The organism is Bowmanella denitrificans (assembly GCF_002887595.1).
Lineage (GTDB): Bacteria > Pseudomonadota > Gammaproteobacteria > Enterobacterales > Alteromonadaceae > Bowmanella > Bowmanella denitrificans.
Genome location: NZ_PEBU01000001.1, coordinates 401,903 through 459,573, shown reverse-complemented (window position 1 = coordinate 459,573; position 57,671 = coordinate 401,903). Strand labels below are relative to the sequence as shown.

Annotated in this window: 51 protein-coding genes and 1 pseudogene (2 of these 52 running past the window's edge); 19 read left to right on the top strand and 33 right to left on the bottom strand. The window is 51.1% G+C overall.

Annotation, left to right across the window (positions count from 1 at the left end; translation table 11 throughout):
• Both rimK and CSR04_RS02155 read left to right on the top strand, forming a co-directional pair.
• Positions 1-495, top strand: the 3' portion of a protein-coding gene (gene rimK / locus CSR04_RS02160) for a 30S ribosomal protein S6--L-glutamate ligase (protein ID WP_102794581.1). It extends 411 nt beyond the left edge of the window; the window shows 495 of its 906 coding nt (coding positions 412-906); its start codon lies off the left edge, out of view; the stop codon is at positions 493-495.
• Positions 492-1,520, top strand: a complete 1,029-nt coding sequence (locus CSR04_RS02155) for a succinylglutamate desuccinylase/aspartoacylase family protein (RefSeq protein ID WP_102794580.1) — start codon at positions 492-494, stop codon at positions 1,518-1,520. The genes rimK and CSR04_RS02155 overlap by 4 nt, the downstream gene beginning before the upstream one ends.
• Here the strand turns inward: CSR04_RS02155 and CSR04_RS02150 are convergent.
• Both CSR04_RS02150 and CSR04_RS02145 read right to left on the bottom strand, forming a co-directional pair.
• Entirely contained in the window at positions 1,515-2,627 is a 1,113-nt protein-coding gene (locus tag CSR04_RS02150) for an MJ1255/VC2487 family glycosyltransferase (protein ID WP_102794579.1), read from the bottom strand. The two genes, CSR04_RS02155 and CSR04_RS02150, sit on opposite strands and share 6 nt — an antisense overlap.
• Positions 2,628-2,729: 102 nt before the next feature.
• The gene (locus CSR04_RS02145) at positions 2,730-3,242 is read right to left on the bottom strand and encodes a phosphatase PAP2 family protein (RefSeq protein WP_102794856.1); all 513 of its coding nucleotides are present in this window, start codon (positions 3,240-3,242) and stop codon (positions 2,730-2,732) included.
• A gap of 217 nt (positions 3,243-3,459) precedes the next feature.
• Here CSR04_RS02145 and rraA point away from each other — a divergent pair, with 217 nt between their 5' ends.
• Together rraA and CSR04_RS02135 are read left to right on the top strand one after the other, a co-directional pair.
• Positions 3,460-3,945, top strand: a complete 486-nt coding sequence (gene rraA, locus CSR04_RS02140; protein ID WP_102794578.1) for a ribonuclease E activity regulator RraA — start codon at positions 3,460-3,462, stop codon at positions 3,943-3,945.
• Positions 3,946-3,951: 6 nt separating this feature from the next.
• Complete coding sequence (locus CSR04_RS02135) at positions 3,952-4,974, top strand: formimidoylglutamase (RefSeq protein ID WP_102794577.1); 1,023 nt, start codon at positions 3,952-3,954, stop codon at positions 4,972-4,974.
• A gap of 65 nt (positions 4,975-5,039) precedes the next feature.
• Here CSR04_RS02135 and CSR04_RS02130 read toward each other — a convergent pair whose 3' ends face one another.
• The 3 genes from CSR04_RS02130 to typA all read right to left on the bottom strand — a co-directional run bounded on the left by CSR04_RS02130 (position 5,040) and on the right by typA (position 11,254).
• Complete coding sequence (locus CSR04_RS02130) at positions 5,040-8,084, bottom strand: efflux RND transporter permease subunit (RefSeq protein ID WP_102794576.1); 3,045 nt, start codon at positions 8,082-8,084, stop codon at positions 5,040-5,042.
• 10 nt (positions 8,085-8,094) lie between these two features.
• Positions 8,095-9,198, bottom strand: a complete 1,104-nt coding sequence (locus tag CSR04_RS02125; RefSeq protein ID WP_102794575.1) for an efflux RND transporter periplasmic adaptor subunit — start codon at positions 9,196-9,198, stop codon at positions 8,095-8,097.
• 220 nt (positions 9,199-9,418) lie between these two features.
• Positions 9,419-11,254 (bottom strand): translational GTPase TypA, encoded by a 1,836-nt coding sequence (gene typA / locus CSR04_RS02120; RefSeq protein WP_102794574.1) that lies wholly within the window; start codon positions 11,252-11,254, stop codon positions 9,419-9,421.
• Between the two features lie 470 nt (positions 11,255-11,724).
• On the opposite strand from typA, the gene glnA reads away from it, so the two are divergent.
• The 4 genes from glnA to glnG all read left to right on the top strand — a co-directional run bounded on the left by glnA (position 11,725) and on the right by glnG (position 16,326).
• Entirely contained in the window at positions 11,725-13,134 is a 1,410-nt protein-coding gene (glnA, locus tag CSR04_RS02115) for a glutamate--ammonia ligase (RefSeq protein ID WP_102794573.1), read from the top strand.
• Between the two features lie 96 nt (positions 13,135-13,230).
• Positions 13,231-13,731 carry a DUF4124 domain-containing protein gene (locus CSR04_RS02110; RefSeq protein ID WP_102794572.1) on the top strand — a complete coding sequence of 167 codons (501 nt, stop codon included), beginning with the start codon at positions 13,231-13,233 and terminating at the stop codon, positions 13,729-13,731.
• 124 nt (positions 13,732-13,855) lie between these two features.
• Positions 13,856-14,920: a nitrogen regulation protein NR(II) gene (gene glnL, locus CSR04_RS02105; protein ID WP_102794571.1), complete on the top strand. Its 1,065-nt coding sequence runs from the start codon at positions 13,856-13,858 to the stop codon at positions 14,918-14,920.
• Positions 14,917-16,326, top strand: a complete 1,410-nt coding sequence (gene glnG / locus CSR04_RS02100; RefSeq protein ID WP_102794570.1) for a nitrogen regulation protein NR(I) — start codon at positions 14,917-14,919, stop codon at positions 16,324-16,326. The genes glnL and glnG overlap by 4 nt, the downstream gene beginning before the upstream one ends.
• 19 nt (positions 16,327-16,345) lie before the next feature.
• On the opposite strand, the pseudogene CSR04_RS02095 reads toward glnG, so the two are convergent.
• The 4 genes and pseudogenes from CSR04_RS02095 to CSR04_RS24845 all read right to left on the bottom strand — a co-directional run bounded on the left by CSR04_RS02095 (position 16,346) and on the right by CSR04_RS24845 (position 18,626).
• Positions 16,346-16,769: pseudogene (locus CSR04_RS02095) on the bottom strand (GNAT family N-acetyltransferase).
• Positions 16,770-16,907: 138 nt separating this feature from the next.
• Entirely contained in the window at positions 16,908-18,041 is a 1,134-nt protein-coding gene (locus CSR04_RS02090) for a cupin domain-containing protein (protein WP_102794568.1), read from the bottom strand.
• Between the two features lie 79 nt (positions 18,042-18,120).
• Positions 18,121-18,459 carry a DMT family transporter gene (locus CSR04_RS02085; RefSeq protein ID WP_102794567.1) on the bottom strand — a complete coding sequence of 113 codons (339 nt, stop codon included), beginning with the start codon at positions 18,457-18,459 and terminating at the stop codon, positions 18,121-18,123.
• A complete protein-coding gene (locus tag CSR04_RS24845; RefSeq protein ID WP_172449203.1) occupies positions 18,456-18,626 on the bottom strand; it encodes a hypothetical protein in 171 nt (56 codons plus the stop codon). The genes CSR04_RS02085 and CSR04_RS24845 overlap by 4 nt, the downstream gene beginning before the upstream one ends.
• Positions 18,627-18,710: 84 nt before the next feature.
• On the opposite strand from CSR04_RS24845, the gene CSR04_RS02080 reads away from it, so the two are divergent.
• Positions 18,711-19,565, top strand: coding sequence for a LysR family transcriptional regulator (locus CSR04_RS02080; RefSeq protein ID WP_102794566.1), 855 nt, complete (start codon positions 18,711-18,713; stop codon positions 19,563-19,565).
• Positions 19,566-19,583: 18 nt separating this feature from the next.
• Here the strand turns inward: CSR04_RS02080 and CSR04_RS02075 are convergent, their stop codons facing one another.
• On the bottom strand, positions 19,584-20,489 hold the full coding sequence (locus tag CSR04_RS02075; RefSeq protein WP_102794565.1) for a LysR family transcriptional regulator: 906 nt from the start codon (positions 20,487-20,489) through the stop codon (positions 19,584-19,586).
• Positions 20,490-20,597: 108 nt separating this feature from the next.
• Here CSR04_RS02075 and CSR04_RS02070 point away from each other — a divergent pair, with 108 nt between their 5' ends.
• The 3 genes from CSR04_RS02070 (at position 20,598) to CSR04_RS02055 (ending at position 24,682) form a co-directional block, all read left to right on the top strand.
• Complete coding sequence (locus CSR04_RS02070; RefSeq protein WP_245921290.1) at positions 20,598-21,329, top strand: SDR family oxidoreductase; 732 nt, start codon at positions 20,598-20,600, stop codon at positions 21,327-21,329.
• A 432-nt stretch (positions 21,330-21,761) separates the two neighbouring features.
• A complete protein-coding gene (locus CSR04_RS02060; protein WP_102794564.1) occupies positions 21,762-23,006 on the top strand; it encodes a GGDEF domain-containing protein in 1,245 nt (414 codons plus the stop codon).
• 149 nt (positions 23,007-23,155) lie between these two features.
• Positions 23,156-24,682: a hypothetical protein gene (locus CSR04_RS02055; RefSeq protein ID WP_146027084.1), complete on the top strand. Its 1,527-nt coding sequence runs from the start codon at positions 23,156-23,158 to the stop codon at positions 24,680-24,682.
• Between the two features lie 118 nt (positions 24,683-24,800).
• Here the strand turns inward: CSR04_RS02055 and CSR04_RS02050 are convergent, their stop codons facing one another.
• From CSR04_RS02050 to CSR04_RS02040, 3 genes are all read right to left on the bottom strand, one after another.
• On the bottom strand, positions 24,801-25,178 hold the full coding sequence (locus CSR04_RS02050) for an MmcQ/YjbR family DNA-binding protein (RefSeq protein ID WP_102794562.1): 378 nt from the start codon (positions 25,176-25,178) through the stop codon (positions 24,801-24,803).
• Positions 25,179-25,226: 48 nt separating this feature from the next.
• The gene (locus CSR04_RS02045) at positions 25,227-25,730 is read right to left on the bottom strand and encodes a GNAT family N-acetyltransferase (protein WP_102794561.1); all 504 of its coding nucleotides are present in this window, start codon (positions 25,728-25,730) and stop codon (positions 25,227-25,229) included.
• 242 nt (positions 25,731-25,972) lie between these two features.
• Positions 25,973-26,467 (bottom strand): GNAT family N-acetyltransferase, encoded by a 495-nt coding sequence (locus CSR04_RS02040; protein WP_102794560.1) that lies wholly within the window; start codon positions 26,465-26,467, stop codon positions 25,973-25,975.
• Positions 26,468-26,558: 91 nt separating this feature from the next.
• Between CSR04_RS02040 and CSR04_RS25335 the strand changes: the two genes are divergently transcribed.
• A complete protein-coding gene (locus tag CSR04_RS25335; RefSeq protein WP_281259777.1) occupies positions 26,559-26,693 on the top strand; it encodes a hypothetical protein in 135 nt (44 codons plus the stop codon).
• 403 nt (positions 26,694-27,096) lie between these two features.
• Here CSR04_RS25335 and CSR04_RS02035 read toward each other — a convergent pair whose 3' ends face one another.
• The 4 genes from CSR04_RS02035 to hutI form a co-directional block, all read right to left on the bottom strand.
• Entirely contained in the window at positions 27,097-27,450 is a 354-nt protein-coding gene (locus tag CSR04_RS02035; RefSeq protein WP_102794559.1) for a hypothetical protein, read from the bottom strand.
• Positions 27,451-28,223: 773 nt separating this feature from the next.
• A complete protein-coding gene (locus tag CSR04_RS02030) occupies positions 28,224-28,604 on the bottom strand; it encodes a hypothetical protein (protein ID WP_146027083.1) in 381 nt (126 codons plus the stop codon).
• A 96-nt stretch (positions 28,605-28,700) separates the two neighbouring features.
• The gene (locus CSR04_RS02025) at positions 28,701-29,723 is read right to left on the bottom strand and encodes a hypothetical protein (protein ID WP_146027082.1); all 1,023 of its coding nucleotides are present in this window, start codon (positions 29,721-29,723) and stop codon (positions 28,701-28,703) included.
• 561 nt (positions 29,724-30,284) lie between these two features.
• Positions 30,285-31,523, bottom strand: coding sequence for an imidazolonepropionase (gene hutI / locus CSR04_RS02020; protein WP_102794556.1), 1,239 nt, complete (start codon positions 31,521-31,523; stop codon positions 30,285-30,287).
• Between the two features lie 112 nt (positions 31,524-31,635).
• Between hutI and hutC the strand changes: the two genes are divergently transcribed.
• From hutC to hutH, 3 genes are read left to right on the top strand one after another with little or no spacing between them, the layout of a single operon-like run.
• Entirely contained in the window at positions 31,636-32,370 is a 735-nt protein-coding gene (gene hutC, locus CSR04_RS02015) for a histidine utilization transcriptional repressor HutC (RefSeq protein ID WP_102794555.1), read from the top strand.
• A complete protein-coding gene (hutU, locus tag CSR04_RS02010) occupies positions 32,367-34,031 on the top strand; it encodes a urocanate hydratase (RefSeq protein ID WP_102794554.1) in 1,665 nt (554 codons plus the stop codon). The genes hutC and hutU overlap by 4 nt, the downstream gene beginning before the upstream one ends.
• Positions 34,031-35,560 carry a histidine ammonia-lyase gene (hutH, locus tag CSR04_RS02005; protein WP_102794553.1) on the top strand — a complete coding sequence of 510 codons (1,530 nt, stop codon included), beginning with the start codon at positions 34,031-34,033 and terminating at the stop codon, positions 35,558-35,560. Before hutU ends, hutH begins: the two co-directional genes overlap by 1 nt.
• A gap of 62 nt (positions 35,561-35,622) precedes the next feature.
• On the opposite strand, the gene bamJ is transcribed toward hutH, so the two are convergent.
• Complete coding sequence (gene bamJ, locus CSR04_RS02000; RefSeq protein WP_102794552.1) at positions 35,623-36,240, bottom strand: BamJ family beta-barrel-assembly machinery protein; 618 nt, start codon at positions 36,238-36,240, stop codon at positions 35,623-35,625.
• 278 nt (positions 36,241-36,518) lie between these two features.
• On the opposite strand from bamJ, the gene CSR04_RS01995 reads away from it, so the two are divergent.
• Entirely contained in the window at positions 36,519-37,439 is a 921-nt protein-coding gene (locus tag CSR04_RS01995; protein WP_102794551.1) for a trypsin-like serine protease, read from the top strand.
• 53 nt (positions 37,440-37,492) lie between these two features.
• Here CSR04_RS01995 and CSR04_RS01990 read toward each other — a convergent pair whose 3' ends face one another.
• From CSR04_RS01990 to CSR04_RS01980, 3 genes are all read right to left on the bottom strand, one after another.
• Positions 37,493-38,662, bottom strand: coding sequence for a dipeptidase (locus CSR04_RS01990; protein ID WP_102794550.1), 1,170 nt, complete (start codon positions 38,660-38,662; stop codon positions 37,493-37,495).
• Positions 38,663-38,688: 26 nt separating this feature from the next.
• Complete coding sequence (pepQ, locus tag CSR04_RS01985) at positions 38,689-40,008, bottom strand: Xaa-Pro dipeptidase (protein ID WP_102794549.1); 1,320 nt, start codon at positions 40,006-40,008, stop codon at positions 38,689-38,691.
• A 94-nt stretch (positions 40,009-40,102) separates the two neighbouring features.
• Positions 40,103-42,034 carry a transglycosylase SLT domain-containing protein gene (locus tag CSR04_RS01980; protein ID WP_245921287.1) on the bottom strand — a complete coding sequence of 644 codons (1,932 nt, stop codon included), beginning with the start codon at positions 42,032-42,034 and terminating at the stop codon, positions 40,103-40,105.
• Positions 42,035-42,330: 296 nt separating this feature from the next.
• Here CSR04_RS01980 and fadB point away from each other — a divergent pair, with 296 nt between their 5' ends.
• On the top strand, positions 42,331-44,472 hold the full coding sequence (fadB, locus tag CSR04_RS01975) for a fatty acid oxidation complex subunit alpha FadB (protein ID WP_102794547.1): 2,142 nt from the start codon (positions 42,331-42,333) through the stop codon (positions 44,470-44,472).
• A gap of 15 nt (positions 44,473-44,487) precedes the next feature.
• Positions 44,488-45,651 carry an acetyl-CoA C-acyltransferase FadA gene (gene fadA / locus CSR04_RS01970; RefSeq protein ID WP_102794546.1) on the top strand — a complete coding sequence of 388 codons (1,164 nt, stop codon included), beginning with the start codon at positions 44,488-44,490 and terminating at the stop codon, positions 45,649-45,651.
• 76 nt (positions 45,652-45,727) lie between these two features.
• On the opposite strand, the gene CSR04_RS01965 is transcribed toward fadA, so the two are convergent.
• The 12 genes from CSR04_RS01965 to CSR04_RS01910 all read right to left on the bottom strand — a co-directional run.
• Positions 45,728-47,026, bottom strand: coding sequence for an adenylosuccinate synthase (locus CSR04_RS01965; protein ID WP_102794545.1), 1,299 nt, complete (start codon positions 47,024-47,026; stop codon positions 45,728-45,730).
• A gap of 123 nt (positions 47,027-47,149) precedes the next feature.
• Positions 47,150-47,338 carry a DUF2065 domain-containing protein gene (locus CSR04_RS01960; RefSeq protein ID WP_102794544.1) on the bottom strand — a complete coding sequence of 63 codons (189 nt, stop codon included), beginning with the start codon at positions 47,336-47,338 and terminating at the stop codon, positions 47,150-47,152.
• The gene (locus CSR04_RS01955; RefSeq protein ID WP_342751345.1) at positions 47,335-48,501 is read right to left on the bottom strand and encodes an aminotransferase class V-fold PLP-dependent enzyme; all 1,167 of its coding nucleotides are present in this window, start codon (positions 48,499-48,501) and stop codon (positions 47,335-47,337) included. Before CSR04_RS01955 ends, CSR04_RS01960 begins: the two co-directional genes overlap by 4 nt.
• A 39-nt stretch (positions 48,502-48,540) precedes the next feature.
• Positions 48,541-49,428 (bottom strand): protease modulator HflC, encoded by an 888-nt coding sequence (hflC, locus tag CSR04_RS01950; RefSeq protein ID WP_102794543.1) that lies wholly within the window; start codon positions 49,426-49,428, stop codon positions 48,541-48,543.
• 3 nt (positions 49,429-49,431) lie between these two features.
• The gene (hflK, locus tag CSR04_RS01945; protein ID WP_102794542.1) at positions 49,432-50,586 is read right to left on the bottom strand and encodes an FtsH protease activity modulator HflK; all 1,155 of its coding nucleotides are present in this window, start codon (positions 50,584-50,586) and stop codon (positions 49,432-49,434) included.
• A 38-nt stretch (positions 50,587-50,624) separates the two neighbouring features.
• Positions 50,625-51,917, bottom strand: coding sequence for a ribosome rescue GTPase HflX (hflX, locus tag CSR04_RS01940; protein ID WP_102794541.1), 1,293 nt, complete (start codon positions 51,915-51,917; stop codon positions 50,625-50,627).
• Between the two features lie 22 nt (positions 51,918-51,939).
• The gene (hfq, locus tag CSR04_RS01935; RefSeq protein ID WP_102794540.1) at positions 51,940-52,191 is read right to left on the bottom strand and encodes an RNA chaperone Hfq; all 252 of its coding nucleotides are present in this window, start codon (positions 52,189-52,191) and stop codon (positions 51,940-51,942) included.
• Between the two features lie 111 nt (positions 52,192-52,302).
• Entirely contained in the window at positions 52,303-53,238 is a 936-nt protein-coding gene (gene miaA / locus CSR04_RS01930) for a tRNA (adenosine(37)-N6)-dimethylallyltransferase MiaA (protein ID WP_102794539.1), read from the bottom strand.
• Positions 53,228-54,919, bottom strand: a complete 1,692-nt coding sequence (mutL, locus tag CSR04_RS01925; RefSeq protein WP_102794538.1) for a DNA mismatch repair endonuclease MutL — start codon at positions 54,917-54,919, stop codon at positions 53,228-53,230. The genes miaA and mutL overlap by 11 nt, the downstream gene beginning before the upstream one ends.
• A 13-nt stretch (positions 54,920-54,932) precedes the next feature.
• Positions 54,933-56,252 (bottom strand): N-acetylmuramoyl-L-alanine amidase, encoded by a 1,320-nt coding sequence (locus CSR04_RS01920; protein ID WP_102794537.1) that lies wholly within the window; start codon positions 56,250-56,252, stop codon positions 54,933-54,935.
• A 5-nt stretch (positions 56,253-56,257) separates the two neighbouring features.
• A complete protein-coding gene (gene tsaE, locus CSR04_RS01915; RefSeq protein WP_102794536.1) occupies positions 56,258-56,713 on the bottom strand; it encodes a tRNA (adenosine(37)-N6)-threonylcarbamoyltransferase complex ATPase subunit type 1 TsaE in 456 nt (151 codons plus the stop codon).
• On the bottom strand, positions 56,714-57,671 hold the 3' portion of the coding sequence (locus tag CSR04_RS01910; RefSeq protein ID WP_102794535.1) for an NAD(P)H-hydrate dehydratase. It continues 524 nt past the right edge of the window; the window shows 958 of its 1,482 coding nt (coding positions 525-1,482); the start codon falls outside the window, past its right edge; it ends in the stop codon at positions 56,714-56,716.

The following is a 57,671-nucleotide window of genomic DNA, read 5'->3' as shown; positions in this document are numbered from 1 at the left end:
CTGGTGATTAAACTGCTTGAGGGAACCCAGGGTATCGGAGTGGTGTTGGCCGAAACCCGCAAAGCCGCCGAAAGTGTGATTGAAGCCTTTATGGGGCTTAAAGCCGATATTATGGTACAGGAATACATCAGCGAAGCCGGTGGTGCAGATATTCGTTGTTTCGTTATTGGTGACAAGGTGATTGCTGCCATGAAACGACAGGCCAAGCCGGGAGAGTTCCGCTCCAACTTACACCGCGGCGGCAGTGCTTCCCTGGTGCGCCTTACCCCGGAAGAACGCAGTACCGCAGTGCGTGCCGCCAGAACCATGGGGCTGAATGTGGCGGGTGTCGATATTCTGCGTTCCAATCACGGCCCGGTGGTGATGGAAGTCAATTCATCGCCAGGTCTGGAAGGTATTGAAACCGCCACAGGTAAAAATATTGCCGATAAGATCATCGAATTTATCGAGAAAAATGCCAAGGCCCACAGCACCCGAACCCGGGGCAAGGGCTGATGGCCAGACAGCCGGCTTTTGAACTGGCAGATCAACGTATCCCTGCCGGTAGTCAGCGCGGTATCAAGCTACCGGCAGCCAGGCTATACAATGACACGCCCATGGATTTGCATGTGGAAGTGTTACATGGTCAGAAGGCCGGGCCCACATTACTGGTTTGTGCGGCCATTCATGGTGATGAGCTGAATGGCATTGATATTTGTCGGCGTCTGATTAAAAAGGTCAATCCCAAGCGCCTGAATGGCACTTTAATGGTGGTGCCAATTGTTAATGTGTTCGGCTTTATTCAGCAAACCCGCTATCTGCCGGACAGACGTGACCTGAATCGTTGCTTTCCAGGCTCACAGCGTGGCGCATTAGGTAGCAGGCTGGCGCATTTGTTTTACAGCCAATTGTTGCAGCGCGCTACCCATCTGATTGATCTGCACACAGGTGCGATTCATCGCAGTAATTTGCCGCAAATTCGCACAGATATACAGGATCCTCAGGCATTACAGATGGCGGAAGAGTTTCACGCACCGGTTATTTTGCATGCCAAAGAAAGGGATGGCTCGCTACGGGCCTGCGCATCTGAGCTGGGTGTGCACTCGATATTATACGAGGCTGGTGAGGCATTGCGCTTTGACGAAACCTCGATACGCACCGGTTTGAATGGCATTCTTAATGTTATGAAAAGCCTCGGTATGTCAAACCGGCGAGGGAGCCGCAAAAAGTTTGAACCTATGGTGGCCAACAGCAGCCAATGGGTGCGCAATGAAATGGATGGTTTGATTGTCAGCAAAGTGCGCCTCGGTGATCTGGTCAGCAAAAATCAGATACTGGCTTATTCCACTAACCCTCACGGGGATAGTGAAGTACCTATCCGCTCCCCTCTTGATGGCATTATTATAGGTATGTCCAACATACCCATAGCCAATGAAGGGGAAGCGCTGTTTCATGTGGCCAAGTTTGAATCCGAACTCATTGATCAGGCGGGTGAAATCGTTGACGCCTTTATCGAAGATTTTGAGCCCCGGGTGCTATAGATTGCTCTGACTGGCCACCGGTTTCTCATTTTGTGTCTGCAAGGGCTCGTAATCGGCCAAATGACGTTTCAGTCGTTCAGGAAACTGGACTTGCTGCCATAGCTGATTGCAAATGGACTGAGTATCCTGCCATTGACCCTGTAACAACCAATCCACCAGGATCTGCGGGTCGCTGGGAAACGCGATGGGCTCTGCCGCTGGTAACTCCAGCCAGGCTTCCACTTCTTCGACATCCAGACTGGACATACTTTGGCATAAGCTGAGCTGTTCCAGGGTAAGAATATTGGAAAGCTGTTCAAACTGGCCATGCAGAGGCTTCAATAACAGCTTCTTACCCAATTTAAGACATTCGCTGGACAGTTCAAAGCCACCGTTGGCTATCACGCCGTTAGCGGATTGCAGGGCCAGATGAAAACGTTCCTTGCTGGTTTGACGCCACTTAATGTGACCCTGATCCGAATCCTGGCGAATGTCGGGATGAAAACACAGGAAATTCACTTCACTGAGCGGATCCAAAAACTGGCCAATATCTTCAATTGACTCAAACGGTAGGTAGACCAATACATGATCAGCACCGGAATCAGGCACGTATTCATCTTCAATAAAGGGCGGCATGATGGGAAAACCAAAGTGATACCAGTGCACCCCCAGTTGAATTTTGGATGGCGCAAAATACTTCAGTACCAAGCGGTTAATCAGGTTGTCTCCCTGCTTAGGCACATTGTGTCGGAATGAATCCTGATGGCTGATGGAAATACAAGGAACATTCTGCCGCTTTGCTGCCCAGGCACTAATAGGTTCAAAGTCGTTGATAACCAGGTCATAGCCACTTAAATCCAGAGACATCACATCACGCATAAAGCGCACAGGCCTGAATGCCTTAAAGGTACGCCAGTGGTCTATGGCGCCTTGATGATGGACAAAGGTGAATCCTCTGCGGGTCTGATAATCACCAAACACCTGCATGTCAAAATAGCGGTCTTCATCGCGGCCCGAAAACAGATAATCCACCTGAATATCATCCCGCTGATTAAAGGCTTTCGCCATTACCCTGGCGCGGGTTGTATGACCATTACCAGTGCCTTGTACGCCGTAAAGTATTCTCATGGTTGCTTCCCTTTCCCTGGGGCTGATAGACAAACTAATGCTTCTAAACGACAAAATGGATTCATGAATAGACGGATCCCGGACAACAGAGACGGACAGATATCAGGCTAGCAGAGACAGGCTGAACAGGGAAATAGTCAACCCCAGACTGGCTCCGGCCAGAATGTCACTGGGGTAATGCACACCCAGCAGCACTCTGGACAAACCAATGGTGGCGGCCCAGGCGTACACCAATAATGTGAAACCTGGGTAGTAGTGAGCAATAAGGGAAGCCATCAGGAACGCCGCTGCGGTGTGGCCTGAAGGCAGACTGAACTTATCTGATGGCGAAATATGTGCGCTGAAATTACGCAGCAGGTCGCACGGACGGGTCCGTTTGAACAGTTTCTTCAGTACTACATATATAGGGAGTTCCAGCGCGTAGGCCAGCAAAGCAGTATAGAGAAACAGGTCGCCATGCGTGGGCTCAAACATCCATAGAACCAGGCCGAGTAACAGATACAAGTGGCCATCACCGGTTCTGGATATCCAACGAATCGGTGTACAATTCCGTCCGGCTGTTTTGTTAAATAGCCAGTAGAAAAGCTGTATATCTGCGCGGGCAAATAAGTTCATATCTGTATAAACCTTGCTCATTTGCCAGCCAATCCTAAGAACCTAGTGTGAATAAAAGGTGACAAAAGCAAGAAGACTTTGTGACAAATGCGCCCCAAAGCCAGCCTTGGCCAGTTTTAGATGAATTTAGCTGTTGCGAGTTCCTGCAACAGATGGACAGCCTGGAAATACTCACAGTATACTGGGTTGCAACCCACCCAAAGCAGATGGAAACCTCATGGATTACAACACTTCCGAACTCTGTGACTTGTTTGCCGATAGTGTCGACGTGGTAGAACCCATGTTTGTTAACTATGGCGGTCGTCGCTCCTATGGCGGTGCTATCACTACAATCAAGTGTTTTGAGGACAAGGGCCTGATTGAAAAGGTTCTGCAGCAGCCAGGTAAGGGCAAAGTGCTGCTGGTGGACGGTGGCGGTTCACTGCGCCGGGCTTTGATCGATGCCAGCACCGCACAGTTGGCGCTGGAAAACGAGTGGGAAGGCATTGTCTGTTATGGCAGTGTGCGAGACGTGGATAGCCTGGAAGACATGGAAATAGGCGTGCACGCATTGGCTTCCATTCCGGTTTCTGCCGAATATGAACAAATCGGTGAGGTCGACATTGCGGTTAATTTCGGTGGGGTCACCTTTCTGCCGGAAGATCACCTTTACGCCGATAGTACCGGTATTATCCTGTCCCCAGAGCCACTGGATATCGAATAACGCATTATGTCCTTGGTGCGATTTCTGGATGGCGAAGCAGTGTTGCAGCTTTGCAACACCAGACCGGGTGAGACAAAACTGGGTCAGGCTGTGCAGTGCATGGGCAACTTTGCTGATTATGCCGAGGCGTATGCCGCAGGGTGTCGCTTTGCACTAGTTGGGGTACCTGAACAGGTTGGGCCTACTGCCAACTGCGGCAAAGGTGGCGCACAACTTGGCTGGTCAGCCTTTCTGAGAACTTTCCTTAATTTGCAGGCCAATAGCTGTCTAAGTGGCGAGAATATTCTGCTGCTTGGCGAAGTGATTTGTGATGACCTGCCAGCCAGCACAGAGCTTGCCGAGTTAAGAACGCAGTGTGAGGAGATTGACAGACGCTTGGTCAGTGCCCTTAAACCTGTGTTTGCCGCTGGAATAACCCCGCTGGTTATCGGCGGTGGACATAACAACGCCTACGGCATTATCCGGGCCTGCAGTGAATCAGGCGGGCAGCCGTTGGCGGTAGTGAATCTGGATCCCCATAGTGACTTTCGCCCGTTAGAAGGCCGCCATAGTGGCAATCCGTTTCGCTATGCCTATCAGCACGGCTATCTGTCACACTACGCGGTATTGGGATTGCACGAACAAAAGAATTCCTCAGACGCGCTACAGGCGCTGCGCGAGGCCGGTTTTCCGTGGTTTAGCATCCAGCAGATATGCTGGCGGCGGGAACTCAGTTTTGAGCAGGCTCTGACAACCCTCTGCGACTACTTACTGGCATCCGGCAAGCCGCTGGGTCTGGAATTAGATGTGGATGCTATCTCTGAGTTACCCAGCAGTGCAATGACCTTTGCCGGAGTCAATCTGAATGATGCACTTTACTACGTGCACCATATTGCCTCGCAAGCAAATACTCAATATCTGCATCTGGCCGAGGGGGCACCGGAGCGCCACCCTGCGGGCATCGAAGCAGGAAGCCGGGTGGTCGGCCAGGCTCTGAGTGAACTTGTCTGCACCTTTATCAAGGCCAGATCCGAGCGTCCGCAGGCTTGATAACCCGAAAGCGGATCGAATCGGATTATCGAGCCTACCAAAGGCGCAATGATGCGCCTTGATACTTACGCGCGTTTAACCCTGAAGAAGGCCGCGTAGAGCACCGGCACCACTCCAAGGGTTAACACCGTCCCGATTCCCAGACCAAAGGCAATCACACTGGCCATGCCATGAAACAGCGGGTCACGACCGATAATCAGCGGCAGTAATCCCATAATGGTGGTGATGGTGGTCATGGCAATAGGACGAAGTCGGGTCAGACTGGCGGCGACTATTGCCTGGTAGTCCGTTTTACCCTCGGCCTTTTCAATTTCAATCCGGTCAATCAGCACGATGGCATTATTAATCACTATACCGGCCAGGCTATACAGTCCCAATGAGACCATAAAGCCAAAGGGGGCCTGAGTGGCAAACAGGCCGATAACCGCGCCAATAAACGCCAGTGGAATGGTCAGCACAATCACCAGAGGGCGGCGGAAGGAGTTAAACTGTGCCACCAGTAAAATCAAAATCAGGCCCAGCACCATTGGCATACTGGCGCTCAGGGCCTTTTGTGCAGCGGCTGACTCAGTGATAACACCGTCATATTCAATATGATGATTGATGGGCAGATCCTCTGCCAACAGTTGTAATTTAGGGTCTACCAGACGTTTCAGATCTTCCGCCGCCATATGGGTATTGCGCGCTTCTACGCTGATGGTACGGAACATATCTTCGCGATGAATGATGGAGTACTGATTGACCGGGGCAAACTCGGCAACCTGGAACAGTGGCACGGCCAGGCCGGTCTTCTCGGAATAGACATTCAGAGTGCGCAGGCGGTCAAGATTGCTGCGCTCGGCGTCGGCAGCCCGCAGCATAACCGGGATAATATCGTCACCTTCGCGAAACTCGGTGATAACTGCCCCCGAGAAATAACCCTGCAACGCGGTGGCAATATCACTGGAGGTCAGCCCCGCCCGGCGCGCGCGGTGCTGGTCCACCTGCACTTCTATCTTAACAATACGGTTTTCCCAATCACTGCGAACATCCAGGGTATGTGGAATGTCGCTGAGCAGCGCCATAATCTGCTGCGCCTTGGCATAAATGACGTTTTCATCCGGACCTTTAACCTGAATTTTTATAATGCTGGAATCCGACGGACCCAGGAACATTTTCTTTACCCGCGCGGCGATGTTGGGGAAGTCACTTTCAAGGGCCCGGTCCAGCTCAAGGGTCAGGGCAGACAGGTCGACACCTTCATGCACGTTAAGCACGATAAAGCCCTTGTTTTCGGCTGGATCTTCGGGGTTCAGTGACAACACAAAACGCGGACCGCTAAAGCCCACATAGCCGGAATAACTGTCTATTACAGACTGGTATCTGTCTTGTTCCAGCCAGGTGAAAATGTCACGCATCTGTCGGTCTGTTTCTCTGGATGACGTACCTTTGGGCAGGTCGACATTAACCAGGATTTGCGTGCGGTCAGAATCCGGAAAGAACTGCTTAGGTACCAGCCTCATACTGACAATAGACAGCAGTAACAAGGCAAACATACTCAGCATAAAGAGTAACTTGTGCGCCATTACCCAATGCAGAAAAGCTTCATAGCGGCCAATCCACTTGCCATTTTTCGGCGCCTGGCTGCTTCCTTCCGGCACTTTAACGAAGTAGTAGCACAGGGTCGGCGTGACACACAGTGCCAGTACCCAACTGCTTAACAGGGTAATCAGGATTACCAGCGATATGGAGCGGGTGTATTCACCGGCCACATGTTCTGCCAACATCAGGGGCAAAAAGAAAAACACTGTGGTGGCTGAAGAACTCAGCAGCGGTAGGGCCAGTTCCTTACCACCGCGACACATGGCGTCAAACCGGTCTGCGCCTTCTTCCAGGCGACGTTTGAAATCCTCGGCGATAACAATGCCGTTGTCCACCAACAGGCCCAGGGCGATAATCAGGGTGGCCAGGCTCATGCGTTCCAGTTTTATGCCGGAGAACTGCATAACAGACAGGGTCACCAACATCACGAAGGGTACAATAGTGCCAACAATCAGCCCGGTCCGCATACCCAAAAACAGCACCACTACCACCAAAACGATGGCCAGGGTCTGCAGCACATTCACCGATACGCCATATACGGTTTTAGCCACTTGTTCGGCCTGGTAAGTGGCAATATCCAGCTCATAACCTATGGGTAAACTAGCTTCCAACTGCTTGATATGTTTGAGCATTTTGGGAGCGTAATCGAGAATGTTGTAGCCCGGCAACATGGATATGGCGAAGAATATGGCTGGTTGACCATTGAAATACGCCAGCTTATCCGGTGGATCGATGTAACCCCGCTGGATCTCCACTACATCGGTCAGGGCAATAAACTCTTCACTACCGGGAATACTCAGGTGGGTATTGGCGATATCCTCAACGGAGCGGAAATTTCCGGACGGTTCGATGACAAAACTACTGCGCCCGGTGTCTACCTGGCCGCCTGGACTGATAATGTTCTGATTTTGTAATTCAGCAATGAGCTGGCGGGGAGAGATGCCAAGTTGCGCCAGCCTGGCGTTAGAAACCTGCAGGTAAATACGTTCTTCCTGGCGACCCAAAATTTCAATTTTCTTGGTGCCTTCCACTGCATACAGTGTATCGCGGATATGCTTGGCGGCATCGTACATCTCCCCCATACCAAAACCATCAGCGGTAAGGGCCAGGGTAATCACGGAAACGTCACCAAATTCGTCATTCACCTGTGACGGATAGGTGCCGTCCGGCAAATGGCGCTGGGCCTGCTCAACTTTGTTGCGCAGATCCTGCCAGATATTGTCCAGGTTAAAGTATCTGTCGTAGATTTTTACATGAATAATCGACAGCCCGGTGGACGAGGAAGACGTCAGCTTTTTCACTTCCGGGATCTTGCGAATTTCCTCTTCCAGCTTTTTGGTGATCAGCTCTTCAACCCGTTGCGGTGCCATACCCGGGTAGGCGGTACTGACAATGGCCTCACGGATGGTAATAGTGGGATCTTCCTGAGCCGGCAAGGTAAAATAAGCTATCAAGCCGTTAACCAGGAATAACACCAGCAGCATCAGCACAGTTTTGCGATAGGTAAATGACAAAGACGTCAGGTTCATCATTCTGTCCTTAATTAAACTGACGAATTTGCTTATCCAACAGGCTGACCGCCTGGCCATCACGCAGGAAAGCAACCCCGGCTGTGGCGACTATCTCCCCTTCCTGCAAGCCGTCGGAAATATATACTTCGTTATTGATAATATTCTCGGTCTGCACCCGACGCTTGAAGACTTTTTGTTGCTGTGGGTCATAAACAAACAAATACACGGCATTGCCGGTATCGGCAGCCAGGGACGATACTGGCACGCGTAAGCTGCGACCGGCAAAACCTGAGCGACCCACACCGTCGAAGGTAATGTCGACTTCGGCGGTCATACCGGCACGCAAACGGCCATCATGTTCATTCAGCGTAATAACAGTAGGAAAGGCATTGGCCGCTTCTGCGCGGGTTCCGATTTCAGAAATTCGACCTTTCAGCACCAGCTCCGGTAAGACGGGGAAGCGTACGGGTAGCTCCATACCATTTTGTAATTCCTGAATAATGGTTTCCGGCACCATCAGGCGAACTTCCAAACCGTGCTCGCCCTCAATCTCAAACACGGTCTGACCGGCGGCTATCTGTTGTGAAGGCTCGACCCGACGCTTAGTGATTATGCCGTCGTAGGGCGCTAATAGGACACTGTCATGCAGATTTTTGCGGGCAATATCAAGCTGAGCCTGGGCCACGCCCACGGCACTGCGTGAAGATTCAAACGCCGCTTTGGCATTGTCAAAGCCGGATTTGGATACCACACCTTGTTCAACCAGTTCTGCATAGCGTTTATATTCGTTTTCGGCTTCTGTAAAACTGGCATGTGCCTGCTCCAGTGTGGCCTGGGCGGATTGCAGACTCAGAGTAAAACTGCGTTGATTCAATCTGGCCAGTTCCTGGCCTTGCTTGACGTTCTCGCCCAGATTAACACTGACACTTTCTGTCTTGCCGCTTACTTCAAAACTCAGGCTGGCCGCTTCCACTGGCGCCATAGTGCCTGACAAGCGACGCACCTGTTCCAGTGGCGAGGCCGTGGCTTCGGTCCAGGCAATGGGCCTAATCAAGGGTTTCTCATCGGGCAGGTCGTCCTGACAACCAACCAGACTGAGCAGGGCTAAGAGTAAAAGGGCAAAACGCAGCATACTGACTTCCTTAATAACAATGCATGCAAATGATAAGGAATCTTAACTCAATCTAAATGAATTTCGGGTCAGTAAGGAAATTAATCTGCTATTCCTGCTTATCGCCGATGCGTGCTCTGTGCCAGGTCGGCATATCCTTTATGTGAGGATATCGTCGCTTATGTGCATCCCTGCCACTGCGACATAAATAAAAAACCCGCACAAGTGCGGGTTTCTCTTCTTAGTCAGCGCTTCTGGAAGCACGCTTACGGTCATTTTCCGTCAGCAGCTTTTTACGCAGACGGATATGGTTGGGGGTGACTTCCACCAACTCGTCGTCATCAATAAACTCCAGTGCCCGCTCTAACGTCATACGGATAGGTGGCGTCAGGGTCAGGGCCTCATCCGTACCAGCGGCACGAATGTTGGTCAGCTGCTTACCCTTCAGGCAGTTTACTGTCAGATCGTTGTCGCGGCTGTGAATACCGATAATCTGACCTTCGTATACTTCCGCACCATGGCCGATAAACAAGCGGCCACGCTCCTGCAGGTTAAACAATGCATAAGCAAGTGCCTTACCTTTGGCGTTGGAGATCAATACGCCGTTGTTGCGTTGACCGATACGGCCACCTGCGTGCGGGCCGTATTCCAGGAAAGTGTGGTACATCAGACCGGTACCAGAGGTCAGCGTCATAAAGTCAGTCTGGAAACCAATCAGACCGCGGCTGGGTACCACAAAGTCAATGCGTACCCGGCCTTTGCCGTCTGGGTTCATATCACGCATTTCTGCTTTGCGCAGACCCAACTGTTCCATAATGGAGCCCTGATTCTCTTCTTCGATATCTACCGTCAAAGTTTCATAGGGTTCAAGCAACTGCTCGCCATCTTTACGCAGAATCACTTCCGGGCGGGATACTGCCAACTCGTAGCCTTCGCGACGCATGTTTTCTATCAGCACACCCAAGTGCAGCTCACCACGGCCGGATACGCGGAACTTGTCCGGATCAGCCGTTTCTTCAACCCGCAGTGCAACGTTGTGTTTCAGTTCGGTCTGCAGTCTTTCCAGAATCTGACGTGAGGTAACAAATTTACCGTCCTGGCCAGCGAAAGGCGAGGTATTAACCTGGAAGGTCATGGTTACCGTGGGTTCATCAACGGTCAGGGGCGGCAGAGCTTCTACATTGTCCACTGCACAAACGGTGTCAGAGATTTTCAGTTCACCCAGACCACTGATAGCAACAATGTCACCAGCGCTGGCACTTTCTGCTTCATATCTGTCCAGGCCCAGATAACCAAATACCTGACCCACTTTACCGTTGCGCTTTTTGCCATCGGCACCCATTACGGTTACCTGCTGGTTAACTTTAACCTGGCCACGCTTGATGCGACCAATGCCGATAATGCCCAGGTAGCTGGAGTAGTCCAACTGGGAGATCTGCATCTGTAATGACCCTTCCGGGTCGGCATTCGGGGGTGAAACTTTGTCAACAATGGCCTGGAACAAAGGTTCCATATCGCCGCTCTGTTGGTTTTCGTCCATGCTGGCCCAGCCCTGCAGCGCCGAAGCGTAAACAACCGGGAAGTCCAGTTGCTGGTCGTTGGCACCCAGGTTGTCAAACAAATCAAAAACCTGATCCATTACCCAATCAGGTCGTGCACCCGGACGGTCAATCTTGTTGATGACCACAATGGGATTCAGACCATGAGCAAAGGCTTTTTGCGTGACAAAGCGGGTCTGTGGCATTGGGCCGTCCACTGCATCGACCAACAGCAGTACAGAGTCTGCCATAGACAATACCCGTTCAACTTCACCACCGAAGTCGGCGTGTCCAGGGGTATCCAGAATGTTGATACGGTAGTCTTTCCAGTTGATGGCGGTATTTTTGGCCAGGATGGTAATACCACGCTCTTTTTCCAACGCATTGGAATCCATAACGCGTTCGTCCGTGCCCTTGCGGCTGTCCAGGGTGCCGGACTGTTGAAGCAGCTTGTCGACCAGCGTGGTTTTACCATGGTCAACGTGGGCAATAATGGCAATGTTCCTCAGTTTTTCCAGTGAGGTATGTTGTGAACTCATCAGATTCTCTCTTGGTGGCATGGAGCGGATGATGTCGTCATCCAAACAGGCTATTCAGTCTGAAGTGTATTTCATCCTGACTTAACAGGTCGGGTTTTATGCCGGCTTTGCCGAAATTTTCACCCAATTCCCATTTTCAGGCGGCGGATTGTACAGTTTTATCTGTGACTTTGCGATGACACTTTGTGTTTTTTACGCAGCCTTGTTGACTTTGCTTTGCAGCTAGCCGGAATTCGTCTACTTTTAGGTGCATCTTTCTGGCGCACCTCGCGCCATTTTGGTGCTTATCTGCACTATGTTGGTGCAATCCCGTGCGCCGTTTTGGTACCTTGTTCAATATGTTGCGCGTCAACAGGGCGTTGCAGAGGTAATTATTGAGTTGGCATGGAAATCGCTTTTGTCAGCAGCAGAAAATTCGACTTACCCGCAGAAGCTGAATCTGCGTTTTGAATATCAACCTGGAGGACATAATGTCAGTAGAAAAGGCACTGGACCTGATCAAAGAAAGTGAAGCCAAGTTTGTTGACCTGCGTTTTACCGATACCAAAGGTAAAGAGCAGCACGTTTCCATTCCTGCCAGCCTGGTGGACGAAGAGTTCTTCGAGGAAGGCAAAATGTTTGATGGTTCCTCCATCGCAGGCTGGAAAGGTATTAATGATTCTGACATGGTGTTAATGCCTGACGCCAGCTCAGCAGTTTTAGATCCTTTTGCTGAAGAAACCCAGGTAAACATCCGTTGCGACATTTATGAACCCTCTACCATGCAGGGCTACGATCGTGATCCACGCTCTATCGCCAGACGCGCAGAAGAATACCTGAAATCTACCGGTATCGGTGACACCGTACTGATGGGTCCCGAGCCTGAATTCTTTATGTTTGACGATATTCGTTTCCACACCGATATGGCCGGTTCTTTCTATGAAATCGACTCTATGGAAGCCAAGTGGAATTCAGGCGTTGAATTCGAAGGTGGTAACAAGGGTCACCGTCCAAGTGTGAAAGGCGGTTATTTCCCGGTTCCACCGGTTGACTCTGCTCACGATATCCGTGCCGCCATGTGTTTGGTGATGGAAGAAATGGGCTTGTCTATTGAAGCTCACCACCATGAAGTGGCCACAGCCGGACAAAACGAGATCGCCTGCCGTTTCAACACCATGACCACCAAGGCTGATGAAGTGCAAATCTACAAATATGTTGTGCATAACGTCGCCGATGCCTATGGCAAAACCGCGACCTTTATGCCCAAGCCTTTGGTGGGTGATAACGGTTCTGGCATGCACGTTCACCAGTCCATCAGTAAAGATGGCAAGAACATCTTCGCTGGTGATAAATACGCTGGTCTGTCTGAAGAAGCTTTGTACTACATCGGTGGTATTATTAAGCACGCCCGCGCTATCAACGCGTTTGCTAACCCAACCACCAACTCGTATAAGCGTTTGGTCCCAGGGTTCGAAGCGCCTGTTATGCTGGCTTATTCGGCCCGTAACCGCTCTGCCTCTATCCGTATTCCGCACGTACCCAGCGTGAAGGGACGTCGTATTGAAGTTCGCTTCCCTGACCCGGCGGCCAACCCTTACCTGGCGTTTACGGCTATGTTGATGGCTGGCCTGGATGGCATTAAGAACAAGATCCACCCTGGCGATGCCATGGACAAGGACCTGTACGACCTGCCGCCAGAAGAAGCCAAAGATATTCCAACTGTTTCTCACAGCCTGGAAATGGCGTTGGATGCACTGGATGCAGACCGTGAATTCCTGAAGGAAGGCGGTGTGATGAGCGACGACATGATCGACGCCTACATTGCCATCAAGCGCCTGGAAGTGGAAAAACTGGCCATGACCACGCACCCTGTAGAATTCGATATGTATTACAGCGTGTAAGTTTCGCTTTGCATACCAAGGCCCGCCTAGTGCGGGCTTTTTTGTTGCCGGGTCTGCGGCTACACTGCTGTAAGGCAGCTTGTAAAGGTACAAAGGATGAAACTGGCGTGGGTACTGGCATTGGTAACGTTTTCGGTTAACAGCGCCACCTTATATAAAGTCGTGAAAGCCGATGGCACAGTGATTTACACAGACCGGCCGGTGGCTGGTGCAGTGCCTGTTAGTCTGCCTAAAGCTAACACCGCCGATTCCCTTGCACCAAAACAGGTCAACTCAACGACGCCCTCCAAAAAACCGGACAAAACCTATCAATTAACCATTCTGGCGCCAGCGCATGAGGCGACGATTCGCAACAATCTTGGCGAAGTACAGGTCAGTGGCAGTATTAGTCCTAACGCCGTTGGTAGCTTCCAGTTACTGCTGGATGGCCAGGTCATGGCCACCGGTGCCAGCCCAAATTTTAACCTGCAGGGTGTGCCTCGCGGTGCACACCAGATTCAGATTCAACTTATTAACAAATCGGGCAAGATCCTTGCATCGTCTCCTGAGCATACCTTCTATCTGCATCAGGCTTCTGTACTGAACCGGGCAGATTAAGGCATCCCAACGACATAAAAGCTGGCAGCGCATTAAAATAAAGCATGCTACAGTTTCTGTGCACCATGTTGGTGCATGGAGTTGATAGTAACAGACCAGCTCAGATTTTATTCACGAGGTATGGGTGACAACAGGATCTCCGGAAAGTCTGATCGGCCATTTGTCCCTGGCAGTGTTGCTGCTGGACGATGAGCTGAAGGTGAGATATGCCAATCCTGCGGCAGAGTCTTTCTTCGAGCAAAGTTTTAATCAATTACAGGGCCAGGAGCTGCGCAAACTGTTTTTACAGTCCAGTTTGGAAACCCAACGTTTACTCGGTGCGCTGCAATACCGGGAAAGCTTTTCTGATAGCGAAGTGCAGGTGACTTTTGCCGACGGACGTCATTCTCTGGCCGACATCATGGTCACCAGCATTGAGCAGCGCAAACAGCCTATGCTGCTGTTGGAAATTAAAAAAATCGATAATCTGCGGCGCATCAGCCAGGAAAACCAGCAATGGGCACAACAACAGGCGGCCCGCGAACTGGTACGTGGCCTGGCCCATGAAATTAAAAACCCCCTGGGTGGCCTGCGGGGAGCGGCACAGCTGTTGGAAAAACAACTGGCTGGCCCGGAGCTAAGGGAATTTACCCAGCTGATTATCGAGCAATCGGACCGCTTGCGTAATCTGGTTGATCGCTTACTGGGTCCGAATAAGCCGCCAAACTTCCAGTGGCATAATCTGCACTGGGTGCTGGAAAAAATCCGTACCCTGCTGAGTCTGGATGAAATTGCCGATGTACAGTTGGTGCGTGACTACGATCCCAGTATCCCGGAACTGTGGATTGACGATGAAAAAATTCAGCAAGCGGTGCTGAATATTGCCCGTAACGCCGTACAAGTGCTGGAGGGTAAGGGCGTTATTCGCTTTATAACCCGTATTGAGCGGCAAGTGACGATTCATGGCAAACGCTTCCCGCTCTGCGCACAGATTAAAATTATTGATAACGGCCCGGGCATTCCCGATCGCCTTAAGGACACACTTTTCTACCCCATGGTCACAGGTAAGCAGGACGGCACCGGACTGGGTCTGTCCATTGCCCAGAATCTGATCGATCACCACAGGGGCAAAATTGAAGTGGAAAGCTGGCCCGGCCATACCGAATTTACCATTTACCTGCCCATTGATAAGAAGGAGCCCGGACTATGAGTGCTGCACCGGTTTGGATAGTGGACGACGACAGCTCCATTCGCTGGGTACTGCAAAAGGCCCTGCAGACAGCAGACATTGAATGCTATAGCTTTGACAATCCACAAGACTTACTGCGCCAGTTGGAAGCCGGCCAGCAGCCCGAGGTGATTGTATCGGATATCCGTATGCCGCAGATGGATGGGATGCAGTTACTGGAGGAAATACATCGCCAGTTTGCCAATCTGCCGGTCATTATTATGACCGCCCATTCCGATCTGGACAGTGCGGTGAACGCCTATCAGGGCGGCGCCTTTGAATATTTACCTAAACCCTTTGACATCGATGAGGCAGTAAATCTGGTGAAACGGGCGCTGGCCCATTCCCGCGAACATCTGAAACAGCAACAGCGTCAGGTGCCCAGGCTGGAAACCGAAATCATCGGTGAAGCGCCGGCCATGCAGGAGGTATTTCGCGCTATTGGCCGTTTGTCTCGCTCCAGTATCAGTGTGTTGATCAACGGCGAGTCGGGTACAGGTAAAGAGCTGGTGGCCAGAGCGCTACACAAACACAGCCCCAGGGCAAAGCAGCCATTTATTGCCCTGAATATGGCAGCCATTCCCACCGACTTAATTGAATCCGAATTATTTGGCCACGAGAAAGGCGCGTTTACTGGTGCACAGAATGCCAGGCAGGGGCGTTTTGAGCAGGCCGACGGCGGCACCTTGTTTCTGGATGAGATTGGCGATATGCCGCTGGATGTGCAGACCCGCTTGCTCAGGGTGTTGGCCGACGGTCAGTTTTACCGGGTCGGTGGGCATAATCCGGTATCGGTGGATGTGCGTATTATTGCGGCCACACACCAAAATCTGGAACAGCGGGTGGGCCAGGGCAAATTTCGTGAAGATTTGTTTCACCGCCTGAATGTGATTCGTATCCATATTCCGCGTCTGGCCGAACGGCGTGAAGATATTGGCCCGCTGGCCGAACACTTTCTGCTTAAAGCGGCTAAAGAGCTGGAAGTGGAAGCCAAAACCCTGGGTAAGGATACCGCCAGAATCCTTAGTCAGTTGCCGTGGCAGGGGAACGTCCGCCAGTTGGAAAACCTGTGTCGCTGGTTAACCGTCATGGCCAGTGGCAAAGAAATCATTCCTTCAGACTTACCCCAGGAGTTGCATGAACAGCCTATTGGGCGCGATGGTACAGAGCCTGGTGGTGACTGGCAGAGTCTATTGGCCGTCTGGGCTGACAAACAATTGCAGTCAGGACGCCAGAATATTCTGAATGACGCCAGTATCAGTTTTGAAAAAATCCTGCTTGAACGGGCCTTGCATCATACCCATGGCCATAAACAGGAAGCGGCACGTAAACTGGGGTGGGGGCGCAATACCCTGACCAGGAAATTAAAAGAACTGGGAGTAGAGTAGTACCGCTGGTCAGGCGGGATTATGCATGCCATTCATACAGACAAATAGTATGGCCATCATCGTCAAATTCCCTGACCAGCAACATGCCAGCTTTTTCCAGCACCCGTCTGGATGCCAGGTTTTGTGGGTAAACAGTGGCAATAATCAGCTCCAGTCCATGCACCTGAGCGCCGTGATTCAACAACGCTGGTACAAACTCACTGGCCAGACCCTGGCCCCACAGGTTGCGTCTTAGCGCGTACTTGATCTCGGCTTGTGGTTGGTTACCGGGATGAACCAGCCCACAAAAGCCAGCAATCTGGCCGCTGGTTTGCGCTTCAAGGGTAAACATTCCGTAGCCTTGCATAGTTGCGGGCCGTGACATGCAACCAATTGTGACACTCAGGCAAGCTGATCGGTTTTCTGTCCCCCACCCATTGCATTGCCAATGGGTCGGAATACACCTGATACAGGGCATCCAGATCACTGTTACGCCAGCGCCGACAAACTAGCCGCGGCGTATTAAACAGACATTCGTTGTGTTGCTCGGGCCTTATCACTACTGCCTACATGGGTAAAGGGGACGGCTTTAATCTACCAATCTATTCAGTCAGCTCCCACACCCCAGCATTAACCAGTGGTAATATGCTGTGGCACAGTGCAGTTAAGCTGATTTCGCTTATGTCATCTGGCTTGTACCAAACCGTATCAGTACATAATGTTTCAATATAGGGCAAAAGTGCTTTATCTACCTGTTGATTGAGTTCGCCAAAGTGCAACAATATGCCACTGTCATTGCACTCCAGCCATACACCTTTATATTCAAGCTGACGCTGCAAAGGTTTGGCGGCCAGCAAATGCGCGGCAAGCTCCGGGGCCTGAATATTCTGCGTTTGCGTCTCCGCCATCTCTGGCCCCTTGCTCAGAAACTCTCCCAACCACAGTTCAAATTCTGGCTGATGCAGACTGGCCTGAATTAATTGCCTGATGCATTCAACTTCAGTGCTGAGTACTTCACCGGCGAATCTGCGTGGCGCTAAACCCTTATCCTCGTAGCGTTGATGAAATGCGTCCTGCTGCAAAGCAAAATCCGCCAGCGAAGACAGCAGTTCCTGTTGATTGGGGGCGCGAAAACCTACCGAATAATTTAAGCAAGGCTCCAATGCTTCACCACAATGGGGGAAACCTGGCGGAATATACAAAATATCGCCGGCGGTCAGCACTTCATCAATCAACGGCTTAAAGGCGGCCACCTGGCTAAGGCGTGGATGAGGGCGGGTTTGTTGATGCTGCCCCTTGTCACCTACCTGCCAGCGGCGACTGCCCTTACCCTGTATAATAAACACATCGTACTGGTCTAAATGCGGACCGACCCCGGCGCCGGGCACAGAAAAGCTTACCATCAGGTCGTCTACCCGCCAGCGTGGCACAAAGTTAAAGGCATTCAGCAGTTCGCTGGCTTCATCCAAATATCTGTCCACCCCTTGTACCAGCAAACTCCATTGTCCCTGACAATGCTGGCTGAATTCCGTAAAAGGGCCCTGCGTTACCTGCCAGTTATCGCCCTGCCTGGACACAATGCGGGCATCGATATCGGGCTCCTGAGCCAGCCCGGCTAAATCATGTTCATCCAGGGGATCAAGAAATTCGCTAAAGCCGCCTCTGATCAGCACAGGCTGCTTTTGCCAGTGTTGTTGAAGAAACTGTTGTGGGTCAAATGCGTTGAGTTGGTACATAAGGAACAGGGCTATACGTGAATATCAGGCAATGCCGCTACTATAACCTGCTTTTACCGCAAGCGGACGTATTCCAGTCTTACGGAGTGGACTGATGATCCAAGTGCAGTCCAACAATAGCCGCCAGGATAATAGTCACATAGAGAATTCTTTGTGCACTTACTGGTTCGCCAAAGATCAACGCACCAAAAATCACCGACCCGGCAGCACCAATGCCAGTCCAAACGGCGTAGGCCAAACCCAGCGGCAGCAGATTCAGTGCTTTACCCAGGGTAATGACAAAACCTGCCAGCAAGATTACCGACAAACAGGTCCATCCGAGGTGGGTCATTCCTAAAGATTTTTTGGTGGCTATTGCCCAAAACACGTCGAGCACGCCGGACAATATCAGCAGCACCCAGGCGGTGACTTGACTCATGCCAGTGCTCCTGCGTATGCAATGGCAAGTGCCTGTAGTTTTGTTTGGGCTTGTATCTGGGCGGCCTTCATCACATCGGGCAGTCCTGCGGTTGGTGCTACGGAAAACACCTTATCAGTCAGGACAATAAAAGCCGGAGAAGCTTTAGTATGTAGCAAAGTCGTCATGCAATCTTTCCTGTAGTTAAACTCTGGTTATTATTAATTTGCGTGAATGCGAATGATAGAGCATGATTTGCGAAACATATTTGCATGAGTGCGAAAATGCTTACCTATCAGGACCTGCGATTGGTGGCGGCATTGGCTCGCGAAGGAACCCCTGTGGCGGCCTCTAAATATCTGAATATTCATTTGGCCACCTTATATCGGCGTTTGAAGGAGCTGGAGAGTCATCCCGCCGGGCCGCTCTTTAAGCGTGTACGGGGGCACTATGTACTCAGTTCCCTGGGCGAAGAACTGGCCCAGGCGGCTGGGAAAATGGAAGAACAACTGGCCGTGGCACGTCGTCGGTTGGCAGGTGGCGAGGAGCAGTTGCAAGGGAGGGTAACCGTAACCACGGCCGATTCGCTAGTACCTTTGGTTACCCGGGTTATGCAGGCGTTTCGCATATTGCATCCAGCTATTCATTTTGAGTTAGTGGTGACTAATCAGTTTGCCGATCTGGCCCGCTATGAAGCCGAAGTGGCAATTCGGCCAACCAATACGCCGCCAGAAACCTGGATAGGTAAAAACGTTGGCGATTTTGACTATGGGATTTACACCGGGGCAGGCACTCAGGAACCGTTATTCTGGATCGACTTGGATAGCAGCCTGTCGTCAATTCCTGCTGGGCGTTGGCTGGCCAAGCATGTTCCTGCCGAGCAGGTGGTGTTAAAGGTTAACAGTATGTGGGCTGCTGCTCAGGCTGCGGCGAGCGGCGTGGGTAAGGCACTATTGCCAGATTATCTGGCCCGATATTTACGCCTGCAGCGTTTGCAAGGAATAGACCCACAACTGTCGTGCCCATTGTGGCTGCTTATCCATCCAGACCTGCGTTACACACCAAGAGTGCAGACCTTTTTGCGTTTTGCCACCGAGATGCTGCGAAAGGAACTACTGGTCGCCTGAGACAGGGCCTTGTTCAATTCACTGCTGTGTCGGTACTTTCCAGCGATTAAACAAAAACTGCCACACGGCTTGTGCGGCTTTACTGCGCTCACCCAGGCATAATAAGTGAATTGGGCTGCTGTCCGGATGATGCCAATCGGTAAAGACCGGAATCAACTTGCCATCTTTGCGTTCGCTGGCAATAAACATAGGGTCAATCATCATAATTCCCAGTCCGGCACAGGCCATATCGACCAGCAGCCGACTGTTGTCGGTTTGTATGGCAGGCTTTACCTCAACCGTTTGGGTCTGGCCCTGAGCATTGGCAAAAGGCCAGAAATTAAAACGGCTGGTACGGTTGCCAAACACCAGGCATTCATGAGCTTCTAACTCGCTTGGATCATTTGGCGTGCCTTTGTCCGCCAGATATGCCGGTGCGGCAAACCAGCCCCAGCGTTTCATACCGATTTTTCGGGCGATCAGGGACGAGTCCGGTAATTGGCCAATGCGAATAGCAATATCGACTTTTTCTTCCAGCAAATCGACGGTGCGATCATCCAGGCTGAGATCCAGCTCAATATCCGGGTAAGTGTCACGCAATCCTCCAAGTAGTGGCAGCAGAAAGGTCTGGCCCATTAGTACACTGGCACTGATCTTCACCCGGCCTTTGGGAGAAAGTTGAATTTCTTCTTTGAGGTGATGCAAATTGCTTAATACCCCTTCCAGGTCACCTGTGCTGCTGAGCAGATTTTGCCCCACATCGGTTAAGTGCAACTGTCGGGTCGAGCGCTTAAGTAAGGGCTGGCCGACAAAATCCTCTAACTGACGAATTTTCTTACTGACCGACGAACGCGGTAGGTCGAGTTCTGTGGCGGCGGCCTGGAAGCTGCCGCGGGCCGCAACCAGATGAAAAACATGCAGCAGGGGCAAATTAAGATAAGACATTGTTCTATTGTTTCTATACTGGAATCATTTGGTGTCTATATTGGTGCCTTATTGTTGCCTGATCAAGTTGCTAATCTGTTGCGACATCAGCAATTCAATAGGAACAGAATGATGAGCAATAAAACGATCTTAATCACCGGGGGCACCGCGGGAATTGGCCGCGCGTTAGCCGAGCATCTATTGGCCGCAGGTAACAAGGTGATTATTACCGGCCGCAATCAGGCCAGGGTAGATGAGGCAAGCAAACAGCTGGGCTGCATGGGGTTTGTGGCGGACAGCACGGACAGCGCACAGCTAGCCAGCTTAGCCAGTTCGCTACACGGTGACAGGATAAAACTGGATGGCCTGGTATTGAATGCTGGCGTGTTCTATCCGCAGTCGGTACTGGCCAGCCAGGAAAGTGACTTTGATCTGACCATGGCCGCCAATACCAAAGGACCGCTGATAACCTTGCAGCAACTTCAACCTTTACTGAATAATCCCTCCAGCGTGGTATTTGTATCCAGTGTGGCGGTGACCAGAGCTTTTGCCGGTGCGGCTGTTTATGCTGCCAGCAAAGCCGCATTTGAAGCCATTGCCCGGGTCGCTAACCTTGAGCTGGCGTCTCTGGGTATTCGAATTAATTCGGTTCGTCCTGGTGTGACAGCCACCGAAATCCAGGGCAAAGCGGGTATGAGTCAGGAACAGCAGGATGCCTTCTTTGCTACCTTGCAGAGCACGCCGTTGGGGCGGGTGATGACGCCGCAGGATCAGATTGGGGCTATCGCGTTTTTACTTTCTGACCAATCTTTTGCTATGCGCAACGCAGTGCTGGAAGTAGACGGCGGCTATTTGCTGTAATGATTTCAGTTCCGGCATGGCATTGCGAAAGCGGGCCAGCCAGCTAACAGAATCTGATTCATAGTGGCATGAATCGATGCGAAGAATGCCCCCATATTCTGTTTTCGCGGCGCATCGCTTAGCTCTGCCAATTGCCCGAACAAAGGTTGATTGAACTGCATATTGTATTTGGCAAAACCTCGAAACTGGTTCTGGTGTGCGCCCATGTTGGATCCATTAGCCTTAGGTGTGATGTATTTGCTTATTTTGCCGCAGATTGATCAAGTGAAAAATTCGCGTGCATGAGCCGTAATATATCAAAGGAGACTCCCGCCTTAACCTATGGTTAAATGGCTATGTGTTCCATTCAAACAGGACGTTGATTGTCAGGAGCATGATTAAGTGCCGTTTTCGTTGCGGCTGTAACAGACGTTATTTGTAGTTGAGTTTGCATTGAACGGTATCACCGCTTTTACCGTAGATATTACCACCCTGGCACTGGCTCGTGGCATCGTGCAGATGATGCTGGGAGGACTGCTGCTTTACTTGGGTTGCCGCCACAGTGACGCACGGGATGCCAGATGGTGGGCGATAGGTTTTTTTGTTAACGGTCTTTCACTGTTTGTTTTTCCATTTGCCTTGCCAGCCGCATGGGAACCCCCCAGAGTTATCTTAAACCATCTGACCTTAGGGGCTTCTTCGCTGTTCTTTTTGATAGGATTCTGGAAGTTTGGCCAACAGCCTGTCAGACCCTGGTTGTTGGTATTGTTGATGCTTTTTCCCATCGTCAGTCTGACTGCCTGGGAGTATCTGTGGCCTAATGCCCGCTATCGCATATTGTTTACGGCCGCAGGGCAGATACTGTATTTGTTTTTGTTACAGCACAGCTTATCTCACCCACCCCGCGAAGAGATCGCGCGCTTATATAAACGCTTACGTTATGCAGTGGTCGTTTATATTCTGGTGTATATATGGTCTTACGCCAGTATTGCGGAAATTCTGCCAACCACGGCGCGTCTGACCCTGGGATACCATCGTTCTATCTTCAGTGTAGCGTCGTTACTCTATATGCTGACGCTGGCGGTGGGTTGTCTGGCACTACAGTTTGCCATGCTGGCAGCCCGAAATGCTGACCTGGCTCGTATAGACTGGCTTACCGGATTACTGAACCGGCGCGGTTTTTTTAATGCTTTGCAGCTTAAACAGCAGGGGCAAAGAAACCATTCACCCACCAGTATTGTGGCGATAGATATCGACCACTTTAAAAGTATCAATGACCGTTACGGGCATGCTTGTGGTGATCTGGTTTTGCAGGACTTCAGTCAGCAGCTTCAGGCGCATGCCGGTAACGGCAGACTGATAGCCCGTATGGGGGGCGAAGAATTCTTAATTGTTATGGATGAGGATCTTAACGCTGCTGCCACACTGGCCGAAGAAATTAGAAAAGCGCTTGAACAGCGGTCTTTAGTTACTTCTGACGGGATGACCTTGCGGGTGACTGTGAGTATCGGCATCCATCAGGTAAACACTGCTGAAAGTATTGAAAAGGCGTTAATTAACGCAGATCAGGCACTGTATACAGCCAAAGAGAATGGCCGTAATCAGGTTGTATGTTGGTCGTTTCGCGATCTTCCGGCCGACCAGCGCCACTACCGTGCAGATAGTCGCATGAGAGCGCATCAACCACAAAATAGTTAGATTCCCTTCCAACTGGCGGTGGGCACCTTTGCCACTCGTACCAAAATTTACAAATTGATTATCTTACTTACTCCTTATGCCCTACTGGCAGCCTTTATATTGGCAGGCGATTTACCCAAACCCCAGTCAAATTAAAGGAGTAGTTGAAGTTGAAGATGTTATTGATTGCAGGGACATTAACCCTGGTGCTTAGCGCCTGTGGAGGTTCTTCGGGTGACAATAAAGAGGCCGACAAGCCTGTCAATCCACCGCCTGTGACCGAACCGACCCCAGACCCTGCTAGGACATTCCCGGACAATACCCTGTGGGGAGAAAGTATCCGCTACTTTGCGGAGGAACAGCAAGGGCAAAATCGGATCACCTCGGTAACGCAAAGTGCTGAGGGCAATCTGTGTTATCTGACAGAGCAAACATTACCGGAGAACTATTATCGTTTTCCACCCAAATGGGGAAGCCGGGTTGATTGCAAAAATGCCCAGGGCGAGGTGTATTTTAGCCACCAAAGCACCGGCAATAATATCTTGAAGCAGGTGTTGTTTACTCAGCAGGGGCAGTTTGTGGTGGCGGAGTTAATTCAGGCCACTGCGGATGGTGCAAGGTTTCTCCAATACTATCTGCAACTGACATTGCACAATAGTCAGGGAGAGGTGTTGCAGCAAAAGCTGGTCAGCCATGATGCCAGCAAACACGAACAGTACCTGTATGTGTTTGATGCAAGTCCGGAGTATGAGGCCGGGCCGGAAGGGGTTTACCGCTTTACACTGAATAACACCGCTAAACAGGGCAACGCACTGTTGTTTGATATCAGCACGGTGAAGCTGCAATGGCATGCGCAGTCACTGTATATGCTTTCCTATATTGATGGAGTCTCACTGTACCGCTTTGACGCTAATCTTGAGCAACGCTGGGTCAAACAGGTTGCGCCCAATTACAGTTTATTGCATTCCCGGCTGGGATTCTTTAATCCTGCTTTTACTTTTTCCGATGATGAAATTCTGCTGGCATTTGAGTCAACGGATGCAGAAGCCAAAGCCTATAACTGGCATTTCGGTCGCAATCTGCCGTTACGCGGGGGGGATAAGCAAGGGTATAAGAATATTACGCTGGCGGCTTATGATTTACAGGGGGAATTTTTACGTGATTTTCGCTTGTTGAGTGAAGGTCGCTTTGAAAAGCTGGTGGATCTGACCTATCAGCAGGGCAGCCTGTTTATCGGCGCCAACACGCATGTGAAAAAATTTGATAAGCCCAATTACACCACAGAGTTTGACCTGGTGTTAATGCGCACCAATCCGGCCTCTGGCGATATTCTTGACTACCATGTGCTGGACATCAATCAGGAAGATTACGCTACTGTGTTTGTGCCGATGCCCAATCAACGTTTTTTGTTTGCCGGTCAGAATGGCTATCGCCAGGTGGACAGTAACAGTCAGGTGTCAGATGGTCAGGGCATGGCGCTGGAAGTCACGGCCAACGGCGAAATCACCCGGACCATGTTTCTTCATCAGCCGCGTAATGTGTCTATTGAATCCGTGGTCGTCACTGAGCAGATGCAGTTACTGTTTGGTGGTATTTATGACGGCCCCATCAGCCATACTTGTGATAACGGCGATATGAGTATGTGTTATCAAAAGGCGATGTTGGGGCTGGGTAGTCTGACGCCACTGGCGCAATAACCACCTAAATCGTGGAGTAGGTTTGACTATTTCCCAAGCCGGGCCTTTGGCAAATTGCCAAAGGCCCGGCTTGTTCGTTGTTCATCGCAGTGGAGAGTTCAGCAAGCCTTGATGCTACTTAAATGGTGCTTGTTGTTGGAATAATGCCCAGTTCTTTTTGCTTTTTCTTACTGAGCCCACCCGCCACAATCCGATAAGACTCGGACAGGTAATACCTTAACTCTTCATCCAGTTCACCATCTGTTGCTGTTTGCTGTATCCATTTCATCCCCCGGCTGGCCAGGTAAGGGGCTGGAATATAGCCGTCTTTATGGCTTAGAAACTCAAAGTTCAGGTCAGAGGTTTTAAAGGTAAATGCAGGTGTTAACACCTTACTATGGCTGCCAATGGCAAAGACTTTTCCTGCTACTTTCCACACATCGGAATTACCCCATTGAACGACATGGGTGGTGGCCAAAAAAGTGCTGCAGAACAGATTAAATTCCTTGTGGTTCATATTTTACCTGCGTCCTTTGAATGTTGTCTGGTCAGGGGGAGCAGCCAACTAAGCGGGTTTCGGCAATGCGTAAATATCCCGGCTCAGGCCGTCACTAAAGGTCTGCCGCCGGATCTTACGGCCACTCAGCTTTTCAACCAGATGACGGGCAGCGACATTTTCATCATTCATATAGGTTTCCACCTGATCCCATTTGAACTGGTTATAAGCATACAATAACGCCGCTTTGGATGCTTCGGTGGCAATACCCTTACCGCGGCTGTCCGGCATAACCCACCAGGTGAGTTCCCTGGGCCAGTCTGCCCCTTGCCAGAAACCGCAGGTGCCAATCTGACGATGGTCGGATTTTTGCTGAATAACCCAGACACCAAAACCCAACAGGTGCCATGAGCCAATATCTGCCTTTAACCTGGCCCAGACCTGCTCTTTACCTATGGGACCGCCATACAGGGCGGATGCTTCCGGATCGGTATAAAAGTGCTGATAAACATCAAAGCTGTCCAGGTTTGACGGGATTAATCTCAGTCGATCTGTTTCTAATGTTGGTATCATTTTCAGGCGCTTATGTTATTCGGCAGTGCTTGTTTTTTGCTGTCTTGGTTATTCGCAGCTTAACGATACGCATCCAGACCGATGCCTTCAACCTGGCAAACATGCTGGATGGAATGCCAGCTAGCCAGTGCCCTTAAATACCGGCCTAAGTGCACAAATGTCAGCGGCGGTGCAGTAAAGCCACTTGCCCAGTGCGACAGCATATAACAGTGAATCTAACAGTGAATCGCCAGGACGAACCGTCAGCCATTAGGGCCGTTGTATGCTAAAACGTGGTTACGGTGCAACTCACCCTGCAGATTGAAATTAAGCTCGCCAACGATGTTAAAACCTAACTTTTGATAAAAACCGATTGCATCCTGATTGTGAACCCAAGTGGATAACCAAAAGGGCAGACCATGTACACTCTCTATTTCTTTCAAAAGTTGTCGACCAACACCCTTGCCATGAAAATGTTGAGAGACGTATAGCGTTGCAATTTCGTAGCCTGCAAGGCTATCAAACCTTGCGTTCAGGTCAGCAACAACGAAACCTATAAGATGGCTGTCCTCTTCAAATACCCTGATATCAATGGACTCTCTTTCTAATAGCCTTATGAAATGTTCTTCAGTAAATGTGGACAAAGCATATTGGGATATTTGAGGTCGAATACCTTGCTTTGCGTATGTGTGTAACCAAACTTGAAGTGACAAAGCCGCTAGCCCCAGACAATCGCTTTTCAATGCTTTTCTAATCACTGTGAATTCCTATAAGAGCATAAGGATTGATATGGACTGCCCTTTTCCTGTGGGGCTGCGTTTAACGGGTAACCATTGAGGAGAACCGTCCATGTCTTATTGCAACTATGTCTATGGCATTGACTTAGCCAAACTGCGTTTTAGTATCCACAACGAAGCCTGTCGTGGCAAGGCCATGTATGTTATTCGTTTCACCTCGAGGAAGCCCTTCTCGCAGAGTCGCTGAGAGCTCAGAGTAATTGAAAACAACAACTACCCCAGCGAGCTTTTCTCTGCGCCCTCTGTGTCACAGCGAGAGGCATTTCAACATCGGCCCTGGGCCGGTTCGTGACTTTTGGTGTAGTTCGTGGTCGTCTATTTTATTACCACTGTGGGCGTATAGAGATTGTCGACTTAACTTGCTTCCAGTGCGAAAACGCCCGGTATCAATCAGGCACTATCCGACGCCTACCTAAAGCAGGCCGGATTGGTCTCACTGCATGATGGATGGATCAAGCTTCACTATTCTGGATGAAACGCCCTCGGCTCTGGCTCCTGCTTCGCCCTACCTCCTGCATCCTAGCAGTCGTGTGCACAGCCACATGCAGGGCGTTGTGGGGGCTGGGGGCTAGAAACCCCCGGTTACCCGATTAGGTTTGTGTTGGTTCAAGTCTAAGATAATAAAAGCCAAATTTGTTTAAATCTTGATAGTTACCTTTGTCGCAAGATGTATTATTGTCATTATTAAACCACAGCCTTACAGGGGTCACTGTTGCCTTGGCTGTGAGTAAAAGGCTGAACATTGCCTTGCAGGTTTCAGATTCGACAAGTCCTTTTTTCTGAGTTAACGAACACAAAATGTTTCCTGTCCCAATACCTTCAATGGTAATTTGTACATCTCCGGGGGCATGAAGATCTATAGAAATCACCTTACCTGCGCAATTATGTTGTGCAGATACTGCAAAAGAGAAAGTGAGAATAAAAATACACAGAAAAAACTTCATATAAATAGTCCTTTAAAAACCTAACGAATGATATGAACTTCTCGTTTCCCGGGGTTCTGCCACGCTTGAGTGGCAAGTGTTGCGGAGAACTGTCCATATCTGATGTCAACTATATCTATGGCATTGATTTAGCCAAACTGCGTTTTAGTATCCACGGCGAAGACAGCCATGGCAAGGCAGAAATTGCTTAACTTCCCTGTTGGATATGACGCGCGGTCCCTCACGCGCCAGTCACTTTTCTTTGCTCGTGCAAATCAAAGTAACCAAAAGAAACACGCCGCTGGATTCCAAACTACGTCAGTCCAGAGCACTACTAAAAGGCGGTCGTGAAAACGACGTTCCAGACGCGTCTTCCACTCAATTTGCTCCAGGCAAATTGCCCACCTTTTAGCAGCGCCCTGAACTGACCGGAAATTTTAAGCGGGATTAAAGCGGCTTGGGCCGCTTAGGGGAATGTTGTTTCAGTAATTGCGGCGGGCTTCACAAAGCCTTCTAACGAATAAGGTCCCACAACCGCGCAGATTACTCGCTCTATCCCTGCGCTCGCCCTGCGGGCCCCCCTTTGGGCGTTCAAATGAATTTCTTACCCATTTGTCATCATCGCCAGGGCAACTGTAAGCCCACCAACAGGCCGGGAGCGGCAGTCTCATACCACACATCAAATAGTGTAGCTGTTGTTTGACAAACGGGGGAGTCCATGTAGCCCGCAATAACCGGCCGGAGCGAAGTTAATTGCCTTGTTATGTTTCGTGCCAGATCGAAAATATTAGACCTCAAATTAGGTGGGTATATATCCAATCACCGAACCCCCAAACTAATGTATTAACTAGAACGAAAAGAGCACCTTGCCACGTAATTGAGTTTTGTAAGTTCTGATACCACATGTAGTTTCTATCAGTTTCTGATGGTGTGATAGCCAGCGTTTTCGCCTTAGAACTTAAATACTTAATAACCAAAAAATCCACTGCCAAGATAAAAACTGAGGCAAGAGCTCCAACTCTCATGAATACTGTCCCAGCATCCGCATCATTTCGCCAAACTGGATCCATGCGCCAAAATGTTGAATACAATGTGATATGGATGGCTAGAGTGACAAAAAAATAGAACCAGGCAGTTTTCAGCGCCTTAGGTTCTTTATATTCATTTTGATTCATCAATGCCTCGTTAGTGGGCGGTGTAATAAAACATAACGCCCGCATTTGCGGCTGGTTTGTAGCGAAGCGAAAAACCAGTCCGACAACATGCGTTTGTTAGTTTACTTTCGTATATTCGTTTGGGATCGCTTCATATCCAGTGAGGCCATTATATGTACCCATCGAATCAACAATCGTAAATTGTTGGCCCATGAAGTAATTAGGATTAATATGAGCCCTCACTTCATTTGAAAATACATTTAACGCATGGACTAAATTTCCATGTAATGTATATAGATTTTTTCTCCAGTTATCATAAAGATCATATTTCCGATGAAATTCTTCTTGATCATCAATCCACTCTCTCTTCCAGCGCATATCTCTGCGCCACCACTTTTGATCATCGCTTAAAAATGCAAATCTAGATTTGGTAAAATGTGAGGTAAGAGCTTCAGTATGATTAGCTAAATCCCGAATTGATGACTCTAATGAAGGAATTGAGTTTGGAAATGCCGTTCTAAAAATAAGCATAGTAGCATCAGAAAAACCTTCTATTACATCGTCTTCAATTGCATTAGCGATCAAGTTTTCGCTAATAGATGGCCAATATTGCAGGTACATTTTTCTAGTTAGTTCTTCAACAATGTACTCATAGATGCTTTTCTGGTTAGTCAGATTATTAGTACCGACGACACTGCTAATGACATCTTGTGCCTGTTTGAATAAGAGGTTTTCTAAGTCCATAGCCAATATAACGCCAGCATTTTCTAGATTATGTTGGCTCTTCAAGTCTGAAATAGCGCTATATATATGAGGAGACACACCTTTGAATTTGTCGTTCACAACGAAGTAATACTCCTTTACTGGAGAAATATTATTCCAGTAGGAAACTAGCTTATCAAAGTCGGCCTTCATCTTATTTATTGACGTTTCGTTGTTACTAGGCAAGTCTTCAGGAGCATAAACTTGGTAATACACTCCTCCACTAGCACACCAACCATCATTACCTCGATCACCTATATTTCCATGAGCTTTTACTGGCTGAAAAGATGAGTTTGCATAACCCATTATTTTTACGAATAAATCCTCATACTTTTGCCCTGTTGACTCATGGACTAGCAATTTAAACTTATCTCTCATGGAATACCTGTAAACTAACAGTTTAATAGACGGCGAAGCGCCTTGTTTAAACAGGGCGCTTCGCCGTACTTTTACATCGCTATTTTGTAGCATGCCCCGACGCCCTTGCCTAGCAAGACTAATCAGGTTGCACCACCTTGGTGCTGTGGAAAGGCGGCGATGTTCCGCCCTATTGCTGTTATAAGCAACCAATGGGGTCGTCCATTAACCAAACCCAAGATAGCAATTCACCGCCGAGACGCAGAGAACCCAGAGATCTAAAGAGCCTGGACTGAATGATCTCCTGTTCTTCTCCGTGCCCTCTGCGGCTCTGCGATGAAAAATCTGCTTAAAAGCACAAATAACCACAGAGGCACGGAGAACACAGAGTATTTGAAAGTACTAATACGAAATGAGTGTCACAGCGAGAAACCGATGTGCACCGCCGAGACGCAGAGAACCCTGAGATCTCAGGGGCCTGGACTAAATGATCTCCTGCTCTTCTCCGTTCCCTCTGCGGCTCTGCGGTGAAAAATCTGTCCAAAAAATAAAAAATAACCACTGAGTTTTCAAGGAGTTATATCAGCGCCCGCCTTTGATTGCTTTACCGGCCTGCCATAAGCGGCTCAGTGGATTAAGGCCTACCTGATAAGCCAACTGGTTGGGGTGGCTGATATCCAGCAATTGCATATCGGCCTGCATACCCACTTTTAACTGGCCGAGCTGCTTCTGTACGCCCAGCGCTTTGGCGGCATTTAAGGTAATGCCCTGCAAGGCTTCCAGTGGTGTCAGGGCAAACAGAGTACAGGCCATATTCAGCATCAGTGGCAGGTTCAGAATAGGCGAAGAGCCAGGGTTAAAGTCGGTGGCAATGGCCATCGGCACCTGATGTTTGCGCAGCAGGTCAACGGGCGGTTTCTGCGTTTCCTTCAGATAATAGAATGCACCCGGCAATAAGGTAGCGACCGTACCGCTTTGGGCTATGGCCTTGACGCCGGCTTCGCTCAGAAACTCAATATGGTCCACCGACAAGGCCTGGTATTCGGCTGCCAGTTCGCTGCCACCGAGATTGGAAAGTTGCTCGGCATGTAACTTCACCGGTAACCCCAGTTGCCTGGCGGTATCAAACACCTGGCGGGTATGCGCCAGACTAAAGCCGATATTTTCACAGAATACGTCGACGGCATCGGCCAGTTGTTGTTCGGCAATGGTCGGCAACATCTGCTGACAGACCTTATCGATATAGCCCTGGGCATTGTCCTGAAATTCGATTGGCAGCGCATGAGCACCTAAGAAGGTAGTTTTTACCGTGATTGGCAGGTGTTTATCGATTTGCCTGGCCACCCGCAGCATTTTCAGTTCTGTGTCCATATCCAAACCATAGCCGGATTTTACTTCCACACAAGTCACGCCCTGGCTTAGCAGCGTTTCAGCCCGTTTTAACGTCAGCGCCAATAGTTCCGCTTCACTGGCCTGACGGGTAGCGCTAACCGTACGGCGAATACCGCCGCCCTGTTTGGCAATATCGGCATAGCTGACGCCCTGCAGACGCCGCTCAAATTCATCGGCGCGGTTACCGGCAAACACCAGATGCGTATGGCAATCGATAAAGCCGGGTAACAGCCACTGGCCCTGACAATCCAGCGCCTGTTTTACTTCGCCCAGACTTGGCAGGTCCTGCTGTGGGCCCAGCCATTGAATTCTCCCTTCGCGCACCAGTAATGCGCCTTGTTCGATAATGCCGTAAGAGCCAAGAGCAGGGTCAAGGGTGGCCAAATTAGCATTGGTTAGCAGTAAGTCAGCAGATTGGGTAACCGGCATGGCAAGTTTCCTTAACGGAGTATGTGTGTTGCCTATCTTGTATAGACAAGTTCTTTGTGTCAATTTATATAACCATGTTAATCGACAGTTAAGTACTTTGCAGGGGCGACGGGTGGCAGACAGCAAATACCAACAAATCAAAACCCATATTCTGCAGCGGATTGAAACCGGTCTGTGGGCTGAAGGGGATGCGGTGCCGTCTGAAAACCAGTTGGCCGCTGAGTTTGGCGTCAGCCGGATGACCGCCCGACGCGCGCTGCAGGAACTGGCGGAACAAGGCGTATTGCAACGCACTCAGGGTGCTGCCACCTGCGTGGCACCGCTGAAAAGCCAATCGTCGATGCTGCAAATTCGCAATATTGCCGATGAAATTCGCGAGCGTCAGCATCAACACCGTGCCGAGGTTCTGGAGCTGGTCGAAGTGAAGGCCGACAAGGCGCTGGCAGTGCATTTTGCTTTGCAACCCGGTGCCCCCTTGTATTACAGCCTGATTTGCCATTGGCAGGATGATGAGCCATTGCAACTGGAGCAACGCTACGTTAATCCGGCGCTGGCTCCTGACTACCTCAAGCAGGATTTCAGCCAACTGACCCCACACGAATATCTGTGCAGCGCCGCGCCGCTTACCGAAGCCGAGCACAAAGTGCAGGCCATGCTGGCCGACGCACTGGCGCAACAACATCTGGCCATGGCTGAGGGCGCGCCTTGCCTGAGATTACACCGTACCACCTGGAGCCGCGATGGCGTGGTCAGCCATGCGTTGCTGACCCATCCAGGTGAAAAATACCAGCTTGGTGGTCATTTGACCTTTGTACCAGGTGAACGAATTAACAGGAGACAAGCATGAACAACCGACATGATCCGGCCCGCGTAATCCGCGCGCCCCATGGCAGCCAGCTGAGCTGCAAACACTGGCAGGCAGAAGCTGCGCTGCGAATGCTGATGAACAATCTGGACCCGGATGTGGCCGAGCGCCCGGAAGATCTGGTGGTGTATGGCGGCATTGGCCGTGCGGCCAGAGACTGGGCCTGCTTTGATAAGATTGTTGAGGTGTTACAGCGCCTGGAACTGGATGAATCGTTGTTGATTCAATCCGGCAAGCCCGTTGGCGTGTTTAAAACCCATGCGGATGCGCCGCGGGTACTGATTGCCAACTCCAACCTGGTGCCACACTGGGCCAACTGGGAGCACTTCAATCAGTTGGATAAACAAGGCCTGATGATGTACGGCCAGATGACCGCTGGTAGCTGGATCTATATTGGTAGTCAGGGCATTGTACAAGGCACCTATGAAACCTTTGGAGCCGTCGCCAGACAGCATTTTAATGGGGAAGCAAACGGAAAGTGGGTACTTACTGGGGGGCTTGGTGGCATGGGCGGTGCCCAACCTCTGGCGGCCACTATGGCCGGTTTCTCCATGCTGGCGGTGGATGTGGATGAAACCCGTATCGATTTTCGTCTGCGCACCCGCTACCTGGACAAAAAGGCTGCATCACTGGATGAGGCGTTGGCTATGCTCAAGGCATCCGCGAGCCCGATTTCTGTCGGTTTGCTGGGTAATGCCGCCGATATCTTTGCTGAGCTGGTGGAGCGTAATATCACTCCGGATGTGGTCACCGATCAGACCTCTGCCCATGATCCATTAAACGGTTATCTGCCGCAGGGCTGGACTCTGGAACAGGCAGCCAACATGCGCCAGCAGGACGAAGCGGCAGTGGTAAAAGCAGCCAAACAGTCCATGGCGGTGCAGGTTCGCGCTATGCTGACCTTGCAAGAGCGCGGGGCCGCCACCCTGGATTATGGCAACAATATCCGCCAGATGGCCTTTGAGGAAGGCGTGGCTAATGCCTTTGATTTCCCGGGTTTTGTACCGGCTTATATTCGCCCGCTGTTCTGCGAAGGCATTGGCCCATTCCGCTGGGCGGCCTTGTCTGGCGATCCAGACGATATTTATAAAACCGACCAGAAGGTCAAAGAACTGATCCCCGATAATCCGCACCTGCATAACTGGCTGGACATGGCCCGCGAGCGCATTCAGTTTCAGGGCCTGCCAGCACGCATTTGCTGGATCGGCCTGAAAGATCGTGCCCGTGTCGCACAGGCCTTCAACGAAATGGTCAAAAATGGCGAGCTGAAAGCCCCGGTAGTGATTGGCCGTGACCATCTGGACTCCGGCTCGGTCGCCAGCCCCAACCGCGAAACCGAGAGCATGCTGGACGGCTCAGACGCAGTATCCGACTGGCCATTGCTAAATGCCCTGTTGTCCACCGCCGGTGGCGCGACCTGGGTTAGTTTGCATCACGGCGGTGGCGTCGGCATGGGCTTTTCCCAGCACGCCGGGGTGGTGATCTTGTGTGACGGCACAGACGCCGCGGCCCAACGGGTAAGCCGGGTATTGTGGAATGACCCGGCAACCGGCGTGATGCGTCACGCCGATGCGGGGTATGAGATTGCCAAGCGCTGTGCCAAAGAGCAGGGTCTGGATCTGCCGATGCTGGAGAATCAATAATGACAGCTTTAACGCTATTTCCCGGCCAGTTGAATCTGGCGCAACTGCGTGCCGTCAGCCGCGCCGCAGTAAATGTCAGGCTGGATGAGCAGGCCAAGCCAGCCATTAACGCCTCGGCCGCTACAGTGAAGAAAATCCTTGATGAAGGCCGGGTGGTGTATGGCATTAACACCGGCTTTGGTTTGCTGGCCAATACCCGAATCAAGCCTGAAGAGCTGGAATTGTTGCAGCGCAGTATCGTGCTTTCCCATGCGGCAGGTACCGGCCAGTTGATGGACGACAATACCGTCAGACTGATGATGCTATTAAAAATCAACAGCCTGGCCCGTGGTTTCTCCGGTATCCGTTTGTTGGTGATCGAAAACCTGATCGCGCTGCTGAATGCTGACGTTTACCCTTGTGTACCGAAAAAAGGTTCTGTGGGGGCCAGCGGCGACCTGGCACCTTTGGCACATATGAGTATGCCTCTGATGGGTGAAGGCCATGTGCGCTATAAGGGCGAGATTCTAACCGGGGCCGAGGGCCTGAAAATTGCCGGACTTGCACCTGTGACCTTTGCGCCTAAAGAAGGGCTGGCGCTGTTAAACGGTACCCAGGCTTCAACGGCTTTTGCCCTGGAAGGGTTATTTTATGCCGAAGATTTGCTGGCTGCTGCTACCGTGGGTGGCGCCATGTGCGTGGAAGCGGCATTGGGCAGCCGTGCCCCTTTTGATGCACGAATTCATGCAGCCCGTGGTCAGCGCGGCCAGATAGATATGGCAGCGGCTTACCGTGACCTGCTGGGTGATGAGTCCGAAATTGGACAATCACACCATGACTGTGAAAAGGTGCAAGATCCTTATTCCCTGCGTTGTCAGCCGCAAGTAATGGGCGCTTGCTTAACTCAGATGCGCCAGGCCGCCGAAGTATTGCTGGTGGAGGCCAATGGCGTGACCGATAACCCACTGGTATTTGGTGACGACATTATCTCTGGCGGTAACTTCCACGCTGAACCTGTGGCCATGGCGGCGGATAATCTGGCCCTGGCCATAGCCGAAATCGGCGCCTTGTCCGAGCGCAGAATGGCGCTGCTGATTGACAGCGGCTTGTCTAAGCTGCCGCCCTTTTTGGTTAATAACGGCGGGGTGAACTCAGGCTTTATGCTGGCTCAGGTAACGGCCGCGGCACTGGCTTCCGAGAACAAGACCTTTGCTCACCCGGCCTCGGTGGACAGCTTGCCCACGTCTGCCAACCAGGAAGACCATGTGTCGATGGCTACCTTTGCCGGCCGTCGTCTGGCTGATATGGCGGAAAATACCCGTGGTATTCTGGCCGTGGAATTACTGGCCGCTGCCCAGGGGATGGATTTTCGTCGGCCGCTACGTTCCAGCCCTAAAGTAGAGCAGGGCTATGCATTGGTGCGTGAGCGGGTAGGGTTTTATGACCACGATAGATACTTCTCGCCTGATATAGAAGCCATCGCCGCGCAAATCGGTACGGGGGCTTACAACCATCTGGTTGAGGCGCTGCTGGTAAGCCATCAAGCCTAAAGTCGCTGCTTGAAAACAAAAAAGGCCTGATATCTCAGGCCTTTTTGCTTTTCAGTGGTGGCTCAGAGAATATCCAGCAGTTCCACATCAAAAATCAGGGTGCTGTAAGGCTTGATCGCCGCGCCTGCACCTTGCTCACCGTAGGCCAGTTGATAAGGCACATACAAACGCCACTTGGCACCGACCTGCATCAATTGCAGGGCTTCGGTCCAACCTTTAATCACGCCACCTACCGGGAACTCGGCTGGTTGGCCACGTTCGTAGGAGCTGTCAAATACGGTACCGTCGATCAGCGTGCCATGGTAATGGGTACGTACGGTGGACGAGGCAACCGGCTTGTCACCGCTGCCGGCATTCAGTACTTCATACTGCAGACCAGAATCGGTCACGGTCACACCGTCACGTTTAGCGTTGTCGGCCAGGAAGTCTTCGCCTTCTGAGATCACGGCTTTGGATTGCTCGGCCTTGGCTGCCTGCATCTTCTGGTGAATGGCGTTAAAGGCCACGCGCAGGTCTTCATTACTTACCGCACTGGGCAGTTTGTGAAAGGCGGTGGCCAGGCCGTCTTGTACCGCGTCAATGTCCAGCCCTTCAAAAGGGTTGGATGCCAGTTGCTCGCCCATTTGCAGGCCGATGCCGTAGCTGGCCTGCAGCTCTGGGGTGGTATAAGTCTTAGACATGATTATTCCTGTAGTTAAGGAGAGATGATTGGATATGGACCAATCTGATGAACTTAGCCGTATTGCTGTGGCGCAAGCATACCCGCTAATAGCATAAATTGACAGTTCAGCGCAGCCAGATAAGGGCAATGTATTGTCAGGTTTTTTAACAGTTCAGTGTTAAATGTTTGCTTATCCAATTGAAATATAAGTGTAAAAATACAAGGCCTGAATTTTGCTTAACGCCTCCCCTGCTCTTGCACAGCAGATTAGTAATAAAACAATAATAGGGAACAATAATGATAAAAAAATTAGTCGCAGCTATGGGGCTTGTGTGCCTGTCTTCTACCGCCATGGCAGGGGTGATTCGCCACGATGTCAGTGACGATATTTATAAAGCCATTGGCAGTAACCCTGCATTCAATTCGGTAGGAAAAATACTCTTTGATACACCGGACGGTGGGTATATCTGTAGCGGCACGGCGATTTCATCCAACTGGATTCTGACGGCTGCGCATTGCGTAGACGAAGCCACAAATATGACGTTCTATCAGTACAACGGCTCTGGTATGGGACATACGGCTTATCAGGCCAGCCGCTGGTTCGCCCATGAAAACTGGACCGGTGACTTGCTGGCCGGTTGGGATATTGGCCTGATGTATGTAAAAGAAGCGTTGACTGTGCCATTTGCCAAATTGTACGAAGGGGCTAACGAGTTTTTGTCTATTGCCACGCATGTAGGCTATGGCGCAACGGGCACTGGGGAGACGGGCTCCGTTTTACCACCGGGTGAGCGTCGCGGCGGACAGAATATTATTGATGATACTTGGTCATTAGAAGGTAATGGTGACCATATTCTGTTCTCCGACTTTGACCATCCTGTCGACCCGCTGTATAACACATTTGACTTCACCGGGTATACCTTCGACGACTTGGCTATCGATTATGAATACTCTATCGCTGGTGGGGATTCCGGTGGCGGGTTATTTATCTACGAAAATGGTGAGTATCATCTGGCTGGCGTGCATTCTGTAGGGTTTGATATAAACAGAAGTGGCATTTACGCTGAGTACGGTGATGCTTATGGCTCTACCCGGGTGAGCAGTTTTGTTGACTGGATCAATGCCAGAGCGGTACCGGAGCCAGGCACTATCAGTATGTTTGCATTAGCTTTGGGTCTGTTGCTGATGGGGGGACGTCGCAAGGCGCTGTCCAAATAAGCTACCCAGCTAGGTAAGAAGAAGCCGCGCATTGCGCGGCTTTTCGTTTCTCGTTAGTGCGCGGCAGCGTAAGCTTCCACCTGGCGCCAAACCCTTAGCAGGTTACCTGACAGGATTTTGCGGATATCCGCTTCACTGTAGCCTCTGTCCAGTAAGCCCTGAACCAGGTTGGGATAAGTGGACACGTCTTTCAGATCGGTGGGCAGTGAATCGCCGACACCATCATAGTCTGAACCAATGCCTATGTAGTCAATACCCACCAAATCACGCACATGGTCAATATGGTCCAGAACGATTTTCAGGGTAGCAAAAGGATATGGGTTATTCTGACGGTAGGTTTTGTCAAATGCGTCGCGATCTTTAACGTCGGCTTCCTTCATGGCTTCACTGCGTTTTTTGCCCCAGGCCTGAGCCTGATTGGAGACAAAACTGGAGCCAAAGTTAATCATCACTACCCCGCCATTTTTAGCCAGCGCCTTGATCATATCGTCGTTCATGTTGCGCTCAAAGCCGGGAGTAAACTTACGCAATGAGGAGTGCGAGGCAATCACTGGCGCTTTGGTCAGTTCGATAACCTGATAAAAAGCATCGTCTGACACATGAGAAATATCGATCATCATGCCGATGTTATTCATCTCGGTAACCAACTGCTTACCAAAGTCGCTCAGGCCATGCCATTTGCGGCGCAAGTCGTAAGAAGAATCCGAGATATGGTTTGCTTGTGAATGGGCCAGGGTGATGTAACGCACACCGCGTTGGTAGAAGTGCTTAAGGTTGTCAAAGCTACCTTCCAGAGGGGTGCCGTTTTCCATCCCCATGGGCAACGCGATTTTGCCATTCTTAAAGGCCGTTTCTACATCGGCCACCGAATGGGCAATGGCAAATTTGTCCGGGGCGCGGCCGACAATGGCCTCAACACTGTCGATTAAGCGGTTTGCCAACAATACACTGCCACCGGCTTCTTCATAGCTGGCCGGAATGTAGATAGACATAAAGGGTGCATTCAGGCCGCCTTCCACTGCTCTGGGATAGTCAAAATCGCCCTTGTCTGTGGCCAGCGTCACATCTTCCCATTCATCGTTCAGGCGGTAGGGTACGTCGATATGACCGTCAACAATGATAGTATCTTTGGCCAGCCGCTTCGCCTGTTCAGAAGGCTGAATGGCCAGCACACTGCCGGAAGCCAGCAAAGCAGCGATGGTCAGGGCAATTTTGTTCTTCATATTGTTATTCCTGTTGTTATTGTGACTCAGGCCAGGCCCAGATCCCGGGTCATGTTTTCATTCCTTTCCCGGTGTACGATGACGTTATCTTCAATACGGATACCGCCGAAGGGCCTGAAGCTGTCTACTTTGTCCCAGTTGATATACTTGGATTGCTCACTGCCTTTAAGGTCAGCCAGCAGACTATCTATAAAATACAGTCCTGGCTCAACAGTAAAGACCTGACGGGCTTCAACGAGACGGGTAGCGCGCAGAAACGGATGTTCTGCGGGCGGTGGTGCCGGAGTGCCGCGGTCATCATTCATCAAACCGCCCATATCATGTACCTGCAGCCCTAAGTGGTGGCCAATACCATGGGGAAAGAAAGTGCGGCTGATACCCTGTTCGACAATACCGTCGGCGTCCAGATTTACGATACCAAAGCTTTTTAACAGTGCTGCCACTTTGCTGTGCGCGGCGATATGTAAATCCGGATAAGGGATGCCGGGCTTCAGCATGTCCACCAGGTCCAGGGTAACCTGGTCCATGGCCAGTATCAGGTCTGCAAAGTCGTTGTTGTGCCTGGCATAGGTGCGGGTAATATCAGCGGCATAGCCGTTAAACTGAGCACCGGCATCAATTAGAAACGAGCGGTGTTCGGCTGGCTTGTGCGTTTCGACTGTCATATTGTGCAATATGGCGGCGTTTTCATTCAGGGCCACAATATTGCCATAAGGCACATCGTTGATGCCCTGGCGCACGGCTGACAAATACGCCTGATTAATATCAAATTCACTTTGTTCGGCAAAAAAGGCGGCCCTGGCGGCCAGGTGTCCGGCCACTGCAATGCGGTTGGCTTCACGCAGACAAGCCAGCTCATAGTCGGTTTTGTAGGCGCGATGGTAATGCAGGTAATGCATGACCCGGTCCGGGTTCACCAGCTCAAAACCGAGTGCCTTCGCCACTTCAATATACTCGCCGATGTAAGCGTAACGGCGTTTATCATAAGGCAGATGCTTTTCCACCAGGTTCGCCTGCGCCAGCAACACAATGTCAAACTGTTCGGCCCAGAAGTCACTGGGCGGTGGCGGGACCTTGTGCCAAAAATCCTTGGGGCGATAGAAGATAAGTTTGGGTTTGTCTGCACCGTTAACAATCAGCCAGCAGTTCGGGTTGTCCAGAACCGGCAACCAGGCCTTAAACTGCGGATTGACGCTGAAGGGGTAATCCATATCATCAAGGAACTTACGTTTGGCCTGGCCGGAATGAATAATCAGGCCGTCAATGCCTTCGCGCTGGATGGCTTCCAGGGTACGGGACTGAAGCTCGGCAATATGTTGCGGATAAAGAGACGCCAGTTGCTGCATAAAGTGCTCCGGGACAGAGAATTTTTGCCGGTACACTAGCATAACTGGCGCTGAACTCCTAACCCGTCCAATACCATTGGACGGCGCTTGGTGTCTACATAGCTGTCATGGATGATGAGATTTTCATATTGGCCAAATCCTCGAACAGATTCTGCTGTTGACCCAGACGCTGTTTATAGATCTGCTTATAGGCCATCACGGCTTTCACGTAATTACGGGTTTCCTTGTAAGGGATGGTTTCCACCCATACGTCCATGGGCACGTCTTCTTTTGGCAACCAGCGTTTAACCCTGCTCATTCCGGCGTTGTATGCGGCGGTGGCCAGCACCGGATTGTCCTGCATCTTGTCCATCAGGTAACGCAAGTACTGTGTGCCATATTCGACGTTTTTTTCCGGATCGAACAACACCTGGTTAGACACTTTTTTCTTGGCCAGATGTCTGGCGGTACCCGGCATCACCTGCATTAGCCCTTTGGCACCGACCCCAGAATTGGCGTCCACCATAAAGGAACTTTCACGCCGGGCGATGGCGAATGCCCAGGCCGGATCCACATGGTGTTTACTGGCGTTGTGCATCAAGGTTTGGTCGTAGGCCAGCGGAAAGCGGCGCTTTACGTCATCCAGATAGCCCAGACGCGAAAAAGCAAAAATGGCCTGATCATGCCAGCCCCAGCGATCGGCCAATACGGCTGCGGCCAGACCCTGTTGATAGGTTAACTGGCTTTGTAATTGGATCCATTCGCGGCGGGCGGCGGTGTAGCGTTTCAGTGCCAGTAATTCCCTGGCGCGTTTGGCAGCTGGCAAATTTTCAACGGTCGACAGCTCCAGATCGGAAATCTGTAATGGCGTATCCGCCAGGTTGGGCGCTTTGGCTAACTTACCCGCGGCCAGAAAGCCGTAATAATGGCGAACGTTAGACAGGGCATCGTACTGGCGTTTGGCGTTGACGGGGTCATTCAGGTGTTCATAACTGCGTGCCAGCCAGTAGCGGCTGGAATAATCCTCTTCCAGTGCCGCAGGGGCCATGTTTACCACGTCGGCCACATGTTGCCAGTCCTGATGACGCAGCACATGGGTCAGGTGCCAGCGAAAAATCTCTTCGTTACCGTCGCCCCGGTTGGCGCGCTCCAGCCAGAATTCTGCCTGAGGATGGTCTTCCACCGCCATGGCAATGGCAAACCCGGCTGCCACTTCCTGTTCTTCGCTGGAGTCGAAGCGGTATTTGTCACTGGCTTGTTGCCAGGTTTTGATGGCCAGGGGTTTATCACGCCACACCAGTCGTTTAAGGGCATACAGAACAATTTGCTTTTCTTTGTCAGGGTACTTAACCGGAAAGCGACTCAGGCGGGCTACCGAAGATGGATTTCGTCTGGCATCCAGCCACAGGTCACCCAGGTATTGCTGAGGGGCAGGAAGTAGTGACTTCAGATAGGGCACCAGGGTGTGGTCGCCACCGTCAGCCGCCAGTACCAGGCGTTGCCAGATCATCTGTTCAGTGCGCTGACCTGCGTCTGTCCATTGCTTAAACACCTTGTCACAGGCTTTGTCCTGAGATTTACCCACCAGCCATAGCTCAGGTACCAGTGCAAAGGCTTGCTGACGGTTTTGTGTTTGATTCAGGTGATAGGCTGCATTGGTACAGCGCAATGTGTCATCGCCGGTATCCCGGTAGTACTTTAAGAAGCGCGCTTGGTCATTGCGTTTGGCCAGATAAGTCAGCCATTTTTCCCGCAATTCACGGTCAAGGGGGGTATCAGCATAATCTTGCAGAAACCCGGCAATGGCTTGCTCATTGTTTAGCTTCACACTGGCCAGTAATGCGGTTTGCTGCAAATAGGGCAGCAGCGGGTAATCTGCCAGATTCACCAGCGCATCCTGGTAGGCCTGGCTGTCCGGGTAATAGCTCCATTTCTCAGTATCGAGGAACTGAGCACGTTGTTGCTCAAGCTTGCTATCCGCCAACAAACTCAGGGGATACAAGGCCATTACAACCAGACAATTTCGCAATGTAGAGACGCTTAACACTACCAGCCTCCTGAAGCGCAGGGACCCTTTAGATTAATGATAGTCGCTGGATAATCAAGTATGTGACCAGCATCTTAGGTGTATATTTTGTCTGTTTTTTGTACAGACTTGCTGAAGGTAGGCTTAGCTAATTGACTTTATTCAGGTTTTTATCAGGATGAAAAATTATTTAAACGATTGTTTGAATTTCGGTTGAAATTTAATACGCCTTCAACAAGAATTGAGCCACCCTACACTTGCGTGCCGGTTTAAACCGGACGTTGCACCATCAGTATAGATGGCCAAAGGAGAGCAACATGATTTATCAAGGTAACAGCCTGTCTGCGTCCTTGCTGGAAGATGGCATTGCCGAAGTGGTGTTTGATGCCGCCGGCTCAGTCAATAAGTTTGACCAGCAGACGGTATCCGAACTCAACGAACTTTGCGCAGCACTGGAAGCCAACGGCGAGGTGAAAGGTGCGCTGGTGCGTTCTAACAAAGGCGCCTTTATCGTAGGCGCCGATATTACCGAATTTAATGGTTTGTTTGCCTTACCCGAGCAGGAAGTGCTGAGCTGGGTGGCCAAAACGTCCAAAGTGTTCGACCGCTTTGAAGACTTGCCTTTCCCCACATTGGCTGCCATTAACGGTTTTGCGCTGGGCGGCGGTTGTGAAATGACCCTGGCTTGTGATTTTCGTCTTGCCGATAGCAGCGCCAGAATTGGCCTACCCGAAGTAAAACTGGGTTTAATGCCAGGCTTTGGTGGTACGGTGCGCCTGCCGCGTATCATTGGTGCCGACAATGCCCTTGAATGGATGACCAGCGGCCGTGACAAAAAACCTGAACAGGCGTTAAGCGATGGCGCGGTGGATGCGGTGGTGGCTCCGGACAAGCTACGTGATGCGGCGCTTGCTATGTTAAAGCAGGCCATTGCCGGTAAGCTAGATTGGCAAAAGCGCCGTACCCAGAAAACCTCGCCACTGAGTCTGAATGCCAATGAATCCATGATGAGTTTTGCCACTGCCAAGGCCATGGTCAGTGCCGTAGCAGGGCGTCACTATCCGGCGCCGCATATGATGGTTGACACCGTAGCCAAGGCTGCCGGGCTGGACCGTGAAGGTGCGCTGAAGCTGGAAAATGAAGGCTTTGTTGCGCTGTCTAAAACAGACGCTGCTACCGCGCAGATTGGCATTTTTATGGCCGATCAACTGGTTAAGAGCAAAGGCAAGAAACAGGCAAAAGCGGCCAGTAAAGAGATCAAACAAGCCGCGGTGCTGGGGGCCGGCATTATGGGCGGCGGTATTGCCTATCAGTCTGCGGTCAAAGGCACACCGACAGTGATGAAAGACATTCGTCAGGATGCGCTGCAACTTGGTCTGAATGAAGCGGCCAAGATTCTGGGTAAAGGTATGGAGCGCGGTAAGGTCGATGCTAGAACCATGGCCGCGACGTTAAACAATATCGTACCCAGTCTTGAGTACAGCGCGATCAAAGATGCCGACGTGGTGATTGAGGCCGTGGTGGAAAACCCTAAAGTCAAAGCAGCGGTGCTCAAAGAAACCGAGCAAAGCGTGGCGGCTGACACCATTATCTGCTCTAACACCTCTACCATTTCAATCAACAGTTTGGCCGATGCCCTGGAAAAGCCGGAACGCTTCTGTGGCATGCACTTCTTTAATCCGGTACATAAAATGCCGCTGGTGGAAATTATCCGTGGCGAGAAGACCAGTGATGAAACCATTGCAGCCGTGGTGGCTTTTTCCTTGAAGATGGGTAAAACCCCGATAGTGGTGAATGACTGCCCTGGCTTCCTGGTAAACCGGGTGCTGTTCCCATACTTTGCCGGATTCAGTCAGTTATTGTTGGACGGCGCTGACTTTGTTGCCGTTGACAAGGTGATGGAGAAACTGTTTGGCTGGCCGATGGGCCCGGCTTACTTGCTGGACGTGGTTGGGCTGGATACCGCCGACCATGCGGCGGGTGTTATGGCTGACGGCATTCCCGAGCGTATGCAGCGTATTCAGCAAGACCCGATTCAGAGTCTTTACCAGGCGGGCCGCCTCGGCCAGAAAAACGCCAAAGGTTTCTATGACTTTGGCGTGGATAAGCGTGGCAAGCCGACTAAAGCACCTTCCGCCGAAGCCTATAAGCTAATCAACATTGAACACCAGGAGTTTGATGCAGAAGAGGTGATTGCCCGCTTGATGATCCCGATGGCCAATGAGGCGGTACGCTGTCTGGAAGAGGGGATCGTTGGTAGTGCAGCCGAGGCGGATATGGCCCTGCTGTACGGGCTTGGCTTCCCGCCTTTCCGTGGCGGTATCTTCCGCTATATGGAAACCCTGGGTCTGCAGAACTTTGTGGCGTTGGCCGACAAGTATGCGAGTTTGGGGCCCATTTATCAGATCACTGACGGATTGCGCGAAATGGCCGCATCCGGCAAGTCCTATTTCGCTTAAGGTTGGGAGAACATCATGAAAGACGTGGTAATAGTGGATTGCATTCGTACGCCAATGGGCCGCTCAAAAGGCGGTGTATTCCGTAACGTACGGGCCGAAACCCTGTCCGCCCATCTGATGACTCAACTGCTTGAGCGCAATGGGGCATTGGATCCGGCTGAGATCGACGACATTATCTGGGGCTGCGTGCAGCAGACTAAAGAGCAGGGTTTTAACATTGCCCGTAATGCGCAGTTGTTAACCAATATTCCCCGCTCGGTTGCCGCCGTTACGGTAAACCGTTTGTGTGGCTCTTCCATGCAAGCCTTACATGATGCTGCTTGTGGCATTATGGCGGGTAAAGGGGATGTCTATATTATTGGTGGTGTAGAGCATATGGGTCATGTGCCCATGGACTTTAACATTGATTTTCACCCAGGGCTGGCCAAGCACACTGCTAAAGCGTCCGGTAATATGGGCATGACCGCAGAATTGCTTGGGCGCCAGAATGGTATCAGCCGTGAAATGCAGGACGCCTTTGGCGCAAGATCGCATCAGCGTGCCCATCTGGCCACTGTCGAGGGCCGCTGGGCAACCGAAATCGCCGCTATCGAGGGGCATGATGCGGATGGTGCCCTGACACTGATTGAGTCTGATGAGGTGATTCGTCCGGATACCACTGTGGATACTCTGGCAGGCTTGCGTCCGGTGTTTGATCCGGTTAATGGCACAGTTACCGCAGGTACGGCATCCGCCATATCTGACGGCGCTTCTGCCATGCTGGTTATGTCAGCCGATAAGGCCAAAGCATTGGGATTGACTCCAAGGGCAAGAATCCGCTCTATGGGTGTGGCTGGCTGTGATGCAGCCATTATGGGCTATGGACCGGTACCTGCCACTAAAAAGGCACTGAAGGCCGCTGGTATGAGTATGGACGATATCGAAATCGCTGAGTTTAATGAGGCCTTTGCCGCTCAGGCTTTGTCCTGTATTAAACAGCTGGGCTGGCTGGAAAGCTATGACGAGAAAGTCAACCTCAATGGCGGTGCTATCGCGCTGGGCCATCCGCTTGGTTGCTCGGGGGCGCGGATCTCCACCACCCTGATTAATCTGATGGAAGCCAATAACAAGTCTGTGGGCCTGGCAACTATGTGTATCGGTCTGGGACAGGGCATTGCTACGGTGTTTGAGCGCGTATAACTCAGCGCGTTGATAGCAACTACCTCTATAAGCAAAAAACGCCGCATTCAGCGGCGTTTTTTTATTTGCCAGCACCTTAGGCGCTATATGGATGGCGCAGTACTATGGTTTCAACCCGATCCGGACCGGTGGAAACGATATCCACGGGTACGCCGGTGAGTTCCTCTATGCGTTTAATGTAGTCACGGGCGGCCTGCGGCAGCGCATCCAGGGACGTCGCACCGAAGGTATTGTCCTGCCAGCCAGGCATCTCTTCGTAAACCGGCGTGACTTTTTCATAGCCGTCGGCAGCCATGGGCGGCACATCACGTACTGTGCCGTCAGGGAATTTATAGCCGACACAGATTTTCAGCGTCTGCAGACCGTCCAGTACATCCAGCTTGGTCAGACAGAAACCACTGATGCTGTTGATCTGCACTGCACGTTTCATGGCGACCGCGTCAAACCAACCGGTGCGGCGTTTACGACCTGTGGTGGCACCAAACTCGTGACCTTTAGTACCTAAGTGGGCACCCACTTCACAATCCAGCTCGGTAGGGAAAGGGCCTGAACCAACACGAGTGGTATAGGCTTTAACAATACCCAGCACGTAATCCAGATTTAGCGGGCCGAAACCAGCGCCTGTGGCTACACCGCCAGCGGTGGTATTAGACGAAGTCACATAAGGATAGGTACCATGGTCAATATCCAGCAGAGTACCTTGTGCGCCTTCAAACATAATGGCATCGCCATTTTTGCGGGCTTTGTCCAGCATGTCCGGCACATCCACAACCATGGCCTTAATAATGTCGGCAATCGCCATGGTTTGCTGCAGCACGTCTTCGTAGCTGACCGGCTCTACTTTGTAGTATTGCGTCAGGGCGAAGTTATGGAATTCCACAATCTCTTTCAGGCGGGCGGCAAAAGTCTCGGCACAGAACAAATCACCTACGCGCAGACAGCGACGGGCAATTTTGTCTTCATAAGCCGGACCAATACCACGGCCGGTGGTGCCAATGGGGTTGTTACCCCTGGCTTTCTCGCGGGCCAGGTCCAGGGCGATGTGGTAAGGCAGGATCAGCGGACAGGCTTCACTGATAACCAGGCGTTCTTTAACAGGCACACCACGCTCTTCCAGCATTTTGATTTCTTTCATCAATGCTTCAGGGCTGAGAACCACGCCGTTGCCGATAACACAGGTGACATTGTCACGCAGAACACCAGACGGGATAAGGTGTAGTACGGTTTTTTCGCCATTGATAACTAAGGTGTGGCCGGCATTGTGGCCACCTTGATAACGGACGACGAATTTGGCCTTGTCTGTTAAAAGATCAACGACCTTACCTTTACCCTCATCACCCCACTGGGTGCCGAGTACTACAACGTTTTTTGCCATGGATTAAAAAGTGGTCAGAAAATTAGGCGGGGATTCTATCAAATTTCGACCAGCCAGATCACCTGTTTTCCGGTAATTCCCGGTCGGTGACAGCTAATTCCTTGCTACAAAGGGAATTTCCGGTTATTTCAGCAGGAAATATAACGCCACCAATCCTATGGTCACCATGGTGCCTCCCATAGTACGTAACTGTTGTGCTGACTGACTGGCTAACTGGCGCATAAAGCTTTGCCACTTATTGGGAAACAGCATAGGGCCGATACCTTCCAGTATCAGCACCAACGCCAGGGCAACCCAGATCATCTCACTCATGGCATGTCCTGCAGGCAGCGTAAGTCATATTCGGCGGCATTATGGTAAAGGGCGAAGCCGAATCTTAACCTGTCTCCCCTGGCGTCTGTTATCACACCATGTTTATGCAAATGTTGGTGCAGCGCCTGCACCCTTTGCTGACTGGCCAGCTTAAAGGTCAGGAAATGACCGTGATGATGGGGGTCAGCCATCAGCAGATTGCCGCCGTGCAAATCGCGATGTCCTATGGCATCAAGCTTTTGCAGAAAAGCCTGTTGCAGGCCTTGCACATAGGCATGAATAGTGGCGACATCCAAGCCTTGTTGTTGATAGAGCGCCTGTACTGCGGCAAGGCGATAAAGAGGGGCGAAGTCCATAGTGGCACCGGCAAAGCGCATCCCATTGGTGGCATAGTTCACCTGACCGGTCTTGGCCTGGTCAAGTTCGCCAAACTCAGCAAACCAACCAGTATAGGCGGGCCTGAGCTGGCATTGGGGCGGCACGTGTACAAAACAGCAGCCTTCTCCGCCCTGGGCGTACTTATAACTGCCGGCCAGATAAAATACCCTGTTGGCAATGGCGGATAAGTCAGTGGGGAGCGCCATAAAGCCGTGATAGCCGTCTATCACAAACAAGCTATGTGCTGCAGCTCTTGCCACTAAGGCATCCAGATTTCTGACTGCCAAAGCTGAATTAAAGAACACCTGACTGATAAAAATTAAATCCCAGCTGTCGCTTTCGATGGCATCAAAAAAACGCTGCTCAAAATTATTGAAAGGCAAGGTTTCAATGCAGGTTAGTTGCAGATTGTCCAGTTCGGCCAGGCGCTGAATCTGCCGGTTGAAGCTGTGGAATTCACTGTCGGTGGTAAGAATTTTCAGCGGTTTCTGCCAATCCAGGCAACTGAGTATCCGATACAATAATTCGTGGGTATTCGGAGCAAAGGCTAATTGAGATGGCATGCCGGTATGCAGCGTGTCGGCGATATACTGTTGTACCTGCGGGAGTTTTTGCGAAAACAGATATTGCCATTTGTCGTCCACCATGGCGGCGGTATCATCCCAATACTGCAACATGGCGTCACGGGTGACATCCGGCCAGTAGTGATGACTGTGGCAGGCAAAATGCTGTTTACCTGGATTGGCGTCCAGAAAGCGTTGATACAGATGCTGGTACAAGGTCACGTCCCTCTCATAGCAAAAGGGCCCCTGCGGGCCCTTTTATCAGTTTTTCTTACCTTTAGTGTCGTTCATGTAGCGGAAGAAGTCGCTATCCGGTTCCAGAATCAACACATCTTGCTTATTGTTAAAGCTTTTACGATAGGCATCCATACTGCGTAAGAAAGCGTAAAACTCAGCATTCTTGGTGTAAGCATCGGCATAAATTTTTGCGGCTTCGGCATCACCTTCACCGCGCAGTTTACGCGCGTTACGCTCTGCATCCGCCAGCATAACCGTCACCTTGGCATCGATATCGGCGCGATGGATTTCCGCCTGCTCACGGCCTTGTGATCTGTGCTCTTTCGCCACAGCAGCCCGCTCAGCGCGCATACGGTCATAAATGGAGTTACTGATTTCCAGTGGCAGGTTAATTTGTTTTACCCGCACATCCACAATTTCAATACCCAGTTCCACCGCACTTTCAGCAGATTGTTTCATGGCTTTGTTCATCAGCTCAGAACGTTCACCCGAGACAATCTCAGAAATGGTACGGCTACCGAATTCGGTACGCAGGCCGTTATTTACTTTCTGTTTCAGCAGGGTTTCCGCCTGATCCTTAAAACCGCCAGTGGCCAGATAGTAAGTCGCAAAATCCTTGATACGCCACTTCACATAGGAGTCAACGATAAGGTCTTTCTTCTCAGCTGTGACGAAACGATTAGCGCCGTCATCCAAGGTCTGTACTTTGGATGTCAGTTGTTTAACCGTATCGATAAAAGGCAGCTTCAGGTAAATACCTGGCTCATACACAACAGTCTGGCCGGTTTCGCTATCACGGCGTACCTTACCAAACTGAATAACGATGCCACGGTAGCCCTCTTCCACCACAAACACAGAACCAAAACCGAGGATCACCAGCACGATCAGTAGTGCGATAATAAAGTTCTTCATACCTTATTCCCTCCCGGTGCGGTATCTGTCAGATCTTGAGCCCGTCGCATTGCCACTGCCATTTGATGTTGACTGGTTCTGAGTATTAGTGCGCAGGCCTTCCAGGGTGTTGGATGACACTGGTGCCGTATTGTTAGCATTCTGGCGTTCCAGAATTTTATCCAGTGGCAGGTACATCATATTGCCGCTGCCCTTGGTATCGACAATAATCTTGCTGGTGCTGCCATAGACTTCTTCCAGAGTTTCCAGATACAGGCGCTGACGGGTTACTTCAGGTGCGGCAACGTACTGAGGAAGCAGCTCCTCAAAACGTGCCACTTCACCGCGGGCTTCCAGGGTCACCCGCTGCTTATAAGCGGTCGCTTCCTGTTCCATACGGTTAACCTGACCACGTGCTCGCGGTTCGATCTCACGGGCGTATGCTTCTGCTTCACGGATGTAGCGCTGCTCATCTTCCTGGGCGGCAATGGCATCGTCGAATGCGGCTTTGACTTCCTCAGGTGGACGGGCATCTTTAAAGTTCACATCCAGAATTTCAATACCCATGCCGTAAGGTGCGATGATACCGTTAAGTTCCTCGCGCACTTCCTGACGGGCCACTTCACGACCACGGGTCAGAACATCATCCATTTTGGAGTGACCAACAACGTAGCGAATGGCTGCATCCAACGCATGGCGCAGGCTCTCGTCAGGATCTACCACGGCGAAGGTATATTTGAACGGATCCATAACCCGATACTGGATCTCCATATCAACGCGCACCACGTTCTCATCTTCTGTCAGCATAAAGCCAGATGAGGGCATGGAACGTACCGACTGCACATTAACCGGATATACTTTATCAACAAAAGTTGGCTTCCAGCGCAGACCGGGCTCCTGGAAGCTATGGAACTTGCCGAAGCGCAGTACCACACCACGTTCTGCTTCTTTCAGGGTGTAGAAACCACTGATAAACCAAACGGCGACCAGAATACCAACGATTAAGCCCAAACCCAGGCCGCCAAAGCCTTTACCTGATGACTTATTGCCGCCACCAAAACCGCCCAACTTATCGAAGAACTTCTTAAAGACTTCGTCTAAATCAGGAGGACCCTGATCGCGGCTACCGCGATTTTTCCAGGGGTCATTGTTGTTGCCTCCAGGCTCATTCCAAGCCATGTGTTTCTCCGTATTGATAGATAAAAAAATTGAGTTGCTCAGTGTTTATGGATGACGAAAGACGCCAGATTGCTGGTCATATGTTTTTCCAGCCTGTGCCAGTCTTTGGCCGGCATTCTTACATCCACCAACCAGTCGCCATCCTCTGCGTACGACTCTGCCGAGATACACTGCATACGATAAAGTGCACCGCGCAGTTTTCCTTCCTTGGGGGGAATTCGCAATTGATATTGCACCATACTGCGTCCCAGACATTCAGTCAGGGCCTGAAACAGCAGGTCAATACCTAATCCCTGATGGGCCGACAACCATACTCGCACAGGTCGGCCCTCATCGTCGTAGTCGATGCGTGGGGTGACTTCCTGTAATAGGTCTATCTTGTTACAAATCATAAGCTGTGGCACGTCACCCGCGTCGATCTCATCCAGCACCAGATTGACCTGGTCAATATTGTCTTTGTGCTGTTCATCGGCATAGTCAACCACATGCAGCAGCAGGTCAGCTTCCTGAGTTTCCTGCAAGGTGGCTTTAAATGCTGCTACCAGATCATGGGGGAGGTGGCGAATAAATCCAACCGTATCGGCGAGAATTGCCGGCCCCACATCTTGTAACTGAATCTTGCGTAGTGTCGGATCCAGCGTAGCAAACAGCTGGTCAGCGGCATATACGCCTGCGGCGGTCAGGGTATTGAACAAGGTGGACTTGCCAGCGTTAGTGTAGCCAACCAGCGATACGGTAGGGATCTCAGCCCGGGTTCTGGCCCGTCGTCCCTGTTCGCGTTGTTTCTGGACCTTCGCCAGACGTTTTAAAATATGATCTATTCTGGCGCGCAGCAACCGGCGGTCAGTTTCCAACTGGGTTTCACCCGGTCCGCGTAGGCCGATACCGCCTTTTTGCCGTTCAAGGTGAGTCCAGCCGCGAATCAGGCGGGTTGATATATGTCTGAGCTGAGCCAGCTCAACCTGCAATTTACCCTCATGAGTACGGGCCCGCTGGGCAAAAATGTCCAGAATCAGACCAGTGCGGTCCAATACCCGGCACTTACACAGCTTTTCCAGGTTGCGTTCTTGTGAGGGACTGAGAGCATGGTTAAAAATAACCACATCGGCACCAGTCAGCTGTACCTGCTGGGCGATTTCATCTGCTTTACCGCTGCCGACAAAAAATTTGGCACTGGGGGTGGAACGGGAACCCGTTACTAAACCCACAGCTTCGACACCAGCAGACGAAACCAGCATCTGCAACTCGTGCAGGTCTTCTCTGCTGCTTTCGTCGGGGAAGTCTATATGTACCAGTACAGCCTGCTCACCTGCTTCATAACGGTCAAACAAGCGTCATCTCCAAAAGGAATGGTTAGTCCTCGTCATTATCTTGGTTTGACTGAGGATTAGCAATCATTGGAATAGGACGGGCTGGCACTACTGTTGAGATAGCATGCTTATATACCATCTGGCTGACAGTATTTTTCAGAAGAATCACAAATTGATCAAAGGATTCCACCTGACCCTGCAGCTTAATGCCGTTTACAAGGTAAATAGAAACAGGCACCCGTTCCTTTCTCAGCGCATTTAAAAAGGGATCTTGCAGTGATTGGCCTTTCGCCATTTTCATTATCCTTTTATTTTTATTATCTCAGCGCCCCCGCACCACTTATGGAGACACCTCGCCAGCTTTTTGATTATACAGTTTTTGTCCCGCCTGTATAGCCACAACCCGTTAAGGGACGCGGCTTTTTAGCGTTTTCATCACCTGCTGCAGATTGTCCTTAGCAAAGGTATCCAGCCAGTGAATTGGTTGCCAACTGCGCAACCAGGTCAATTGGCGCTTGGCCAATTGCCGGGTGGCTACTATAGCCCGATAACGCATCTCCTGATGGTCATACCTGCCATCAAGATATTCCCACATCTGACGGTAGCCAACACATCTTACAGAAGGCAAGTTTAGATGTAGATCTGCCCGAGCGTAAAATTTTTTTACTTCCTCTTCAAAGCCTTGCGCCAGCATCTGATCAAAACGCAGTGCTATCCTGTTATGTAGCACGGCTCGGTCCTGTGGCGCTATAGCAAATTGGAATACCTGATAAGGTAATGGGGGGGATTTTTCCTCAGTCAAGACCGTCAGGCTTTTGCCGGTTAAATAGAGCACTTCCAATGCCCGGGTTAACCTTTGGGGGTCATTGGGGTGGATGCGTGCCGCTGAGACAGGATCTTTTTCTGCAAGTTCAGCATGCAAAGCCTGCCAGCCCTCAGCGGCGGCACGGGCTTCAATTTTGGCCCTGACTTGGGCATCGGAGGAAGGTAATGGTGAAATTCCTTCCAGCAGTACTTTGAAATACATCATGGTTCCGCCCACCAGCAGGGGGATATTGCCTCTGGCCCTGATATCGGCCATTTCCCTGAGCGCATCATGGCGAAAATCTGCCGCAGAATAGGCATCGGCCGGATCCAATATATCGATTAAACGATGCGGTGCGACCGCGAGTTCTTCGCTGCTGGGTTTGGCGGTGCCGATATCCATGCCTTTGTAAATCATGGCTGAATCAACACTGATAATTTCACAGGGTAGATTTTGCACCAGGCTGATAGCCAGATCGGTTTTACCTGAGGCTGTTGGACCCATCAGGAATATGGCGGGTGGCAAATTAGTCTGCATTGTTTTGAATCCAATCTGCCAGGGGCAGTTCTGTGGCTTGCGCTGTCAGTATCTCGTTAAGCAGATTGCGTTGCTGACACCATTGCCACAATTGCTGCACTTGCTCGTGGGTATAGGACTGTTTGGTATCTGTCAGAGCACCGAGCAGGCAATTCAGTGCTTCTCCTGCTGGACAATCTATCAACAAGGGCAGTAAATCAGGCCAGTGGTATTGGCGAAAGCCTGCAGGCACTTGCTTGAGCATCAGCTTATGTTTGTCAATTTTGACAACAAAACCCAGCGCCTCAAGTTCATCCTGCTTGTTGGTCAGGTCTGCTGCTGAGTCCGACAGATTGACCGCCACGGGCATTAAAAGTGGCTGGCTGACAGGTGCCTTCAGACTTTCTTTCAGTTGAGTCTTGGCCAGTTTTCTGACCTCAAGCAAATAAGCCTTTTGTTGCTGCTCTAGCAGTAGAAAACGGCCCTGCACTAATAACCATGGTGGGTTATTTAGCTGAGGAGCTGTGGCAGCTGTGGGGCTGGGGCGCATAAGTTGCTGATAGTTATCTGCTGCCCGGGCTGGTAAGCCAGTACCCCGATACATGCCGGTACTTTCGCCGACTTTGGCTTGTAAGGGGCGAATGTAGTCATGTCTGGGCTCTGCGTCCGGCATCTGCCGTACTTGTGGCTGAGCTAATTCTTCTTCAAACTGGGGGCGCTCTATAGCATCCTGTAGTGCCCGAAAGATAAAGTCATGCACCAGTCTGGCCTGGTGAAAACGCACTTCATGCTTGGCTGGATGCACATTTACATCCACCTCTTTGGCGTCCAGTTGCAAATACAAAACATAGGCAGGGTGGCAATCCGCAGCGAGGATACCTTCAAACGCCTGGCGAATGGCGTGGTTAATCAGCTTATCGCGCATCATCCGGCCATTAACGTAAAAATATTGTTGATCCTGGCTGGTGCTGCCCTGATTCAGTAGCCAGCCGTTCAATATCAAACCCTGATATTCACTCTGAATGCTCAGGGCTTGCTGGCCAAAGGCCTGTCCACATACCAGTGACAGTCTTTTTTGCCGGGCTACCTGCGATTCCGCTTTAGGATAGTGACGTAAGAGCTTGCCGTTATGTTTCAGGCTGAATGCCACATCAAAGCGCGACAAAGCAATACGTTTGACTGTTTCATCAATATGCTGGAATTCGGTTTTTTCACTGCGTAGGAACTTGCGTCTGGCTGGCGTGTTAAAAAACAGATCCAGCACTTCAACGCTGGTGCCGTTTGGGTGTGCGACAGGTTGAAGCTGCACTGCCATGTCCCGTCCTTCGGCCCTGGCCTGCCAGGCTTGCGCTTGACTGGCGGGCTTGGACGTCAAGGTAAGGCGCGCGACCGAGCTGATACTGGCCAACGCTTCGCCGCGAAAACCGAGGCTAAGAATTTGTTCAAGATCGTCCAGACAACTGATTTTACTGGTGGCATGACGGCTTAAAGCCAGCTCCAGTTCGTCCTGAACGATACCGTTGCCGTTATCTCTGATCAGAATGCGCTTGTGGCCACCGCGGTCAATTTCCAGTTCAATTTTATCGGCGCCAGCATCCAGGCTGTTTTCAACCAGTTCTTTAATAACCGAAGCCGGGCGCTCTACCACCTCACCTGCAGCAATCTGGTTGGCAAGGCGGGCGGGTAAGATTTGTATCGACAAGATATTGTTACTTTTAGTTGGGAATGGTCAGCACTTGTCCGATGCGCACCAAATCCGAGTCAAGATTATTGGCGGCCTTCAACTTGCTGACCGGTACATTGTAACGCTGTGCAAGCAGGGACAAAGATTCACCGGCAGACACTTTGTGAGTGCGGTTTTCTCTTTTCAGCCTGGCCCACATTGTGCCATCCGGGGGCATACGTTTGAAATAGCGTTGTACCGCATTGTACATGGCGTCGGCCAGATTCTCGCGGAACTTCGACCAATTAAGATTTTTCTCTTCATCTTTGTTAGAGATAAAGCCTGTTTCCACCAAAATGGACGGGATATCCGGTGACGTCAGCACGGCTAAGCTGGCGGCCTGAGGAACGGATTTATGCAATTTGGTAATTTGGCGCATTTCTTTGAGTACTTCGCGGCTGACCTCGTAGCTGGTAGATATGGAGTGATCCATCGACATATCCAGCAAGGCTTGAGTCAGATAGCGCTCGCTGGCGGTATCCTGGATCACCTCGGCAGCGCCCCCCAGCAGTTCTGAATGCTTCTCGCTGTTTTCCAGCCAGCGGCCCAACTCAGAATTCGCCCGGCGCATAGACAATACCCATACCGATGCACCACTGGGCTGCGGCGTGGTGTAGGCGTCAGCGTGAATGGATACAAACAGATCGGCTTTTTGCCGTCTGGCCATATCCGCCCTTTTATTCGGGTGAATATAATAGTCGCCGGTGCGGATCATAGCTGCTTTCATGCCCGGCGTATTATCGATTTTCTGCGCCAGCATCTTCGCCACGCTGAGCGTGACATTTTTTTCGTAGCTACCAGCATAGCCAATAGAGCCAGGGTCTTCGCCACCATGGCCGGCATCGATAGCAATGATGATGTCCCGGTCAGCTAACTGGTCACTGCGTTTAACATTGCTTGACGCCGTTTCTCCTTTACTGCCGATATCAATCACCAGACGATTGCCGTAAGGGGCGGTAGGAGGTAAGGAAAAAATCTGCGTGTCGACAGCCTCATTCAGGTCAAATACCACTCTGATGCTGTGCTTATCCTTGGCATTGCTGTAACGCAGGCGCTTAATCAATTTGCTGTCGTTCTGGATCTTGTCAAAGTCCAGGCCTTTACTGGTGTCGGCCAGATCAATCACCAGACGGGTGGGGTTGCTGAGGGTAAAGTAGCTGTAATCGGGCGCTTCACGCATATCAAACACCACCCTGGTATTGGAGGGTGAAGGCCAGATACGTACGCCTTCCATCTTATTCTTGGCAAATGCCAGGCTGCTGAATAACATCAGCGCTGTTGCCAGCCAGGGAATCAGTCTTCTATGTGCCATGTGCTCTATTGTAGTTGTGCAAGCAACGCTTCTCCCTGTTCTGACAAGGGAAGCAGCTCAATGGTTCGGCCAGGGTCACTAAAAGCTATGTTAATCTGCAAATCCGCCGGGGCCAAGAGTTGACCACCTTTTTGTGGCCATTCAATCAAACACAGGCAGTCCTGTTCGAAATAATCACGAATGCCAATAAACTCCAGTTCTTCCGGGTCGGCCAATCGGTACAAGTCAAAATGGAAAATACGCCAGCCGGCTGCTTCATAGGGTTCTACTAGCGTATAAGTGGGACTTTTTACTCTGCCCTGATAGCCTAAAGCTTGGATGAAGCTACGGCAAAAACTGGTTTTGCCAGCTCCCAGATCGCCGTGCAAATAAATTACGGTTGCCTGCTTACAGGCCTTTGCCAGTTTAGCCGCCAGCTCTGCTGTACCTTGTTCGTCGTTAACTTGTATTTGTGTTGTCATTCAGCGGTTTACCAGCTTACGTATAAAGGGCAACAAATCGCTGGCTATCATACCACGTTCGCCATGCTGTTGTGCAGCCAGGTCGCCCGCAGCTGCATGCAGGCTTGCACCATAAACTGCCGCCGCGGCGCTATCCATGCCCTGGGCCATCAAAGCTCCAATCACACCGCTTAACAGATCCCCCATGCCGGGGATGGCCATACCCGGATTTCCATTGCTAATGACATAGCAATGATCCTGACCTGATACCAGGCTACCGGCGCCTTTTAACACCACATGGCATTGATATTGTTGCTGCAACTGCTGAAGCACTGCATACCGATCAGCTTGTACTTGTTGAGTGGTGATGGCCAACAGTCTGCCGGCTTCTCCGGGGTGAGGGGTGATTACCACATTGCAAGAGAGTTTGCGGGGCGCTTTTGCCAGCAGATTTAATGCGTCGGCGTCAAGCAACAGGGGTTTATGACTGGTTTGCTGATAGGTTAATACTGCATCAAATAGTTGCTGCGCCCAGTCATCCTGCCCCAGGCCGGGTCCCAGAACCAGACAGCTGGCCCAGTCCAGCAAGGCTATTAGCTGATTCTGTTGCGCCAGCATCAGTTCGGGCCGCCCCAGGCCCACCAACATCTGATTATCCGGGTGACACAGGACGTTAACCAGCCCTGCCCCAGTGCGCAATGCCGCCTCACCTGTGAGCCTGATTGCCCCTGGCATGCCCAGATTGCCGCCCAGGCACAGCAGGCGGCCAAATGCGCCTTTATGGCTATTCAGCGGCCGGGCTGGCAGAGGGGGAAGCTGAGTAAAGTCGACGATTTGAGCACTGGGGGTAGCCAGTGCACCAAAGGACTCGGCTATGCCTAAATCGGCAAAGCTAAGTTTGCCGGAAAACTGCTTGCCCTGACCGGTGACAAGACCAGGTTTAATACCGACAAAGGTCAGGGTGTGTGTGGCGCTAAGC

Excerpts from the sequence above, each read along its gene's own strand:
- CSR04_RS02080 (WP_102794566.1), top strand. The coding sequence starts at position 18,711 with ATGAGTGCGAAAATGCTTACCTATCAGGACCTGCGATTGGTGGCGGCA.
- CSR04_RS02050 (WP_102794562.1), bottom strand. The coding sequence starts at position 25,178 with ATGAACCACAAGGAATTTAATCTGTTCTGCAGCACTTTTTTGGCCACC.
- CSR04_RS02025 (WP_146027082.1), bottom strand. The coding sequence starts at position 29,723 with ATGAGAGATAAGTTTAAATTGCTAGTCCATGAGTCAACAGGGCAAAAG.
- fadA (WP_102794546.1), top strand. The coding sequence starts at position 44,488 with ATGAAAGACGTGGTAATAGTGGATTGCATTCGTACGCCAATGGGCCGC.
- glnG (WP_102794570.1), top strand. The coding sequence starts at position 14,917 with ATGAGTGCTGCACCGGTTTGGATAGTGGACGACGACAGCTCCATTCGC.
- typA (WP_102794574.1), bottom strand. The coding sequence starts at position 11,254 with ATGAGTTCACAACATACCTCACTGGAAAAACTGAGGAACATTGCCATT.
- CSR04_RS02125 (WP_102794575.1), bottom strand. The coding sequence starts at position 9,198 with ATGCTGCGTTTTGCCCTTTTACTCTTAGCCCTGCTCAGTCTGGTTGGT.
- CSR04_RS02075 (WP_102794565.1), bottom strand. The coding sequence starts at position 20,489 with ATGTCTTATCTTAATTTGCCCCTGCTGCATGTTTTTCATCTGGTTGCG.
- CSR04_RS02110 (WP_102794572.1), top strand. The coding sequence starts at position 13,231 with ATGAAACTGGCGTGGGTACTGGCATTGGTAACGTTTTCGGTTAACAGC.
- hflK (WP_102794542.1), bottom strand. The coding sequence starts at position 50,586 with ATGGCTTGGAATGAGCCTGGAGGCAACAACAATGACCCCTGGAAAAAT.
- tsaE (WP_102794536.1), bottom strand. The coding sequence starts at position 56,713 with ATGACAACACAAATACAAGTTAACGACGAACAAGGTACAGCAGAGCTG.
- CSR04_RS02135 (WP_102794577.1), top strand. The coding sequence starts at position 3,952 with ATGTCCTTGGTGCGATTTCTGGATGGCGAAGCAGTGTTGCAGCTTTGC.
- CSR04_RS02130 (WP_102794576.1), bottom strand. The coding sequence starts at position 8,084 with ATGAACCTGACGTCTTTGTCATTTACCTATCGCAAAACTGTGCTGATG.
- hutI (WP_102794556.1), bottom strand. The coding sequence starts at position 31,523 with ATGCCGGTTACCCAATCTGCTGACTTACTGCTAACCAATGCTAATTTG.
- glnA (WP_102794573.1), top strand. The coding sequence starts at position 11,725 with ATGTCAGTAGAAAAGGCACTGGACCTGATCAAAGAAAGTGAAGCCAAG.
- CSR04_RS02145 (WP_102794856.1), bottom strand. The coding sequence starts at position 3,242 with ATGAACTTATTTGCCCGCGCAGATATACAGCTTTTCTACTGGCTATTT.
- CSR04_RS25335 (WP_281259777.1), top strand. The coding sequence starts at position 26,559 with ATGTCTTATTGCAACTATGTCTATGGCATTGACTTAGCCAAACTGCGT.
- bamJ (WP_102794552.1), bottom strand. The coding sequence starts at position 36,240 with ATGTCTAAGACTTATACCACCCCAGAGCTGCAGGCCAGCTACGGCATC.
- pepQ (WP_102794549.1), bottom strand. The coding sequence starts at position 40,008 with ATGCAGCAACTGGCGTCTCTTTATCCGCAACATATTGCCGAGCTTCAG.
- CSR04_RS24845 (WP_172449203.1), bottom strand. The coding sequence starts at position 18,626 with ATGACGACTTTGCTACATACTAAAGCTTCTCCGGCTTTTATTGTCCTG.
- CSR04_RS02090 (WP_102794568.1), bottom strand. The coding sequence starts at position 18,041 with ATGTACCAACTCAACGCATTTGACCCACAACAGTTTCTTCAACAACAC.
- CSR04_RS01990 (WP_102794550.1), bottom strand. The coding sequence starts at position 38,662 with ATGAAGAACAAAATTGCCCTGACCATCGCTGCTTTGCTGGCTTCCGGC.
- CSR04_RS01965 (WP_102794545.1), bottom strand. The coding sequence starts at position 47,026 with ATGGCAAAAAACGTTGTAGTACTCGGCACCCAGTGGGGTGATGAGGGT.
- CSR04_RS02045 (WP_102794561.1), bottom strand. The coding sequence starts at position 25,730 with ATGATACCAACATTAGAAACAGATCGACTGAGATTAATCCCGTCAAAC.
- hflC (WP_102794543.1), bottom strand. The coding sequence starts at position 49,428 with ATGAAGAACTTTATTATCGCACTACTGATCGTGCTGGTGATCCTCGGT.
- hfq (WP_102794540.1), bottom strand. The coding sequence starts at position 52,191 with ATGGCGAAAGGCCAATCACTGCAAGATCCCTTTTTAAATGCGCTGAGA.
- miaA (WP_102794539.1), bottom strand. The coding sequence starts at position 53,238 with ATGCAGACTAATTTGCCACCCGCCATATTCCTGATGGGTCCAACAGCC.
- CSR04_RS01920 (WP_102794537.1), bottom strand. The coding sequence starts at position 56,252 with ATGGCACATAGAAGACTGATTCCCTGGCTGGCAACAGCGCTGATGTTA.
- CSR04_RS02150 (WP_102794579.1), bottom strand. The coding sequence starts at position 2,627 with ATGAGAATACTTTACGGCGTACAAGGCACTGGTAATGGTCATACAACC.
- CSR04_RS02070 (WP_245921290.1), top strand. The coding sequence starts at position 20,598 with ATGATGAGCAATAAAACGATCTTAATCACCGGGGGCACCGCGGGAATT.
- rraA (WP_102794578.1), top strand. The coding sequence starts at position 3,460 with ATGGATTACAACACTTCCGAACTCTGTGACTTGTTTGCCGATAGTGTC.
- fadB (WP_102794547.1), top strand. The coding sequence starts at position 42,331 with ATGATTTATCAAGGTAACAGCCTGTCTGCGTCCTTGCTGGAAGATGGC.
- CSR04_RS02085 (WP_102794567.1), bottom strand. The coding sequence starts at position 18,459 with ATGAGTCAAGTCACCGCCTGGGTGCTGCTGATATTGTCCGGCGTGCTC.
- hutH (WP_102794553.1), top strand. The coding sequence starts at position 34,031 with ATGACAGCTTTAACGCTATTTCCCGGCCAGTTGAATCTGGCGCAACTG.
- CSR04_RS02035 (WP_102794559.1), bottom strand. The coding sequence starts at position 27,450 with ATGAAGTTTTTTCTGTGTATTTTTATTCTCACTTTCTCTTTTGCAGTA.
- CSR04_RS01960 (WP_102794544.1), bottom strand. The coding sequence starts at position 47,338 with ATGAGTGAGATGATCTGGGTTGCCCTGGCGTTGGTGCTGATACTGGAA.
- CSR04_RS02030 (WP_146027083.1), bottom strand. The coding sequence starts at position 28,604 with ATGAATCAAAATGAATATAAAGAACCTAAGGCGCTGAAAACTGCCTGG.
- hutU (WP_102794554.1), top strand. The coding sequence starts at position 32,367 with ATGAACAACCGACATGATCCGGCCCGCGTAATCCGCGCGCCCCATGGC.
- CSR04_RS01995 (WP_102794551.1), top strand. The coding sequence starts at position 36,519 with ATGATAAAAAAATTAGTCGCAGCTATGGGGCTTGTGTGCCTGTCTTCT.